Source organism: Yersinia nurmii (assembly GCF_001112925.1).
In the GTDB taxonomy this organism is placed as follows: Bacteria; Pseudomonadota; Gammaproteobacteria; order Enterobacterales; family Enterobacteriaceae; genus Yersinia; species Yersinia nurmii.
In genome coordinates, this window is record NZ_CPYD01000003.1 from 286530 (window position 1) to 343799 (window position 57270).

Genomic DNA, 57270 nt, shown 5'->3' on the forward strand with positions numbered 1-57270 from the left:
GGCCGTCACTGCCGTCAATCCGCACTTTACTGTCGCCCTGGCGACTCTTGCTTAGCCCAACGGACAACTCTCGTTCTCCGCCGTCTACCCGCCCGTGTAATACAAACTCAGGGCAGTCATGGCGAATCACTCTTCCTGCCTGTAGGCTGCGAAAAGCCCTACCATGACCAAGGGTATATACTGCTTCGAGTACGCTGGTTTTACCGCTGCCATTGGGGCCAACGAGAAAATTAAATCCCGCGGCCGGTGCCAGATCTGCAGATTCGATATTACGAAAATCTTTTATCAGTAAACGCGTCAAAGCCATGAAGCTGATTCTTATTCTTATGACCGAGGACGTAATTATCGCCGGCAGACTGGATGTGAGCAGAGTTCAGCCTCATCCCTGCAGGCAAATACGACAACCCGATAAATACTACAAACGCATTGGCATGACTACGTAAGCCGCCGCCTGACTCGCGCTATCTTCAATCTGTACGCTCGAAGTCGAATCCGTTAGCAATAGGCGAACATCTTCACATTTCAAGGCGTTAAGAACATCCAGTACGTAGCTGACATTGAAACCGATTTCCATTTCCTCGCCTTCATAGCTAACGTCCAGAATCTCTTCTGCTTCTTCCTGTTCCGGGTTATTTGCCGTGATTTTGAGCTGATTATGGCTAACATAGAGCCGAACACCGCGGAATTTCTCATTCGACAAAATAGCAGCGCGAGCGAAGGCCTGCTTCAGCAAATCGCAGCCTGCTTCCAGCGTTTTATCAGGATTCTTAGGTAATACGCGGCGATAATCAGGGAAACGGCCGTCAACCAGCTTGGAAGTGAAAATAAAATCACCCACGTGAGCACGAATGTTGTTACTGCCGATTTGCAGACGCAGTGGCGTTTCGCCGCCGTCCAGCAATCGAACCAGTTCCATGACCCCTTTACGCGGCACGATCACCGAATGTGAAGGCAAAGTTTGGCCAATAGGCATTGAGCACACCGCCAAGCGATGGCCGTCGGTGGCTACGGTGCGCAGTTCTTCACCTTCGGTTTCAAACAGCATACCGTTCAAGTAGTAACGTACATCCTGATGGGCCATTGAGAACTGGGTTGACTCAATCAAACGCTTCATCGTGGCTTGAGGCAGCATGAATTCCACCTCACTTTGCCAGTCATCCAGATTCGGGAAATCGGCGGCAGGCAGCGTAGACAGCGAGAAGCGGCTGCGGCCCGAACGCACCAGCAGGCGATCGCCATCCAGCGCAACGGTAATTTCAGCACCTTCCGGCAAACCACGCCAGATATCAAAAAACTTCCGCGCAGGCACGGTCGTTGCGCCCTGCTCATGGGAATGGGACAAGGCGACTCGCGCCACCATTTCCATTTCCAGATCGGTACCGGTCAGCAGCAAAGAGCCTTCCGTGACTTGCAGCAACAGATTGCCCAGAATTGGCAACGTCGGACGTCCACCCAGCGGGCTACTGACCTGTTGCAGGGGTTTTAGCAGATGCTCACGTTCAATGATAAATTTCATAGCGCTAGGAGGATAATGTTCTGATTAAGTTAGAGAAATCTTCTTTGATGTCGTGACTTTCCTCACGCAACTGCTCAATTTTCCGGCAGGCGTGCAACACCGTGGTGTGGTCGCGGCCACCAAACGCATCGCCGATTTCAGGCAGGCTGTGGTTGGTTAGCTCTTTGGCCAATGCCATCGCCATTTGGCGTGGGCGAGCCACCGAACGGGAACGCCGTTTGGAGAGCAGGTCTGCGACCTTGATTTTATAATACTCGGCCACTGTCTTCTGAATATTATCGATAGTGACCAGTTTTTCCTGTAACGCCAGCAAATCACGTAGCGCTTCACGCACAAAATCAATGGTAATAGCGCGTCCAGTAAAGTTCGCGTTGGCAATGACGCGGTTCAGCGCCCCTTCCAGCTCACGAACGTTAGAACGCAGGCGTTTAGCAATAAAGAACGCCACTTCTCCTGGCAGACGAATATCATTTTCATCCGCTTTTTTCATCAGGATCGCCACGCGGGTTTCCAGTTCCGGCGGCTCAATGGCGACCGTCAAACCCCAACCAAAGCGTGATTTCAGACGATCTTCCACACCATTTATCTCTTTCGGGTAGCGGTCCGAGGTCAAAATGATTTGTTGATTACCCTCAAGCAACGCGTTGAAAGTATGGAAGAACTCTTCTTGTGAACGCTCTTTATTGGCAAAGAACTGGATATCATCGATCAGTAACGCATCTACTGAACGATAATAACGCTTAAACTCTTCAATTGCGTTGTTTTGCAACGCTTTTACCATGTCCTGCACAAAGCGTTCGGAATGCATGTAAACCACTTTGGCATTGGCTTTACGTGCCATGATGCCATTTCCCACCGCGTGTAACAGGTGAGTTTTACCCAAGCCGGTGCCGCCATAGAGGAATAACGGGTTATAGGCACCACCCGGATTATCCGCAACCTGACGGGCTGCCGCGCGGGCCAGCTGGTTAGATTTACCTTCAACAAAGTTATCGAAAGTGTGCTTAGGGTTAACGTTAGAGCGATAAGAAAGCTCTGGCTGCGCCGGTGAGCTGTCCCAACTCGGGCGCATCGGCGCACTGCGAATCACAGGAGCTGCTGGCGCACTGACGCTGGCGGCGGTAACCGGTTGATTCTGTGTTTGTACCATGGGTTTGCTGCCAACTTCAAAGCGAAGTAAGGGTACATTTGTACCGCAGAAATCATTGAGCAAACCATTGATATTGTTTAAGTACTTATCACGTACCCAGTCCAAAACAAAACGATTAGGTGCGTAAAGCGCCAGAGTATTGTCACTCAGTTCCGCCTGTAAAGGGCGTATCCACATACTAAATTCTGTGGCAGGTAACTCATCCTGCAATCGGGCAAGACACTGCTGCCAAAGCGAAAGTGACACGGCGGACTCCACTCGAACAAGATCAATAAAAGAAAGAAATCAGGATATTGTGTAAATCATCGTTTTTGACACACGCCAATTGGCCTGTAGCAGGCCGAAGCGACATGCGAACCGTTTTTTACGGTTGTTTTTTTACGATTAACATCCCCCCACGATCCCAGAGTAGAGATCGCGATCGGAATGGCGGATCATAGCGCAAAAGGAGCAATAGATCCTCCCCTTCCTCACAGATTAGATCCTTTTTATCCACAGGGTGTGGCTTGACAAACAAGTGTAACCCACCGCGCCGCATTTGGTTGAGCACATCAGCATTAATCAAGAAAAATTTCAGACTTTCCTGAAATAACCCACAGCCTGCCCACAATCCGATCCCCTAATGAGATCAAAGGATCTTGATGCGATCCTTGCGATTTATCAGGGAGTCCGTATAATCCTCAGCCCTACGTGTGATGCCTGTTTTCCTGATGGCTTTTGGCCAAACGGAATCCTTCGGTAAACACGGGCAGGCTCCTTGGTAAACTCCCGGTTTGGAAAACTTCCTTACTGGCTTGCGCAATGTGAATTGACTCAGGACTGTACAATTATTACAATCCCGCTTCTTTATATGTTGCGATTGAGGCGTCGGTGGTCTTCACTCCGAGCAGCCAAACGCGTTTACTGAATCAGTAATAATTTTAAGTTTAGGTAGAAATCGCTATGAAACGCACTTTCCAACCGTCCGTATTGAAGCGCAACCGTAGCCACGGTTTCCGTGCTCGTATGGCCACCAAAAATGGTCGTCAAGTTCTGGCTCGCCGTCGTGCGAAAAGCCGTTCTCGTCTGACTGTTTCTAAGTAATAAAGCTAACCGACTGAGTGGTTAAGCTCGCTTTCCCTAGGGAGTTACGTTTGTTAACTCCCAGTCATTTCACTTTCGTCTTCCAGCAGCCACAACGGGCTGGCACGCCGCAAATCACCATCCTCGGCCGCCTGAACGAGCTGGGGCATCCCCGCATCGGTCTTACCGTCGCCAAAAAACATGTCAAACGTGCTCACGAACGTAACCGGATCAAACGCTTAACGCGTGAAAGCTTCCGGCTGCATCAGCACACGTTACCGTCTATGGATTTTGTGGTGTTGGTTAAAAAAGGTGTGGCTGACCTTGATAACCGTGCGTTGACGGAAGCTTTGGAAAAATTATGGCGCCGCCACTGTCGCCAGGCTCCCGCATCCTGATCGGCCTGATTAGGGGCTATCAGCTCGTAATCAGTCCGCTGTTGGGGCCACGCTGTCGTTTCCATCCGACGTGCTCTCATTACGGAATTGAGGCATTGCGCCGGTTTGGCATGATAAAAGGCAGTTGGTTAACGCTGAAACGCGTATTAAAATGCCACCCTTTGAACCCAGGTGGCGATGATCCCGTGCCGCCGAAACCCGACGATAACAGAGAACACTAACGATGGATTCGCAACGCAATCTTCTCCTCATCGCGCTGCTGTTCGTGTCTTTCATGATCTGGCAAGCATGGCAAGTGGATAACAACCCACAAACCGCCGCCCAGACCACGCAACAGACTTCGAATGCTGCTAACGGTGATACCGCAAGCCAGGCCGTACCTGCCAGTGGCCAAGGTCAATTGATCACGGTTAAAACTGATGTGCTGTCTCTGACCATTAATACACGTGGCGGTGACATTGAGCAGGCTAACCTGCTGGCTTACCCGGATTCTCTGGGTTCAGACAAAACATTTGAGCTGTTGGAAACCACGCCAGCCTTTGTTTATCAGGCGCAAAGTGGCCTGACAGGCAAGAATGGCCCGGACAACCCGGCAAACGGCGAACGTCCGCTGTTTGAAGTGGCGCAAAATAGCTTTGTGCTGGCTGACGGTCAGGATGAACTGCGTATCCCGCTGACCTTTACCGGCAAAGATGGCTCGGTCTTTACGAAAACGTTCATCGTTAAACGTAACGATTACGCAATTGGCGTGGATTACCACGTTAAGAATGCCTCTGCCGCACCGCTGGAATTGACGTTATTTGGGCAACTGAAGCAAAGCATCAACCTGCCTAAACACCGTGATACCGGTAGCAATAACTTCGCACTGCACACTTATCGCGGCGCGGCGTACTCTTCTGATGAAGATAATTATCAGAAGTATGCTTTCGATAAAATCGAAAAAGATCCGCTGAATATCACCACCAAAGGTGGCTGGGTTGCGATGTTGCAGCAGTATTTTGCAACCGCGTGGATTCCAGCGGCTAACGAAACTAACACCTTCTATTCTGCCGATCTGGGCAATGGACTGGCGGCTATCGGTTTCAAAGGTGCGCCTGTTGTCGTACAACCGGGTGAACAGAAACAGCTGGGAGCAACCCTGTGGGTTGGCCCAGAAATTCAGGACAAAATGGCCGCTATCGCGCCGCATCTTGACCTGACTGTTGACTACGGCTGGCTATGGTTTATCTCTCAACCGCTGTTCAAACTGCTGAAGTTCATTCACGGTTTCGTCGGTAACTGGGGCTTCTCCATCATCGTAATCACCTTTATCGTGCGTGGTATCATGTACCCGCTGACGAAGGCGCAGTACACTTCGATGGCGAAGATGCGTATGTTGCAGCCTAAACTGGCCGCGATGCGTGAGCGAATCGGCGACGATAAGCAACGTATGAGCCAGGAAATGATGGCACTGTACAAAGCTGAGAAAGTGAATCCTCTGGGCGGCTGCTTACCGTTGATCATCCAGATGCCAATCTTCCTGGCCTTGTACTACATGCTGATGAGTTCCGTTGAGCTGCGCCATGCGCCGTTCATCCTGTGGATCCATGATTTATCGGCGCAAGACCCGTACTACATTCTGCCGATTCTGATGGGTATAACCATGTACTTCATCCAGAAGATGTCACCGACTACCGTCACTGACCCGATGCAGCAAAAGATCATGACCTTTATGCCGGTAATTTTCACAGTGTTCTTCCTGTGGTTCCCAGCAGGTCTGGTACTGTACTATATCGTCAGTAACCTGGTGACCATCCTTCAGCAGCAGTTGATTTACCGTGGCCTGGAAAAACGTGGCTTACACAGCCGCGACAAAAAGAAATAATTTGTATCGGTAATCATCTGTAGTAATAGCCTAAGGCGGTCAATTGACCGCCTTATTCTTTTTTAATAGAAACCATTTTTACGCCGTCCAAGAGAGAGATAACCATGAGCGCAACGGATACGATCGTCGCACAAGCTACCCCGCCGGGACGCGGTGGCGTTGGCATTTTACGTGTTTCAGGCCGTGCCGTGGCCGCAGTCGCCGAGGCAGTTTTGGGTAAATTACCCAAGCCGCGCTATGCCGACTATTTGCCTTTCCGCGATGCCGACGGCACTACGCTGGATCAGGGTATCGCTCTCTACTTCCCCGGCCCGAATTCTTTCACCGGCGAGGACGTGCTTGAATTACAGGGGCATGGTGGCCCTGTAATACTGGATTTACTGCTTAAACGCGTCCTGGCCCTGCCAGGCGTGCGTATTGCTCGCCCCGGTGAATTTTCCGAACGTGCGTTTCTCAATGACAAGCTAGATTTGGCACAAGCGGAGGCTATCGCCGATCTGATCGACGCCAGTTCTGAGCAAGCTGCGCGTTCGGCGGTCAACTCGCTGCAAGGCGCTTTTTCAGTCCGCATTCATCAACTGGTGGAAGCACTCACTCACCTGCGAATCTACGTGGAGGCTGCGATCGATTTTCCAGATGAGGAAATCGACTTTCTTTCTGATGGCAAAATAGAAGGCCAGCTGAACGGCGTAATGCGCGATCTGGAAAACGTACGCGCCGAGGCTCGTCAGGGCAGCCTACTGCGAGAAGGGATGAAAGTGGTCATCGCTGGTCGTCCGAACGCAGGAAAATCCAGTCTTCTCAATGCGTTAGCAGGACGTGAAGCCGCCATTGTTACAGATATCGCCGGTACCACCCGCGACGTGCTGCGGGAACATATTCATATCGACGGTATGCCGCTACATATTATTGATACCGCAGGCTTACGCGAAGCAAGCGATGAAGTAGAGCGAATTGGTATCGAACGTGCTTGGAACGAGATCGAACAGGCTGACAGAGTGCTGTTTATGGTCGATGGCACAACGACTGATGCTACTGAGCCTGCGATAATCTGGCCAGAGTTTATGGCTCGTTTACCCGCGACATTACCTATTACCGTCGTACGTAATAAAGCCGATGTGACAGGCGAGACACTGGGCTTAACCGAAGTGAATGGTTACTCACTTATTCGTTTATCAGCCCGAACCGGTGACGGAATTGACTTGCTGAGAGATCATTTAAAACAAAGCATGGGATTCACCAGCAATACCGAAGGGGGCTTCCTGGCTAGGCGCCGCCATTTACAGGCGCTGGAAGCCGCTGCACAGCATCTGGTTCAAGGTTATGAACAACTGGTTGGCGCACAGGCTGGCGAGCTTCTGGCTGAGGAATTACGCCTTGCTCAACAATCACTTAGCGAAATAACCGGTGAATTCAGTTCTGATGACTTGTTGGGGCGCATTTTCTCTAGTTTCTGTATCGGTAAATAATCAAAACCTAATCGGGCTAAGTCAAATACACTGCTTATCCCGATAATTCATAATGGCGTCTTATTTAGATGCCATTATGAAGACCAAAGAATAGTGCAACAACAAGTAAGTAAGCGCTCACACTCATGATGGCTCTAGCTAATAAAGCCGCTCAATCGGCAAATGCATAACTTTTACCTCATCAACGCCAAATCACGCCGCTGCCATTTCGCCCTAAAATTAAGATTATTTATAATTGACGGTGAAAGCGGCCGTAGTCATCAGGCTGCCAGCAGCTATTCTATTCTCGGTTTGATAGAATCTGGCCTTATAGGGCAGTTTGGTTAAAGTAGAGAGACTCCCAAGCGGTTGTTCTGCATCAAAAACCAAAGGTGCATCCCGCTCAAATATTTGAATGCCCATCCCCGCGGAAGTCGATGTCGAATCCGCTGTGATGACACCGTTGCTACTTCCCCCCTGCCAGACAATATTCGCCTGAACCCCTCCTCTGCACAGCACTTCAATATCAAAGTTTCGCTCACCGCTAGTGCTGCCAACACCTTTAAAGGTATTTTTCAATACAGCACCCATTGGAACATTAATTTTTGGCGTCAGGACTTCACAGGTTTTTGCCATTACTTTAAAGCTGGGAATTTCGTAGCTAAATAAAACCTCTTCAGTATTTACCCCCTCTCATTCTGACGAGATAATATTATTTTTATTGGATTAACTACACCAGACTCGGCATTCTTATCAACTGATATATAAAATTTGCCGATAAATTCTTTTCTGATACCGATCCCTCTCATACTACCGACGTTCATTTCCTGAGGCTTTAAATTATTTGGTTGGAGAATCCATTTTATTTTACCCCGGACAGATTGGTATCGAAATAATTATCTCCGTGAGTATTCGACACTCCTGTCATAGACTTAACATAGATTCTCTGATTGGTTTTTCCCGGACAGTTTACCTTAACCCCACCTAAAGTTTTATATATTACTTTCGGTGAATGAGCTATATCGTGACGAATAAAAATATCATCAGAATTAACCATCCCTACAGTTAGGTTAACGTTACATACAGGGACCCTGCAGCTTTTGTTACATTAAAATAACTATAAAAAAACAATAGATATAACTAACATCAATCCTATTTTATTATATTTTTGGATAATAAAAATATAACTAATAGAAGAAAAAATCCTTTTAATGATGACAATGGGCCGCAAGCCGTAAACACCTTCCTCAGAATCATGACTATAGGTAGATTACTTTCTGGTACGCCAAGAACCAATATTCATTCAACTTCGCAAATTTAAAAAATAGCTTTGGTTTTTACTTGTTCCATTATGATTATCCGAACCGGTTAAATCCTAGTTCACTAAAAATGTAGTCTGCCCCTGTTGCCATAAATGCGATGAAACGGTATCTCTGACCTGAGCACCTAGCGCAGCCTGCGGGATGCTGATACCCAAACGTTGAGAGTAAAAATTAAAAACAGCAGACACCTGAGGAATATATTCTTTAAGGTCATCAAGAATATGAGTTGAAGGAAGATCACTCAGCGTCGGTGTTGACGATATTTTTACACCAAAGCGGCGAAGATCATCCACGATTAACTGTGGTAATAATACTTTATCCACCGCCTGAATAAATCTGACCCGTCTGGTTTCTTTCTCATTTCCGTTAAGAAATATAACCACCTGATACTCAACGGGTAATTGACCACCCGAGTTTGAAAAAGCACTTAAATCAATAACCGCTTGCTCTGCATCGCTTAACTCCAACGCAGATAATCGAAAATGATCTTGCGCCATAATCGAGGATGATAAGAGTACCGATAAGCATAAAAAAGGCTGAAATAAGCGTACAAAATAATAACTTTAGCGCACCTAGCTTTATATTTAACATAATACTTTTCAGCCTCCTTCTGATCGTTCATCTTCCTTTTACCGCAGTTTTTGTGTGATCTCCGGGCTGACGCCACCGTAGCTATTAATGCTGCTCCATTTTACGGAACAACCCGCTGAATCCGATGGAAGTAAGAAGTAAGAAACACCCTGCGGGGCTATCATGTCCGCGCCTGCCAAAGCTTTACCATTAACCCTAATTTGTCCTAGCGTCACGTAATAATTGCTGGGGTTTTTAACCTCAAGTTGGTTACCAATACGCCTAAACATCAATGATTTATAAGCATCTTCCGCATCTCCACTAATGCCTTTAGGCCGGTAAAACAGTTTGATCCTCGTTTTAACCGCTATTAATAAAGTATTTTGTTCATTTTCTTGCACCGAAGGGATCGATTTCACATTGAGATAAAACACCGATTCCCTATCATCCGGTAAGTGACCACCGGTGCGTACAATTCTGAGCGTACTTTCTTTACCTGCATCCAAACGAAATAATGGAGGCGTCACGACAAAGGGAGGTTTCTCACCTTTTGTATTGCTATTGATAAAAGATTGAATTAAATAAGGCTTTGTTTCATCAGAATTAATTACCGAGATTGACGCCTCTTTTTTATTTCCATCATAGATAACTCTCGTTCCTCCAACGGTTACGCCAGCCCAAGCCGGAAATATGAATAACATTGATAATATCAACGCTGTTTTTCTAGTCAAAAGAGACAAATTAAATAAATTATTTATTTTATATTTCATAATAACTGTCCATGGTGTTAATTATCCCTAGCAAATAGCGATCACAATTCACCTGTTACTAGGGAATAAAAATTTATGAAAATTAATTTATATTTTTATTTATAAGAAATGTCAAAATTTAGAGTAGCCTCTGCCTTTCCTGCTGCGCTAGCTTCACCATTAGAGACATAAGTGACTTTAAAAGGAATATTCACATCATTATTACCAATAGTAACGGGATAATCATACTCGGCTGAATTTAAAGGTATTTGATTTCCACCCTCGTCGTAAAGACCTATACCGATCCCTTTAGCGCCTGATGAATCTAATATTAACAATTTGTTATCCACTTTATCTGCCGTACCGGTAAAAGCAATAGACATCAGAACCGGAGCGCCAACAACAACCGGGCAACCAATTAATCTAATACTTAAATCTCTCTCACTCCCACTAAATTTATCATCGCCTCTGTTTTTTATCTCGCTTTTTAAATATGCTCCCATTGTGACAGGAAAATCTGAAGCACCAGAAACAGTACAGGTTGCTTTCATAATTTCACCGTTCCTTTTGTCAACGCATACGTCGCGCCACTTAAAGACATCAGCGTCCCAGTAGTTAAAAATAAAACCACCATTCCTTATATATCTCCTTGATAAATAAAATATACATCCATTTATTTTTAAACTACGAAATAAAAAACGTTAATAATTTATGACAAAAACAATTTTCCAGTACAGATATAAACCTGTACTGATATAACAACAAGAAAATTAAAATAACCAGAATAAAATTTTCGATAAAAACAAGAAATAAGAGCTTTGGATAACTCCTATGTTTTTACTTTAAAATAACCATTGGCACTTTATAAAATCCATTTACTTTCTTAATTAAGATTCCGTCCTTAGCCTTTTAATTAATATCTTTTAAGGAGAAAAATTATATGGGATTTTATGATTTAGATCAAACTTTAATCTATTTACAGCATAACAAGAAAATGACTTAAGTTAAATCGTTTTTTTACAATAAGTTAAAATTTGAAGTAAATAATTCTTTACACATAGAGGTTAATTATCTCTGCATTCATCTGGTCTGTCCTGTAGGCATTTCCTGCTTTATTTAATTAATAATCTCGAAAACCTTAATCATCGTTGTCATCTATTTCGATATAAAATGAAATAATCTACTTTAATAGCATGTTTATTTCGATCTATTAACCTGTTTAAACCGAGGTATTATCCTTAAAAAGACACATAACCACACTGTTTATATGTATAACGTTAAAAAATGTCTCATCTACACATGCTAAGAAAATTTTATTTTTCTTCATTTCCCTCCGCCTGGCGCTAATAGCCGAAATAACGGAGTATTCTTCAGTCACGCCCACCGCGCAGCCTTATTTTAATGGCAATATTAATGATCACACTCTCCCGACCTAACCCTTCCTGATTAAAGTTATTGATCGCAGCACTAAGCCATAAATATCTACTTTACTCAAAGAAAAAAGCTATACAGTTGCAGGTCAATTAACGTTTTTTTGATTATTATTAGTACAATAGAAACAGAGTTCCCCTTTTTTATCAAACCGATAACCTTACACCTACTCCCACACCCACTCCCACTTGGGCAGCGATATTTTTATTGATATTCAGCAAGATAAGTAGGCAAATACCTATTGTTTAATTCGGGTAAGCAAGCCTAATCTAGTTCAAGGTAATATTATTTCACCAATAAACAGGAGTGAGTCATGTCACAACAGCCGCTTAAACTTGTTACCCTACTGGGTAGCCTACGTTCCGGTTCCTATAACGCTATGGTTGCCAAAGCCTTGCCGCAATTAGCTCCCGCTGGAGTGACCATCGAGGCCCTGCCTTCTATTCGCGATATTCCTCTTTATGATGCTGATGTTCAACAGGAAGACGGCGTTCCAGCTAGCGTAGAAGCCATTGCCGAGCAAATCCGTCAGGCCGATGGCGTGATCATTGTGACACCGGAATATAACTATTCAGTTCCCGGCGGTTTGAAAAACGCTATCGATTGGCTTTCCCGCCTGCAAAACCAGCCTTTGGCTGGCAAACCCGTGTTAATTCAAACTAGTTCAATGGGTCCTATCGGGGGCGCACGCTGCCAATATCACCTGCGCCAGATTTTGGTCTTCCTCGACGCTATGGTAATGAATAAACCAGAATTTATGGGCGGCGTCATTCAGAGTAAAGTCGATGAAGATCGCAGAGAATTAACCGATCAGGGAACCTTAGATTTTCTGACTAAACAACTTGCCGCGTTCAGCACTTATATTGAGCGAGTTCAAGTGAAGTAAGCCCCATTTTGTATCAGACCCAGATAAAAAAAGCCCCGATCTCTGCAGATTCGGGGCCATTTTTATTATTCGATCCAATAATTAATGATCGACAAAAGCAATTTTTAGCACAAAGAGTAACGCGACAACGACCACGCAAGGGCTGATTTCACGCCAACGCCCTGTGCCCAACTTCATTACACAATATGCGATAAAGCCTAAAGCGATACCTTCAGTGATTGAGAAGCTGAATGGCATCATGGCAGCGGTCACAAAGGCCGGAACCGCTTCGGTTAAATCATCCCATTTCACTCGAGCCAGGCTGGATGTCATCAGAACCCCAACATAAATCAGCGCGCCAGCAGCCGCATAAGCAGGCACCATCCCGGCAAGCGGTGAGATAAAGATCACCAGCAAGAATAGGATTCCCACCACAACAGCGGTTAAACCCGTACGGCCGCCGACGGAAACACCGGAGGAGCTTTCGATATAAGCGGTTACCGAGGAGGTTCCTACCAGTGCCCCTGCTACAGAGCTGATACTGTCGACGTAAAGCGCCTGTTTCATACGCGGGAACTTGCCATTTTCATCCGTCAGGCCCGCTTTATCTGTTACACCAATCAGCGTGCCAGATGAATCGAACAGGTTAACCAGCATAAAGGAGAAAATGACGCCTGCTAGACCCAGATTCAACGCACCGGCGATATCCACCTGACCAACAACGCTGGTTACGCTGGGTGGCATGGAGAAAATGCCTTGATACTGTACATCGCCCAACACCCAGCCGATCAGCGTCGTTACGACGATGGATACCAGCACTGCAGCATGGATATTACGCGAAGCCAATACAGCTATGATAAAGAAGCCTAGCGCTCCCAATAGGACACTGTGGGAGCTCAGATCGCCCACGGCGACCAGCGTGTCCGGATTTGCAACCACGATACCGGCATTTTTCAGGCCCATCATCGCGATAAACAGACCAATACCACTGGTAATACCGACACGAAGGCTCAATGGAATGTTGGCAATCATCCAATAGCGGATGCGGAAAATGGTCAATAACAGGAAACCGATTGCGCCCCAGAAAATAGCGCCCATCGCCACCTGCCATGAAATACCCATAGCGCCAACGACGACAAAAGCAAAGAAGGCGTTCAGCCCCATAGCGGGAGCCAGAGCAACGGGTAAGTTCGCGAGTAATCCCATAAAAATACTGCCAAAAGCGGCGATCAGGCAGGTAGTGACAAAAACAGCCTGCACATCCATACCGGCAACCCCAAGGATTTGGGGATTAACAAAAACGATATAGACCATGGTTAGGAAAGTCGTAATACCGGCGATTAGCTCAGTGCGTGCCGTTGTTCCATGCTGTTTTAGCTTAAATACGCGTTCGAGCATCCCCTGCTCAACATCAAGGTTTGGTTTACTCATTATCAGAGTCCACAATAGGGGGTGAATAGTCGGCTGCTATCCTATAACAAAACGCGTCAATGTTGAGCCGGATCACATTCTTTTTTAGCTATTTTTCGCAGAGGTTTGTATCAAATCGCCTCGTCTTTAACTGCTATTCCACTGAAAAAAACCGCTGATTTTGACGATTTTTTTTACTCAATCGACTGTATTTATTAATTTTGTTATTAATTATCACGCTAACAATGATAATAAACGTCGCAATATTAATCCGTGACGCTAAAGTGGGTTTAAGCGATTTTTACAGTAAGGATTGGTGCTATGTCTCAGATTCAATGCGTCATGTTTGATTGCGACGGAACATTAGTAGACAGCGAAGTGCTATGTTGCCGAGCCTACGTGCTACTTTTTGCCCAATATGGTATTCACCTTTCGCTGGAAAGCGTCATTAAGCGCTTCAAGGGCATAAAACTCTATGAAATTATTGAGTGTGTCAGCGGAGAATATGATTTAAATCAGCCAGTTGCTGAAATGGAGAGAATATATCGACAGGAGGTCGCGCGGCTGTTTGACAGTGAATTGCAACCTATTCCCGGCGCTAACTCACTGTTACAAACAATAAATGTGCCAGTCTGTGTGGTATCTAACGGACCGGTCAGTAAGATGGAGCACTCTCTGGGGCTGACAGATTTGCGCCATTACTTCGCTAACAACTTATATAGTGGCTATGACATTCAGCGCTGGAAGCCCGATCCTGCCTTGATTCACCACGCAGCCAATAAAATGCAGGTTCCCGTTGAAACCTGTATTTTAGTCGAGGACTCGCTGGCAGGCGCTCAGGCCGGCATCGCAGCTGGCATACCGGTTTTTTACTATTGCGCCGATCCCCATAACCAGCCAATCGATCATCCATCAGTCACCACTTTTTACGATATGCAGCAACTTCCTGAGCTATGGCAGCGAAAAGGCTGGAAACTGACGAAAAATTAGCTGGCAGGCAGCGCCGGTTTATCCCTCCACCAGCGCCATGCTCGTTTAATTGCCCGTGTTTGCGGGCTGAAACGACGATTGATAACGTTAGCCAATACATCCAAAGTCAGACAAAAAATAAAGTAAATCAAGGCAACGAACAGGAATACCTCCATCGGGTATACCATGCTGCGGTTATTAACCTGAGTCGCCAGAAACGTCAGTTCATTCACGCCAACGATATAGGCCAGCGAAGTATCTTTTATCAATGAGATCCATTGATTGATAAACGACGGCACCATCATGCGCAGCGCCTGCGGTAAAATCACATAAGCCAATACCTGCCAACGGTTAAATCCAAGGGATAACCCCGCTTGCCATTGGCCTTCTCCTATCGCCAGAATGCCCGCTTTTACCGCGTGAGCCAGATAGGCCGAGGCAATCAACGCCAGCGCGCAGACCACGGTGGTAATTTCCGGAATATCTACGCCAAAAACGATCGGTAGTAAAAAATAGGTCCAGAAAATCAGCATAATAACGGGGATTGCGCGAAAAAAACCTAAAACCGCCGCCAATATTCCGCCCCATACGCCACGCGACATCGCCAGCGCTACGCCAAGTATAATCCCCAGAACCGCTGACGCCGCCCCCGCCATCAGGCTAATCGCCAGCGTCAGCGCCGCGCCGCCTAATGGGCCCTCGGGGAATGTCCCCCACAGCAAATAGCGCCAGTTATCCGCAATAATCGTAAAATCCATCTTAATGCCCTCGCGCAATCAATCGCTGTTGACGCCACATTCCCCATGCCTCAATCAACGCAATAACCGAGATATACAACAGAGTCGCCACGCCGAAGGCCTGAAAGGTGCGTAAAGTTTCAGTTTCAACCTGACGAGACGCATAAGAAAGTTCTGCGACGCCAATCGCCATAGCTAAAGATGAGTTCTTGATTATATTCATGTATTGCCCCAATAACGGCGGCATGGCTATTTTTAGCGCCTGTGGCAAAACGACGTAACGCATGGATTGCCAACCCGTTAACCCAAGAGCGTGTGCAGCATATTTTTGCCCTTTAGCTACACCGCTAATTCCCGCACGTAATTCTTCCGCAATAAAAGCCGAGGAATATAAAGTCAGGCCAATAAATCCGGCCAGAAACTCAAATGAAGGCCAAGGAAGTACCAATCTGGAAAAGGATAATTCATGGGGGGTATTTAACCACTGCATCCATGATGAAGGCAGTACCTGACCGGCGGCGAAATACCAGAAAAAAAGTTGTATTAACAAAGGAGTATTGCGAAATAGCGTACTGTAGGCAATGGTCGACCACTGAAGCAGTTTTAGGTGGCTATCTCTGGCTGCAGCCAGAACAAAACCCAGCAAAGTCGCAGCGACAACCGTACAGGCGGAGATCCATAGGGTCAGTAAAAAGCCGTCCCATAGCCAGCCAATATAGGGTGAAACCAGCAACCAATCAGTTAATCGATGAAAATTCATATACTTCTGTACCCGTCGGGTTATCGTTCAAATCCATTTGGCGCGACTCTCCCTGTCCTGCAAATAACGCCCTTGCGTAAAACAAATAACCCCGCATTGGCTATCAATACGGGGCATCCAGGCTGAGTGAATCACATCGAAAAAAATCAGGCTTTAGGCTGCTGATCCAAAGGCGCAAACTTAAAATCGCCGCGCGGCTGGGCAGATTTGGTTTCCGGCCCGAACCAGTGGTTATAAATCTTCACCGCGTCACCGTCTTTCTCCAGTTTTTCCAATGTTTGATTTACCGCTGCAGTCAGACGATCCTCACCTTTAGGCATTCCGATGCCTTGGTATTCTTTGGTAATACTGAATGGAGATATTTCAAAATCTGCTTTTTGCGCAGCGGGTACGTTACCCAGTAAACCCACTAATTTTGCATCATCCTGAGTAATAGCCTGAACGTTACCATTACGCAAAGCGGTGAAAGCCAGCGGCGTATCATCGTAGGAGATCACTTTAGCGGTGGGATAACGCTCCCGCAGGGTAATTTCTTGTACCGTACCTTTATCCGCGCCGATACGCAGTTTGCCGATGTCCTCCGGCGTTTTTAGTACCCCTTTGCGGGCAATAAATTTCTGTCCCGTGGCAAAATAAGGCAGGCTAAAGTTCACTTGTTTAGCACGCTCATCGGTAATAGTGAAGTTGGCAGCGATCAAATCAACTTTTTTCGATGCTAATAGCGGAATGCGGTTAGCTGGGTTTGTTGCCTTTAGCTCCAGCTTTACGCCTAAATCTTTTGCTATCGCATTAGCCACATCCACATCGTAGCCCACCAACTTTTTACTTTGCTCATCAATGTAGCCAAACGGAGGATTGCTATCAAAAACCGCAATTCGCACCACACCAGCCTGTTTAATATCATCCAGTTTATCGGCGTGAGCCATGCCGGAAAGCGTAGCCAAACTGGCCAACAGCGTTAATGTGATCGCCTGGTGTTTCATGGATAGCTCCTAAGTGATTGATGTGCTGCATTGGCTATAAGCTATCAATTTGGTTTTAGGTCAGGAAATAATATAAAACGCTATATTTATAACTATTTCAACCAAGCGAAGAATTTTGAGTATATTGGTCAGGGAATCAGCGTGCGAGGCAATAAAAAGCCCGGAGAACCGGGCCGATAACGTTACTTTTTACCTTCGGAAAGCAGTTTTTCCAGATCGTCTCCACCCAAATGACGGAAATCATGACCTTTGACGAAATAAAAAATAAACTCACAGATATTCTGGCAACGATCGCCAATACGCTCAATAGAACGAGCGCAGAATAGAGCGGTTAACACGCTGGGAATAGTGCGGGAATCTTCCATCATATAGGTCATTAGCTGACGCACAATGCCTTCGTATTCCTGATCTACTTTTCGATCTTCACGATAAATTCGGATGGCTTCGTCTAGATCCATACGCGCGAAGGCATCCAGCACGTCATGTAGCATTTGCACCGTGTGGCGACCCAGAGATTCTAGGCTAACCAACAGCGGCTGATGCTGGTGGGAGAATTTCTCCAACGCCGTGCGGCAAATTTTGTCCGCTACGTCGCCAATACGTTCCAGTTCGGAAATAGTTTTGATAATCGCCATAACCAAACGTAAATCGCTGGCGGTAGGCTGACGTTTAGCGATGATGCGCACGCAGGCTTCATCGATCGCCACTTCCATCATATTGACCTTTTTATCGCCTTCAATCACTCGCTTTGCCAGTTCACCATCCTGGTTATGCATCGCGGTGATAGCATCGGTCAGTTGCTGCTCAACCATGCCGCCCATGGTTAACACCTGGGTACGGATATGCTCCAACTCAGCGTTGAACTGACCAGAGATATGTTTATTCAGATTCAGGTTATCCATAATACTTCCCGTACGTATAAGCCTATCCCAATAGGCGTAATGAACGCGATCCCGTTGCGGGCGCTCTGGCCGAAAGTCAATCCTCGACCAGACTAACTCGCAGGGTCAGTGTAATAGCCTAATGAGTCAGGCAATCAACCATAGCGGCCGGTGATGTAATCTTCCGTCTGCTTCATCTGTGGCGCAGTAAACAGGGTGTCGGTATCACTGAACTCAATAAGTTCACCCAGGTACATAAATGCCGTATGGTCTGAGCAACGCGCCGCCTGCTGCATATTATGGGTTACAATCACCACGGTATAGTCAGACTTCAGCTCGCTGATCAGTTCCTCAATACGCCCGGTAGAGATCGGGTCTAGCGCTGAACAAGGCTCATCCAGCAGTAATACATCGGGGCGAATAGCGATACCGCGCGCGATGCACAGACGCTGCTGCTGACCACCGGACAGACTGTAACCGCTCTGATGCAGTTTATCTTTGGTTTCATTCCACAGCGCCGCTTTGGTCAGCGCCCACTGCACCCGCTCATCCATATCGGTGCGTGACAGATTCTCAAACAGTTTCACTCCAAAAGCGATGTTATCGTAAATCGACATTGGGAACGGCGTCGGTTTCTGGAATACCATGCCGACCTTGGCGCGCAGCAGGGCGATATCTTGCTTATCTGTCAGGATATTTTCGCCATCCAGCAGAATGTCACCTTCGGCACGCTGATCCGGATACAGCTGATACATCTTGTTAAAGGTGCGCAGCAAGGTTGACTTACCGCAGCCTGATGGGCCGATAAAAGCCGTGACCTGATTTTTAGCAATATCCAACGAAATATTCTTCAACGCATGGAATTTGCCGTAATAGAAGTTCAAATCGCGAACCTGAATTTTGCTGTTGGTGGTCTCAGTAGCCATACTCATCAAGACTTCTCTCTTTTAGCTAACGCAGCCTAAGCTACGCTTTTGAATTTGGGTGACGTATCAGTATTTTTTCTTCGCGAAAATAACCCGCGCCAGAATATTCAATAGCAGAACGCACAGGGTAATCAGCAGCACACCGGCCCAGGCCAACTGTTGCCATTCGGCAAAAGGACTCATGGCAAACTTAAATATGGTGACCGGTAAATTGGCTATCGGCTGGCTCATATCGGTACTCCAGAACTGATTGGAGAGCGAAGTGAACAGCAGCGGTGCCGTTTCCCCGGCGATACGGGCTATAGCCAACAGTACGCCGGTAAGGATGCCGGAGATTGACGCCTTCAATGTAATCGCAGAAATCATACGCCATTTAGGTGTTCCCAAGGCGTAGGCCGCTTCACGCAGGCTATCCGGTACGAGCTTCAGCATGTTTTCCGTGGTTCTTATCACAATCGGCACCTGTAACAGCGCCAGCGCAATAACCCCCGCCCAGCCGGAAAAGTGCTCCATTCTCGCCACTACAATGGTGTAAACGAACAGACCAACCACAATCGACGGAGCTGATAGCAGAATGTCATTGATAAACCGAATGATCTCCGCCAACCACGATTTGCGTCCATATTCAGCCAGATAGATACCGGCCATAATGCCAAGAGGAGTACCGATAACTGTGGCCCACAGAATCAGGAGTCCACTACCGGCAATGGCGTTAGCCAGCCCGCCACCAGCGGTATTCGGCGGCGGCGTCATTTCGGTAAACAGCGCCAAAGACATACCGTCTACGCCTTTGGTAATTGTGGAAAACAGAATCCACACCAGCCAGAACAGGCCAAAAGCCATGGTCGCCAGAGATAAAATCAGTGCCAGCCGGTTCTTTTGACGGCGCCACGCCTGTTTCTTACGACGAGTTTCCAGTAAGGCTGCGTTAGTTTGCATATCCATAGTGGTCATATTAGCGCCCCTCTTTCTTAGCCAGACGCAGAATCATCAGCTTCGACAATGCCAGAACAATAAAGGTGATGACGAACAGAATTAACCCTAGCTCCATCAAGGCTGCGGTATGCAGGCCAGATTCGGCTTCGGCAAACTCATTGGCCAGCGCAGAGGTAATACTATTGCCCGGCATAAACAGAGAGAAGCTGTCGAGTTGGTAGGTATTACCAATGATAAAGGTCACCGCCATAGTTTCCCCCAGCGCGCGCCCCAGCCCCAACATAACGCCGCCGATCACCCCATTCTTGGTGAAAGGCAGCACAATACGCCAAATCACTTCCCAGGTGGTGCAGCCAATGCCGTAGGCAGACTCTTTCATCATCACCGGCGTTTGTTCAAATACATCACGCATAACGGACGCAATGTAAGGAATAATCATAATGGCCAATATTACACCGGCCGCCAGAATGCCGATGCCGAACGCCGGGCCTGAGAACAGCACGCCAACGATTGGAATACCTGAAAGGACATTACCGACAGGTTCCTGAAAATACTTGGCAAACAGCGGCGCAAAGACAAACAGCCCCCACATGCCGTAAACGATACTTGGGATAGCCGCCAGCAGCTCAATAGCTACGCCCAACGGGCGTTTCAGCCAGTTTGGCGCCAACTCAGTCAGGAATAACGCAATACCAAAACTAACGGGAACGGCAATAATTAACGCAATTAACGAAGTAACCACCGTACCGTAAATAGGTACCAGCGCCCCGAATTGCTCGGCCGGTGCGTCCCACTCTTTGGTCCACAGGAAAGCAAAACCGAATTTTTCGATACTCGGCCAGGAGGCAACAATCAGGGAAATAATGATCCCGCCCAGCAGGAATAGGGTTATTAACGCAGCCAGTTTTACCAGCGCGCCAAATATGATGTCACCGTGCTTGCTCGGTGCTTTGATAGTCGGCTTATAACCAGCCATAGACTCTCTTCTCATCCGGGTGTTATTTCCCTCCCCACACGGGGAGGGACAATTAATGGAACCAATTACAGTTTTTTACTGCTTTATTCGTTTCTATCGAGCTTAGAACAATGCTTTGCCTGAACTGTCTTTTATCTGCGTTTTCCAGGCCGCACGTACCTGCTCAACCACTTCGGCTGGCAAGGTTGCATAATCCAGTTCGCTAGCCTGTTTTGCGCCGTGGGTGTAAGCCCAGTCGAAGAATTTCAGGACTTCAGTGCCTTTCTCAGCATTCTTCTGGTTTTTGTGTAACAAAATGAAGGTAGTAGAAGTAATTGGCCACGCGCCTTCAGCATTCTGGTTAGTCAGGTCCTGAGCGAATGTTTTGCTCCAATCAACGCCTTTCGCCGCTGCACTGAAGTTTTCTTCCGTTGGGCTAACGGCTTTACCATCAGCACCAATGAGTTTGGTATAGGCCAGATTATTCTGTTTGGCGTAAGCGTATTCCACATAACCAATAGAACCCGGTAAACGCTGAACGAAAGCAGCAATACCGTCGTTACCTTTACCGCCCAAACCGGTTGGCCAGTTAACCGTAGAGCCAGCACCGATTTTTTCTTTCCATTCCGCATTTACTTTAGCCAGATAACTGGTGAAAACGAATGAAGTGCCTGAACCATCGGCGCGACGAACCACCGCAATATTTTGATCCGGCAGTTTTACGTCTGGGTTCAATTTAACAATAGCTGGGTCATTCCACTTTTTCACATTGCCCAGATAAATATCACCCAGCGTTTTGCCGTCTAACGTCAATTCACCGGATTTCACACCCGGCAGGTTGACGGCCAGCACCACACCACCAATAACGGTAGGGAACTGGAACAAACCGTCCGCCGCTAGCTTGTCATCAGACAGCGGCGCATCAGAGGCACCGAAATCAACGGTATTGGCGATGATTTGCTTCACGCCACCCGAAGAACCAATCCCCTGATAGTTAACTTTGTTACCTGTTTCTTTCTGATAAGAATCTGCCCACTTGGCATACACCGGCGCGGGGAATGTCGCACCTGCACCCGTCAGGCTTGCAGCAGCGAACGCGGACACAGTTGTCATAGATAAAGTCGCTGCCACAATGCTGGCTACGGTGGTACGCATCAGTCTCATAATCCCTCCTAATGGGATATTGGTATCAAACTCAAAATTGTTTTCATCAGATTAAGTATGGTGCAGGAGGGAAAATAGGACAGTTTGGTGACAGAAAAATGTATGAAACATGACACTTTTATGACAACACAGAAAAGCAGCGGCAAAACCACCGACAACCATAGGTTTCATTCAGACATTTTGCCCACCAGCCAGAAGTGAACGAAACTACAAAGCGTGATTTAGAAATCGACTATGACAAACAATAGTTAACTAAACGATAAAACGCTATTTATTACAGAGTGTGACTAGATACTCTCATAAAATGGTTATCTCCTAATATTCATAATATTAAAGGATAAAATCATGACTATATCTATGGAAAGAGTAAAAAATGAAATTAGAACTATTCTCGACACTGCAAAGGATCAGAAAAAGGTAACATCCAAAAGTGCCACAAAATTATATAACCTAATGAGAAAAATAAAAAATACACCTCTTAGAGGTAGTCAAGAGTGTAAAACAAATGCAATCCATGATTTATATAATTTAAATGAAATATTAACACAACAGAAATCAAAACTAGTTAATGAAAAAAGCAAAGGAATACATGCATTATTAAATAAAATAAATACAGCAGAAGTAGAGAATAGCAACACAATAAATAATAGCATATATAACGCGGGAGAATCATCCTACATGCAAATGAATAATGAGTTATATGCTTCACAAGAACATCTCTACGAATCAATGAATGATGACGTTAATGGTTCACAAGAACACTTGTACGAATCAATATATCATGACATTAATTGTGATAATCAAAAATATAGTAAACCGTTACCAATCAATAGAAAAGACAATATAGAAAAACACATAGATGAATCAACTGAAATTACTAATGATATTGTTTTCATCAGCTCATCATCAGGAAGACTATCCCCAACATCTAATAATTTTTTTGCATCAAGCAACAAAGAACATTTTATACAGATTATTAAAAACAATAAAATACATATAGTTAAGGTAAAATAAAAAATATAAATTAATACATATCAGTAAGATATATCGATATTTACAGCCGGATCTTAGACGCTAAAAATTTTTTGATTATCAACGAAGCAATACGCAATGAATTTTCATTAGTCAATAATAGGTTGGGTAAAAAAATGCTGTTCAGCAGACTGAGAGCTCGCTGAACAGCATATGCATCTGATTTATAGCCCGAAATTACTCAACGGTAACCGATTTTGCTAGGTTACGTGGCTGATCCACATCAGTGCCCTTGATCAAAGCTACGTGGTAAGACAGCAGTTGTAGCGGCACGGTATAGAAGATTGGAGCGATAATGTCTTCTACATGTGGCAGTTGGATAATTTTCATCCCTTCACTGTCGGAGAAACCCGCGTCCTGATCGGCAAAGACGTACAGCAAACCGCCGCGAGCACGTACTTCTTCGATGTTAGATTTCAGTTTTTCCAACAGATCGTTATTTGGCGCTACCACAATAACCGGCATATCAGCATCAATCAGCGCCAGAGGGCCGTGTTTCAATTCACCCGCTGCGTAAGCTTCCGCATGAATATAAGAAATTTCTTTCAGCTTCAACGCGCCTTCCATTGCGATCGGGTATTGATCGCCACGCCCCAAGAACAGAGCATGATGCTTATCAGAGAAACCTTCCGCCAGCGCTTCGATGGTTTTATCCAAGGATAGCATCTGCTCAATACGCGCAGGCAGAGCCTGTAACGCATGAACCACATAGTGCTCCAAGCTTTCCGGTTTGCCCTTCAAGCGGCCAATTTTAGCCACCAGCATCAGCAAAACGGTCAACTGAGTGGTAAAAGCTTTGGTCGATGCTACGCCGATTTCAGTCCCTGCTTTGGTCATTAGTGCCAAATCAGATTCACGTACCAACGAAGAGCCTGCTACGTTACAAATAGCCAGAGAACCCAGATAGCCCAGTTCTTTAGACAAACGTAAGGCTGCCAGCGTATCCGCCGTTTCGCCAGACTGAGAAAGCGTAATCAACAGACTGTTTGGACGAACCGCAGATTTGCGGTAACGGAATTCAGAGGCAATTTCCACGTCGCAAGGCACGCCAGCCAAGGCTTCGAACCAATAGCGAGAAACCATGCCTGAGTTGTAAGAAGTGCCACAGGCGATGATTTGGATATGCTGAACGTCAGAGAGCAATTTATCTGCGTTCGGACCCAGTTCAGACAGATCGATCAAACCGTGGTTCAAACGGCCTTCCAGCGTATTTTTAATCGCCATCGGCTGTTCGTAGATTTCTTTCTGCATGTAATGGCGATAAATACCCTTGTCGCCTGCATCATATTGAACCTGAGATTCAATTTCCGCACGTTCAACGGCGTTACCGCTTTTATCGAAGATTTTCACACTGCGGCGAGTCACTTCAACCACATCACCTTCTTCTAGGAAGATAAAGCGGCGAGTGACTGGCAGCAAGGCCAGTTGATCAGAGGCGATAAAGTTTTCACCTACGCCACAGCCGATCACCAGCGGGCTACCGGACCGCGCGGCTACCAGAGTACTTGGGTCACGGCTATCCATCACTACGGTACCGTAGGCGCCGCGCAGCTGAGGAATAACGCGTTTCACCACTTCCAGCAAAGAACCGCCCTGTTGCTGCTCCCAGTGCACCAGATGAGCAATAACTTCGGTATCGGTCTCAGAATTGAACTTATAACCGCGGCTAATCAGCAATTCACGTAAGGGTTCGTGGTTTTCAATAATGCCGTTATGAACGACGGATATATATTCAGAAACATGCGGGTGAGCATTCGATTCTGAAGGTTCGCCGTGAGTCGCCCAACGCGTGTGAGCAATACCTGTGCCACCGTGCAGTTCCGTGCTTTCTGCCGCATCGGACAAAGCCTGAACTTTCCCCACGCGACGCAAACGGGTCATGTTACCTTTGGCATCAACTACCGCCAGACCGGCAGAGTCATAGCCACGGTATTCCAGACGGCGCAAGCCTTCGATCAGAATCTCAGCAATATCACGTTGCGCTACTGCGCCAACAATTCCACACATCAGTTTAATTCCTATTGAAGGTTCTTTAAAAAGAACCCATTCGATGCCAGTGACCTGATTTTTCCGGATTTTCCGGGTTCCCCGAGCCTGTAGAGTTTGGGGATTATTATGTTTTGCTCGATCTTCTCAGCCGCTAATAGCTAAAAAAATCGGGCAAAACATTCCTTTCATGGCATGACACCATGAAAGGATATTAATCAGCTTTTTTTGACCGGACGCTTCCAACCTTGAATATTGACTTGCTTAACGCGGCTCAATACCAGCTCATTTTCAGCTACGTTACGGGTGACAGTCGTGCCAGCGCCAATAGTGGCACCTTTTTCGACGGTAACAGGCGCTACAAGTTGGGTATCAGAACCAACGAACACATCATCACCAATAATGGTTTTAAACTTGTTCTTACCATCATAGTTACAGGTGATGGTTCCTGCGCCGATATTCACATCTGCGCCGATTTCAGCATCGCCTAAATAAGACAAGTGGCCAGCTTTTGATCCTTTACCCAAACGAGCTTTCTTCAGTTCGACGAAGTTGCCCACATGAGCCCCCTCAGCCAGCTCAGCGCCAGGACGCAGGCGAGCAAACGGCCCAACGGTACAGGCGCTATCCAAACGAGCATCTTCCAGCACGCTGTAAGGGCTGATTTCGCAATCATCGCCAATCACACAATTTTTCAACACACAGCCGCTGCCAATACGAACCCGATTGCCTAACGTCACTTTGCCTTCGATGATAACGTTGGTGTCGATGGTGATATCACGACCGTGAGTTAACTCTCCGCGCAGATCAAAACGAGCTGGATCTAACAGCATTACGCCCGCCAGCAGCAGTTTTTCCGCTTGTTCAGACTGGAACTCACGTTCCAACGCAGCCAATTGCAGACGGTTATTAACGCCTTCAACTTCACTCAGGCGGGAAGGATGCACGGCTTCAATCCTTTTACCGTCAGCATGTGCCAGAGCGATAATATCGGTGATATAAAACTCACCCTGCGCATTATTGTTATCCAGCATAGACAACCAGCGTTTCAGATCGCGTCCGTTAGCCACCAGAATACCCGTGTTAACCTCGTTAATTTCACGCTGGGCTTCACTAGCATCTTTATGCTCAACAATGCCGACCACTTCGCCGTTTTCACGCACGATGCGGCCATAACCGGTTGGATCGTCTAACTTAACCGTCAGTAGCCCGATACCGCCTTCTGGTTTAGCAGCAACCAAACGCTGCAAGGTATCCACAGAGATCAGTGGTACATCGCCATACAGCATCAAAATATCTTCATCATCAGAGAAATGAGGCGCAGCCTGCTGCATCGCATGACCCGTACCCAGTTGCTCAGCCTGTAACACCCAGTTTAATGCCGGATCGCTCAGCGTCTTTTTCAGTAAATCGCCACCATGGCCGTAAACCAGATGAACATTGCTGGAACCCAGCTTCATCGCAGCATCAATAACATGCTGAACCATAGGCTTGCCGGCCAATGGATGTAATACCTTGGGAAGGTCGGAATACATGCGCGTTCCCTTGCCCGCGGCAAGAATAACGACGCTCATTGTGCTGTTAGACATAAGCAACCTGATAACTCCAATTGAATTGACGGAAGTAAACCCGTTTACCGATAAAATTACTACATATTTCTCAGCGAAAAACGCCGCAAAGCCTCACCGTTAAAGGATTGTTTCACTTAGCGAAAATCCAAAAAAAAGCGAGAAATACTGTCTGCGATCGACGACGTTTTACCACTATTATTGGCTGAGAAAGCCTAACTTTATCGCGCAATAAAACACTTATTTTACGGCAAGAAACAAGATAATTCAGAAAGAAAACGCCTTCCTCATGATCAACTCTCGCCGAAATAAGATATCCCACTCAAAGGTTAACGATGCTTTAGCATAGAAACACCATTACCGACTTTATATGTCCAATCATAGTTATACGGATCGCACCTTATTAAGTAAGGTTTAACAATCTTAAAAACACAATGAAATGACCGATTGGATTGGAAAAACCGAGAGGCGAGAACGAAGAAGAGAGAGAATAGTGGGATTCACAGAAAAGAAAAATGCCAGTCAGCTTGCGCTAACTGGCACCTTATTACTCTATAAATCAGGCTGCTTTAGGCAACCTGACTCGATAAAGTTACATCGCTTTACGGGTCAGTTCGATTACGCGTAATTTCGCAATCGCCTTCGCCAGTTCAGCGGATGCCTGAGCATAGTCGACATCACCGTGGGAATTGTTGATATGGGCTTCGGCTTTACGCTTAGATTCCAGCGCCTTAGCCTCGTCCAGATCGGTTCCGCGAATAGCAGTGTCAGCCAATACGATCACAACGCTCGGTTGCACCTCAAGGATGCCGCCAGAAAGATAGATAAACTCTTCCTCACCGAACTGTTTAACAATACGTATCATGCCAGGCTTAATGGCAGTGAGCAGCGGGGCGTGACCAGGGAAAATACCCAACTCACCCTCACTACCCGTCACCTGAATCTTTTGCACTACGCCTGAGAACATTTTCTTCTCGGCGCTCACAACGTCCAGATGGTAAGTCATTGCAGCCATGTCACCCTCCAGTCAACAGCGTTACAGTTTCTTGGCTTTTTCCACTGCTTCTTCAATGGTGCCAACCATGTAGAACGCCTGCTCCGGCAGGTGGTCATAGTCGCCATTCATGATGCCTTTGAAACCACGGATGGTATCTTTCAGCGACACGAATTTACCCGGAGAACCGGTGAAGACTTCTGCCACGAAGAACGGTTGAGACAGGAAGCGCTGGATTTTACGCGCACGGGATACAACCAGTTTGTCATCTTCTGACAACTCGTCCATACCCAGAATCGCGATGATATCTTTCAGTTCCTGGTAACGTTGCAGAATAGACTGCACGCCACGCGCTACATCGTAGTGTTCCTGACCAACAACCAATGGATCAAGCTGACGGCTGGTAGAATCAAGCGGGTCAACCGCCGGGTAGATACCCAGAGAGGCGATTTGACGGCTCAATACCACGGTTGCATCCAAGTGAGCAAAGGTGGTTGCTGGTGATGGGTCAGTCAAGTCATCCGCAGGTACGTAAACGGCCTGTACGGAGGTGATTGAACCCGTCTTGGTGGAAGTGATACGTTCCTGCAACACGCCCATCTCTTCTGCCAGCGTTGGCTGGTAGCCTACCGCAGATGGCATACGACCCAGCAGTGCAGATACTTCTGTACCGGCCAAGGTATAACGGTAAATGTTATCGATGAACAGCAGTACGTCACGACCTTCATCACGGAATTTCTCCGCCATGGTCAGGCCGGTCAATGCTACGCGCAGACGGTTACCCGGTGGCTCATTCATCTGGCCATAAACCAGTGATACTTTGTCCAGAACGTTGGAGTCAGTCATTTCATGGTAGAAATCGTTACCCTCACGAGTACGCTCACCCACGCCGGCAAATACAGAATAACCTGAGTGCTCGATCGCGATGTTACGGATCAGCTCCATCATGTTTACTGTTTTACCTACACCCGCACCACCGAACAGACCAACTTTACCGCCCTTAGCGAACGGACAAATCAGATCCATTACCTTGATACCGGTTTCCAACAGATCCTGTGAGCTGGCAAGCTCTTCGTAAGAAGGCGCTTCGCGGTGGATTGCCCAACGCTCTTCTTCACCGATGGCACCTTTCATGTCGATTGGGTCACCCAATACGTTCATGATACGGCCCAGAGTAGCTTTACCGACTGGCACTTCAATTGGGTGTTCCAGGTTGATTACTTTCAACCCACGGCTCAGACCATCGGAAGAGCCCATTGCGATACAACGAACAACACCGCCACCCAGCTGTTGCTGAACTTCTAGCACTAGCTTGGAAGCCGTGCCTTCGACCTCAAGGGCGTTGTACACTTTTGGTACAGCGTCTTGGGGGAATTCGACGTCCACTACGGCGCCGATTACCTGGATAATCTTTCCAGTAGCCATCTTGAATCCTCTACGTAATACATTTACCCGTCATACTTCACATTGCAGACGCGTTGGCTGTCTTCTTTCACTCCAGTTGCTTACTTCAAGTAAACACCCGGAGGCTCGCTCAGTTGCCGCCTTCCCGCAATATGAACTATTTGGGGTAATAGCCTGGTTAAACCGCGGAGGCTCCCCCGACGATCTCGGTGAGTTCCTGAGTGATGCTGGCCTGACGAGCCTTGTTGTAAACCAACTGCAGCTCTTTGATCAGGCTACCGCCGTTATCGGTGGCGGCTTTCATCGCTACCATTCGCGCGGCCTGTTCGCTAGCCAGGTTTTCAACGACGCCCTGATAAACCTGTGATTCTACATAGCGACGCAGGAGAGTATCCAGCAACGCTTTAGGATCGGGTTCATACAGGTAATCCCAGGATTTCTTCTTCAGCTCGCCGTCTTCCGCTGGTGGAAGAGGTAACAGCTGCATGATCCGTGGTTCCTGAGACATTGTGTTGATAAACTTGTTATTTACTACATACAGTTTGTCTAGGCGGCCTTCATCGTAGGCTTGTAGCATCACTTTCACCGGCCCGATCAGTTCTGACAGCGAAGGGTTATCCCCCATGCCAGTAACCTGAGCAACAATATTGCCGCCCACGGAACCGAAGAAAGATGCCGCTTTGGAACCAATCAGGGCGAGATCGCACTCAACGCCTTTTTCGGACCAAGCTTTCATCTCAGCCAACAGTTTTTTGAACAGGTTAATGTTCAAACCACCACATAGACCACGGTCTGTAGAAACCACCAGATACCCGACGCGTTTAACTTCACGCTCGTCCAGGTAGGGGTGTTTATATTCCAGATTACCTAACGCGAGGTGACCAATCACACTGCGCATCGTTTCTGCATAAGGACGGCTGGCCGCCATGCGTTCCTGCGATTTACGCATTTTGGAGGCGGCGACCATCTCCATGGCTTTGGTGATCTTTTGCGTGTTTTGCACGCTGGCGATCTTGGAACGTATCTCTTTTGCGCCGGCCATTTCTGCTTCTCCTCATTGCCAGACGGCCTGCTTTCCTAACGAAAAGCAGGACCGAATAGCGTTACCAGGACTGGGTTGCCTTGAATGTGTCGAGGATGCCTTTCAGCTTGGCCTCGATCTCATCGTTATACGCGCCAGTTTGGTTGATTTGTTGCAGAAGCTCAGCGTGCTCACGGTCAGCAAAAGCTAACAGCGCAGCTTCAAAGCTACCCACCTTCGCCAGCTCGATATCACCCAGATAACCACGTTCAGCAGCGAACAGAACCAGAGACTGCTGTGCGACAGACATCGGCGCATACTGTTTCTGTTTCAGAAGCTCGGTCACTTTCTGACCGTGGCTCAGCTGTTTACGTGTTGCATCATCCAGATCGGATGCGAACTGGGAGAACGCGGCAAGTTCACGATACTGTGCCAGAGCGGTACGAATACCACCGGACAGTTTTTTCATGATCTTGGTCTGCGCTGCACCACCCACACGAGATACGGAGATACCTGGGTTTACCGCAGGACGAATACCGGCGTTAAACAGGCTGGATTCCAAGAAGATCTGACCATCTGTAATCGAAATTACGTTGGTCGGAACGAACGCGGAAACGTCACCTGCTTGCGTTTCGATGATCGGCAGAGCGGTCAAAGAACCGGTTTTACCTTTCACTTCACCCTTGGTGAATGCTTCAACGTAGTCGGCGTTTACACGCGCAGCACGTTCCAGCAAACGGGAGTGGAGGTAGAATACGTCGCCAGGATAAGCTTCACGGCCTGGTGGACGACGAAGCAGCAAGGAGATTTGACGATATGCAACGGCCTGTTTGGACAGGTCATCATAAATAATCAGCGCATCTTCACCGCGATCGCGGAAATATTCACCCATGGCACAACCGGAGTAAGGTGCCAGGTATTGCAATGCTGCAGATTCAGACGCGGTAGCAACAACCACAATGGTGTTAGCCAAAGCGCCGTGTTCTTCCAGTTTGCGCACTACGTTTGCAACAGTAGAGGCTTTCTGGCCGATAGCAACATACACACATTTGATACCGGAATCGCGCTGGTTAATGATCGCATCAATCGCCAGAGCAGTTTTACCGGTTTGACGGTCACCGATGATCAATTCACGCTGACCACGACCAATTGGAATCATGGCATCAACGGATTTGTAACCCGTCTGAACAGGTTCATCAACGGATTGACGTTCGATAACGCCTGGTGCAATAGCTTCAACGGCTGAGAAGCCGTCGTTTTCTACCGGACCTTTACCATCAATAGGTTCACCCAGAGTATTGACGACGCGACCCAACAGGCCACGACCGACAGGAACTTCCAGGATACGGCCTGTACATTTAACCTTCATGCCTTCAGCAAGATCGGCGTACGGACCCATAACTACTGCACCAACGGAGTCGCGCTCCAGGTTCAGTGCGATAGCGTAACGGTTGCCTGGCAATGCGATCATCTCGCCTTGCATAACTTCGGCCAAACCGTGTACGCGGATGATCCCGTCGCTGACGGAAACAATAGTACCTTCATTGTGAGCTTCGCTCACCACATTGAACTGAGCAATGCGCTGCTTGATCAGTTCGCTGATTTCGGTGGAATTCAGTTGCATATGCTCCAGTCCCCTTAAGACTGCAAGACGTCTGCCAGGCGTTCAAGACGACCGCGAACGCTGCCATCTATCACCATATCGCCTGCGCGTATTACGACGCCGGCCATTACAGACTTATCAATTTTGCAATTCAGCTTAACTTTGCGTGACAGACGTTTTTCCATCGCAGCGGCAATCTTAGCCAGCTGTTCGTCACTCAGTGCACTCGCAGAGGACACTTCAACGTCGACGGTAGACTCTAATGAGGCACGCAGTTGAATAAACTGCTGCAGCACCTCAGGAAGAACCAATAAACGGCCATTCTCCGCCATAACTCGGATAAAGTTCTGTGCGGGCACATCGAGTTGATCACCACAAACGGCAATAAACGTTTTCGACATTGATTCAGGTGCAACTGCACCTGAAAGCAATTCGGCAATCTGTTCATTGCGCGTTACCTGAGCGGTAAACGCCAGCATTTCCTGCCAACGTTCAACCGCCTGGTGCTCAACAGCAAAGTCAAAAGCTGCTTTGGCGTAGGGGCGAGCTACAGTTACAAATTCAGACATCAGCCCCTCCCTCCTTACAGTTCAGCGACCAGTTTATCAACGATGTCGCTGTTAGCAGCTTCATCCACGGAACGTTCGATGATCTTCTCGGCGCCAGCTATTGCCAACATCGCGACTTGCTTACGCAACTCTTCACGAGCGCGCTTACGTTCGGCGTCGATCTCTGCCTGCGCTTGCGCCACGATTTTGTTACGTTCCTGTTCAGCTTCAGTTTTAGCTTCATCAAGGATCTGAGCTTTGCGTTTAGACGCCTGCTCGATGATCACCTGAGCTTCTGCTTTCGCTTTCTTCAGTTGGTCGGTCGCATTGGCTTGCGCTAAGTCCAAATCTTTTTTGGCACGCTCTGCAGAAGAGAGACCGTCAGCAATTTCTTTTTGACGCTTCTCGATGGCAGCCATAATTGGCGGCCATACGTACTTCATACAAAATATGACAAACAGGACAAACGCGATGGCCTGGCCGAGGATTGTTGCGTTAAGATTCACAGCACAATGCCTCTTTCAAAGTTAATAGTTTGGTGTAGTTTCACAGTAGAGAAAATCTCTACTTACGCGACAGCAAACATCACGTACAGACCCAGACCAACAGCGATCATTGGGATGGCGTCAACCAAGCCCATGACGATAAAGAACTGTGTACGCAGCAGAGGAATCAGGTCAGGCTGACGTGCAGCGCCTTCCAAAAATTTACCACCCAGGATGCCGATACCGATCGCAGCACCGATTGCCGCTAAACCCATCATCACAGCGGCAGCCATGTACAGCAGATCCATATTCAGGTTTTCCATGACAGTCTCCAGTTATTTCAGTTAAAACGCAGTAGTGTTATAAGAAAATCAGTGCTCTTCGGATGCCATCGAGAGATAGACAATCGTCAGAACCATGAAGATAAAGGCTTGCAACGTAATAATCAGTATATGGAAAATGGCCCAAGGCACACTTAACAACCACTGAGACCACCACGGCAGCAGGCCAGCAATCAGGATGAAGATCAACTCACCCGCATACATGTTGCCGAACAGTCGCAGACCGAGTGAAACCGGTTTGGACAGCAGGCTGACACCTTCCAGGATCAAGTTGACTGGAATGAATACCGGGTGATTGAACGGCTGCATCGTTAATTCTTTTACGAAGCCGCCTACACCTTTCATTTTGATGCTGTAGAACAGGATAAGGATGAAAACACCCAAAGCCATAGACAAGGTAATGCTTACATCGGCAGTAGGTACCACACGCAGAGCCGGTAATCCAAAGACGTGTTCACCGATGAATGGCAGTAAATCGATAGGTAGCAAGTCCATCATGTTCATCAGGAAGACCCAGACAAACACGGTCAACGCCAGAGGAGCGATCACTTTGCTCTTGCCGTGATACATGTCCTTCACGCTGCTATCGACAAAACCGATAATTAATTCAACGGCGGTCTGCAGTTTACCCGGGACGCCACTGGTGGCACCGGCAGCAACTTTGCGGAACAAAAGCAGAAAAGCTAACCCCAGCACGACAGAGAAGAACAATGAGTCAATGTTCAACGTCCAGAACGATGCAGGGCCAGTAGAGTGGGGATTGACCAACTCGAAGGTACGCAGGTCCAACTGAAGGTTATTCAGATGGTGGCCTATGTAGTCCCTTGGAGTAGAGATTTCTCCTGATGCAGACATGATGCCTCTTACCCTTTTTTAGTTAAATACGATAACTGTTTTAAGTACGGTAACCGCTAATTACGGCCGGTGCCAATATCTGCACAATCAGCACCGATAAATAGGTTAAACCGAGTGGGACAAACGCCGCTTTAAACAGCCCCAAAGCCACAATCAGTAAAATTATCGTAATGATAACCTTTAACCCTTCGCCAATGGCAAACGTCCAAGCAACACGACCCGGAGCCGCTGTTTTTGCCTGATGGCGGCAAGCAAACAGCATGAACATGGCATTTGGCAACCAAGCCGCCAAACCCCCTGCGAATGCAGAAGCACTCCATTCCAAGCCTTTCAAACCGAAAGCAGCGCTGAGAACAACAAAAGTCATTAACTGCAAAAGCAGCAACTTTCGCGCAATTTTCCCGTTGTAAAGGGATACAGGCATGACGTTTGTTCTCTCCCTACCCCTCGATGGGTATACTGAGTGACGTATAAAACTGCCTTTGCCCCAGAGAGTCAAGCAGCAAAAAACGAGCAAATTATACGGTGCACACCAACGAATTCAATCGATAAGTAGCGAAAAGGTGAACAATTATTTAAATTTTCTTCTTTCGGACTCTTTTCACAAGAAATCCCTCGGAATAAATCTCGCATTAATTTGTCTGACTATTCCACTGGCTCTCAATAAAGCGTGCTCTTGCTCACATAACTTAATATTATCTCTTTATATCGAGAACGCTTTTCTTTGTCTTTAACCAAAAGAGCCATTAAAAATATATATAAATCAAAGAATTGAATTTAAACACACTGGAAACATCTTATCTACCGAACAAAAACCTTCCATTGACATTTTCGATAATAATATTGCAACAAGTTGAACACATAAAAACGCAGAATAATGAATCAAAGTAGTTTCATTCGTGATTATACCCTTGCGTCCAGCCTGAACATGTCAATTCCCGGATACATTCTTGTAATAATCAGGTGAATATTTACACATTCACCGTATTAATTACCTCAAACAATTATTCCAGGCGAAATACCTAATTCCGAAAAACTTTATTGCTTTTTTTTGATAAATAACAAACTTAGTTTGGTTTAAGGATAACCAAATGCCGTTCACCATCTAACTCAGGAACCTGTAGTCGAATCACAGACTCCAGTTCAATACCTTGTGGCAAAGTCGATAATTCATCATCAGGGCGCACGCCTTTTAGCGCGTAAAAACGCCCTTCAGGCTTGGCTGGCAGATGATGGCACCAAGACAGCATATCGTCCAAAGAGGCAAACGCTCGGCTTATCACGCCATCAAAACCTGGTTCTCCGCTAAAGTCTTCCACACGGCGCTGTACAGGCTCGATATTAGTCAACCCCAACTCATGCTGTACCTGACGCAAAAAGCGCACACGCTTTCCGAGACTGTCTAGCAGGGTGAAATGTGAGTCAGGGCGCACGATAGCCAGAGGAATGCCAGGTAAACCCGGCCCGGTTCCGACGTCGATAAACCGCTGACCTTGCAAATGAGGGTTAACGACAATGCTATCCAGGATATGGCGAACCAGCATTTGTTCAGGGTCGCGGACTGAAGTCAGGTTATAAGCCTTGTTCCACTTGTGCAGTAGCTCAACGTAGCCAATAAGCTGCTGTTTTTGTTGATCGGGTAACGAAATTCCCGCGCTTTTAAGCAAGGATTCTAATTTTTTTAGCACCACAAGTTCCTCTGGCCATAAGCGGCGTAGCCAGCGTTAATAAGTCATCGAAAAAAAGATTTTCCTGCGTGAGCAGGCGGTTGCTGGTGCGCTAAATCTAGCGCACCGCAGAATACATTCAGGCACTACGACGAAGTAAGCCTTGTTTTTTCAACCAGACCAGCAAGATCGAGATTGCCGCTGGCGTAACGCCAGAAATACGCGATGCCTGACCTATCGAGTTAGGTTTATGATCGTTCAGTTTTGCCGTTACTTCATTCGACAAACCTGAAACCTGGCTGTAATCCAAATCCGCAGGTAGCAACGTGTTCTCATTGCGCAGCTGGCGTTCGATTTCTTCCTGCTGACGGGCAATGTAACCCTCGTATTTCACTTGAATTTCAACCTGATCCGCAGACTGAGGATCGCTCAATGCTGGGCCGAATTTGTCCAGTGAAGTCAGCATGCGATAATCGATTTCAGGACGTCGTAATAATTCTTCGCCATTGGCTTCTTTGGACAAAGGAGCTTTAAGCAGCGCGTTAATTTGCTCGATGTTCTCTGAGTTCGGATGCACCATGATGTCGCGCAGACGCTGGCGTTCTCTCTCGATTTGCTCGATTTTCTGGCTGTAATGAGCCCAGCGAACGTCATCAACTAAACCAAGCTTACGTCCAGTTTCAGTCAGGCGCAGATCGGCATTGTCTTCACGTAGCATCAAGCGGTATTCAGCCCGAGAGGTAAACATGCGATAGGGTTCTTTGGTACCCAAAGTGCTTAAATCGTCTACCAGCACGCCGAGGTAGGCTTCATCACGGCGCGGTGACCAGCCTTCGTCTTCGTTGGCAAAGCGACCTGCGTTGAGGCCAGCCAGCAAGCCTTGAGCCGCCGCTTCTTCGTAACCGGTGGTGCCGTTGATTTGTCCTGCAAAGAACAGCCCCTGAATATATTTACTTTCCAGAGTCGGCTTCAAATCACGTGGATCGAAGAAATCATACTCAATAGCATAACCAGGACGAATAATTCTTGCGTTTTCCATACCTTTCATCGAACGAACGATTTGCATCTGCACATCAAATGGCAAACTGGTGGAAATCCCGTTTGGGTAAATTTCGTTGCTGGTTAAGCCTTCTGGCTCAAGGAAAATCTGGTGCGCATTACGATCGGCGAAGCGCATGACTTTGTCTTCGATCGATGGGCAATAGCGTGGGCCGATCCCTTCAATGATCCCAGCATACATTGGGCTACGATCGAGGTTATTACGGATAACCTCATGGGTTTTTTCATTGGTATAGGTGATATGGCAGGCCATTTGCTTAGGATGCTGTGAGGCATTCCCAAGGAATGAAAATACCGGCACCGGATCGTCACCGAGCTGCGGTGTCAATTGGCTGAAATCGATAGTTCTGGCGTCTATTCGCGGTGGCGTACCGGTTTTCAGGCGATTCACTCGCAATGGTAGTTCACGCAGACGTTGTGATAGTGAGATCGATGGAGGATCGCCTGCACGGCCACCGCTGTAGTTTTCCAGCCCGATGTGAATCTTACCATCCAGGAAGGTCCCTACGGTCAGCACAACAGCTTTGGCGCGGAATTTAAGGCCCATCTGGGTGACAGCACCGACAACCCGATCGTTTTCCACAATGAGATCTTCGACAGGTTGCTGGAAGATCATCAGGTTTGGCTGATTTTCCAATGCGGTACGCACCGCCTGACGGTAAAGAACCCGATCGGCTTGTGCACGAGTTGCTCTGACTGCGGGGCCTTTGCTCGCGTTTAGTATCCTAAACTGAATACCCGCTTGGTCAGTAGCCATCGCCATCAGCCCGCCGAGGGCATCGATCTCTTTTACCAGATGCCCCTTTCCAATACCGCCGATCGCTGGGTTGCAAGACATTTGCCCCAGTGTGTCGATATTGTGCGTCAGCAAGAGGGTCTGACGTCCCATGCGTGCCGCTGCCATTGCAGCCTCTGTGCCTGCATGACCACCACCGATGATGATGACGTCAAATTGATCTGGATAAAACATGGTACTGCACCTCGCCGTTATGCGAATGATCGTTGGTTTGCCCTGGGGTGGGGATTCTACTCAAGTTTAGACGATCGACCAAGTGCCTTGGGATCGCTCTTAATTAAAAGAAGATCTTTTTATTTAAAGATCTCTTTAATTAGATCTTCTATTAGGATCGCGATCATCTGTGGATAAGTGATTATTCACAAATAAGATCATGGGATTAGGAAGGATCGTTTGCTGTGCATGATCGGTGATCCTATTGCGTATAAGCTGGGATCTAAATGGCATGTTATACACAGGTCACAATACGTACAAAGGTTGTTATAGGGATAACTACCGGTTTTACCCTGCTTTTAAGCCTAGTTATCCACAATCGTTCGCGCGATCTTTGAGCGAATTAGAGTAAAATAATCCACTTTTTAACCCATTCCTCAGCGGGATCTTCAGGAATCTCATGCTGAGTGACGTCGATCTCGAGTATTTCACCGATCCGTTTCGCCCCTTTCGCGATCAATTGCTGATCAAGAGAATGGATCGCACCGCAAAAAGTGTCGTACTCGGAACTGCCAAGACCAACGGCCCCAAAGCGAACCTGCGATAAGTCGGGTTGTTGTTGCTCGATTTGTTCAAGCAAAGGCTGAAGATTGTCTGGTAGATCTCCGGCTCCATGAGTCGAAGTCACCAGCAGCCACAGGCCTTCCAGCGTTAATTCGTCTAATTCCGGGCCATGCAAAATTTCAGTGGAGAAACCCGCTTCTTCCAGTTTCTCAGCCAAATGCTCAGCGACATACTCTGCACTGCCAAGAGTGCTGCCACTGATCAACGTAATATCAGCCATAAACAACCCAACCAAAGTAAAGAGGCGGTATTGTACTCTGTGAATCAGCTGGGATCTACCTGTGGACAATATGGGTATAGTTATTTCTTCATTATGGCACGATGGTACGCATAATGGGGTTCTGTAGTGAAATTAACGTCTCGGTAGACTGGATCTCATCAATGGTCTGGATCTTGTTGATAAGTACTTGTTGCAGCGCATCAATGGATCGACACATGACTTTAATAAACACGCTGTAGTGCCCAGTGGTGTAATAGGCTTCTACAACCTCTTCCAGGCTCTCCAGTTTTTTCAGCGCTGAGGGATAGTCTTTGGCGCTTTTTAAAATAATGCCGATAAAACAACACACATCATATCCCAACCGTTTTGGGTCAACGTGAACGCAAGCCGCGGTAATGATGCCTGCCTGCTTCATTTTCTCGACCCGAACATGAATAGTGCCTGGGCTAACGGCAAAATTTTTAGCTAATTCGGCATAAGGTGTCCGTGCATTTTCCATTAATGCGTTCAGGATGCCGCGATCGAGATTATCGATCTGATACATTTCGCTCATATTTACCCCCTGTTTTTATCGATAATGTGTTTTTAACCGATAAAAAATGAATGATTAAAAGTGAAAAGGCAATATTAGTTGTTGGATATTGAATTATAGGTCTGTTCTGTTGCTTAATCGATGTCAAGCCAAACGGCATCCTGATAATTAAGCATTGAGAAAACAGCCATGAAAATACAATTTATCCAGAAACAGCAACAAATCAGCTTCGTAAAATCCTTCTTTTCTCGCCAGCTGGAACAGCAACTGAATCTGATTGAAGTACAGGCTCCTATTCTTAGCCGCGTAGGTGATGGTACTCAGGATAACTTGTCTGGCTCTGAGAAAGCGGTTCAGGTAAAAGTGAAAAGCCTGCCTGATGCGACTTTTGAAGTGGTTCACTCTCTGGCTAAATGGAAACGTAAAACCTTAGGTCGTTTCGATTTCGGAGCCGATCATGGGCTGTACACTCACATGAAAGCTTTGCGTCCTGATGAAGATCGTCTTAGCGCTATTCACTCTGTTTATGTGGATCAGTGGGATTGGGAACGTGTAATGGGTGACGGCGAGCGCAACCTGCCTTACCTGAAATCCACGGTTAACAAGATTTATACTGCTATTAAAGAAACAGAAGCCGCAGTGAGCAAACAATTTGGTATCAAGCCTTTCTTGCCTGAACAGATTCATTTTGTACACAGTGAATCCTTGCGTGCTCGCTTCCCGGATCTGGATGCTAAAGGTCGTGAACGTGCGATTGCTAAAGAGTTAGGTGCTGTATTCCTGATGGGTATCGGTGGCAAGTTAGCAGACGGTCAATCTCATGACGTTCGTGCACCGGATTATGATGACTGGACGTCGCCAAGCGCTGAAGGTTTTGCTGGTCTGAACGGTGACATTATTGTCTGGAACCCAGTTCTGGAAGATGCGTTTGAGATTTCTTCCATGGGTATTCGTGTGGATGCCGAAACGTTGAAACGCCAGCTGGCGTTGACCGCAGATGAAGATCGCCTGAAGCTGGAATGGCATCAGTCACTGCTGCGCGGTGAAATGCCTCAGACTATCGGCGGCGGCATTGGTCAATCCCGTTTAGTGATGTTACTGCTGCAACAGCAGCATATTGGTCAGGTGCAGTGCGGCGTTTGGGGCCAGGAAATCTGCGAGAAAGTGGATGGCCTGCTGTAATTAGGTATAGCTTTAACCGATAGAATTATCAGGCAGCCCGGCAGTATCGCCGGGTTGCCTATTTTGTTTCCTATCAGGGCATTCTTCGTCCCTATTATAGTTTCCTCTTTTTTATCTTCTAACTGTCTATTGCTACTTCAATCTCTTGCCTTTTTAATCACTTATTCGCCGAAGTAATAAAGAATAGTTCGGCTATGCCGATAGTTTCTGCGATTCTGGAACTTATATACAGCCGACCTGACGCTCAGATGCCCTTTCCTGCGCTAAGGCAAATAAGGAAATTGACAAAGATGGCATCCACCTTCCGCTCCCTTGCTCCATATATAGAACAGCGTGAACATTTACGCTCATTATTGGCTTCCCATCAATTTGATGCGCTTGATTCTCTGCTGGATGCCGCAGCGCTACGTTGGTTGGAGAGTTCTTCTCAACCCTTTGATTATGATTGGATCATCAACACTCTTTTCGATCCGGCAGAGGTTGCTACAGACACGCTTTCAAACCTGAATGCCTGGATTAAACACAAGCCAATGTCTTATCACGGGCGTTTGCTGCATGGTTGTTATTGGGAGGCAGCGGCGGCGCGCATTCGTACCTCGAACGGTGGAGAATACGTCTCTGACGATCGCTGGGTTGGCGCTCAACTCGCGCGTGATTTGGGGCTGATCTCCTATCTGCGCGCTATTTCGCTGCATGAGCGCCCGGCTTACGCATTGCGTCGGATGTTACGTTTAACCGCGTATCTGGGCGAGCCGCAGTGGTTGTACGATTTGGCTCATGGGCATGAACCAACAAATTACGTGCAATTCCAAGCTGAAACCGAGTCGGAAGTGTGGGAAGCGGGTCTACGCCGTCTGTTGGCTGAAGGCGGTGATTTGGCGTCTATTCCACAGGCATTGCCTGAGAGTCTCCCTGCCCGTCGGTCTGAGAATGTTAAAACCTATTGGCTCAACGCGACTTTGGCTATTCGTCCTCAGGACGTTGGCGTTCGTAATGAATATCTTTACTTCCTTTATCCGCGTTGGGGCGGTAGCCATGAGCAAATGGCGGAATTTATCGAAGGGCCGGTTTGTGCCGTACTCAGCGAGCAAAACCTCAATCTTCTATGGATTACAAAGGCTTGGGATTTCCTCGGTTATTCCATCTATTTCCCTGATAAAGAGCAAGCCGACGATATTGCTTACTGCTGTGATGCGTTTGAGCAACTGTTAGCGTTGGATCTTGAAGACGATCAGCGTGCGCGCGTGTTGTATCAATACGCTAATTTCCTTGCTCATTATGGTAATCAGGACGGTGTCTGGCAGCCGGAAAGAATGCAGCCTTGCTACGATCTGTTAGCGCAAGCTTGGCAAGTCAATCCAGCTATAGCCAATCCGCAAATGGGGCTGGATACATTGATGAGTTGCATTAATTTCGCGCACATCAATGATAGCCATAACTTATTACCGCAATGGTTGGAACGGTTACAACTATGGGGAAACGATAAATACGCGGTAATTCTGGCGGGAGTCGCCAGTAAATTCGGATTGTACGGCATAAAGAAAGGCCAGTTTAATCATCAGACGTTATTGGCCCGAGCAGCACATCTGGACTCTGAAGATGTGGATGTCGGGCAAGCCGCTGCGAACCTGTTTGGTTCGGTATCGGAAGAGGCTGGAATATATTTACTACAACAGGCCTGTGAGTGGGGCGACACTTCGGCAATGGCGACGTTATCAGACGTCTACGCCGGTGTGTTATCCCGCCAGAATGGGCGCGATATGGAAACCTATAAAAATAACGAATTAAGGACGTACTGGATGGAACGAGCCGCAGACGGCGGTGATGCGACCTGTCAGTACAATTTTGCCTATGAAATTATTGAAGATAATGAGCAACTCAGTTCAGAGCAGTATCAGCAGGCCAGGGTATTACTGCTAAATGCTATGAATACGCCGAATGTACGCCGAGACGTATGGGAACGTTCGACGCGTCGACTAGCGACATTATTGATGTTTAGCGATATTCAAGCTGATATGGAACTCTGTCTTGACGTTGTGCTGCCTGCGCTGTGGAGTGATGAGGAAGCGCCAAACCACGTCTTTGCTGCGGGTTATTATGCGCTGGCATTTCATTTGGGTGCTGGATGTAATCGTAACAGCTATCTGGCTAAAGTCTGGCTGGAACGCGGGTTGGAAATCGATCCCGATGATAGCTATTTAGCTGACCGCGCGACTGAAATATATCGCTATAAAGAGCTGTTGGGCAGTGTTCGCGCCAAAATGGGGTTCGGCAGAGATAAAAAGCTGATGGATCAACGCGGATATAATCTGACATTTGATGAGTAAGCCGCAAGTACAGGCTATTGCTGGAAAAAATAGTCTGCTCTGTTTCATCATCATTCCCTCTATATAGAATAGAGAAAAGCCGTATGTAGAGAAAACCAGCCCGGTTATTACCACCAGCGTAATTTTCGGGCTGTTTGTTATCTGGTTCTAAGCAGTTGTTCAGTCTGCTTTCTTATTTATCGCCTATCCTCATCATAGTTAGAGATTTAAAAACCGCACAAACAACATGGAAGGTTAAATACTCGCTATGGCTCTATCACACTCTATTCGCCACTATTTACATGCTCGTCCACGTTTTTTGCTTTCCGTCGGTGCTGGCGTCGTCAGCTTTTTATTATTGCCGTCCGATCTGAGCGTTCTGTTTCGGTTGATGGCTAGCTGGAATCTAGGGGCTTGGATATATTTGATTTGCCTGTGGTTGCTGATGTTACGCACTGAGTCAACCCAGGTCAGGCTGGTTGCCAAAGTTCAGGATCAAAGCGCTAGCGCCGTGTTGGCTATTGTCTCTATGGCTTGCCTGGTTAGTATTTTGGTGATTCTGTTTGCTCTGAGCAAAGCCAATACGTTATCCGATGGAATGAAAGTGCTGAATCTGTTACTAACGGGAACGACGTTATTAGTATCTTGGCTACTGTTGCCCACCGCTTTTACCATGCACTATGCCCACCTTTTTTATCTGGAAAGGCCCATACCAGAAAAAACGTTGCCGCTGATTTTCCCTGGGGATATCACCAAACCTACTTATTGGGATTTCCTTTATTTCACCTTTACCATCAGTGTGGCGTCGCAAACTGCCGATGTGTCTATCGGCAACTCAGATGTCCGCCGTATCGTTTTGCTGCAGTCGGTTTTATCTTTTATTTTTAATATGACGATTCTTGGGCTGTCGATAAACGTCGGTGCCGGATTACTGAATTAAGAATATACGTCGATTAACGCTGCCAACGGCGCATCAGGCGACTTTTCAATCCGGTATCAAAGCGCCAGATATGGTCGAATATCCGCATGATTCCAGGCTTGCCATAGGCTGACATCGCAACCGCATGGAAACGATGTTGGTGTGCTTGCTGCTGGATTTTGATGCGTCGGATTAATTCTTCTGGTAATCGCTGCGCCACAAAATCGGAAATAATCACCGCGTCGGCGTCATACCATTCTCTGTCGTCCATTTTGGTCAGCGTAGCGGATAGGCAGGCTGCCAGATCCGTTCCGCCCCGAAAACGCTGGCTGAGGAAGCGAATCGCCTGTTCGAGTCCGCTGGATGCGGAGAGTTCGTAGTGAATGATTTCTGTGGCGAATAACATAATGTAGCAACGGCGGTTGTCTTCCAACGCGATACGCAGCAACGCGAGGCAAAAGGCTTTAGCGCACTGTTCATTGAATCCCCCCATCGACCCTGAAGTATCTACACAGACAATAAAAGGGCCGCGCGGCTGTTGATCGCTATTTTTTAAACTGACTGGCCGCTGTAACTGCTGTTCTTGCCAGGCATCACCCTGTAGCCGATAAGTCAGCAACCGGCGTTCCAAGAGGCGACGGTAAAACTCGAATTCCAGCTCGCTCATGCCGAGCATCACCAGTTCGGTTGGCAGTAAACGCAGAATGTCATTACTTTGATGAATACCACTGACTTCCTCAGGCACGGCGTCTGGCATTCGCACCATCACCGAGTAAGGTTCGAAGCGAGCATCTGGCGTCGGTAATGCCTTAGCGGAACGGCTGCGCCCTAGCTGTTCGGCCAGTTTTTGTAATTCCGGCTGCTGTTGCAAAAAATCACCGTACTGCAGCAATAACTGATAATCCCCGCGCTGTAATTTCCCCTGACTCATATCCCACAGTCGGCCTGCGGCGGTGTCGTTATCCGCTAGTATGGGCTCCAAGGCCCCGGTCAGCGCCAGCCGCTGCTGCAATTCGGCCAGTAGCTGCTCGCGTTCCTGTTCTAACAGCTGGTGGTGAAGCGTAACGGTTTGTACCGTCAAACTGATGCGCCAGCGTTGTAAAAACAGCGTTTGCAGGCTATCGCCGTGGGGGGGATTGTTGGCCAGATCGGCGGCTTCCAACATGGATCGTGCCTGAGTCGCGAAAGGAGAATGGATCTTCTCCATATTTTCCACCACTTCCCAGACCTGCTGATAAAAGGTCACGCTGTCCTGAAGCTGGCAGCGCTGATAGAGCGTAAATTCGTTAGCCAGCGCCGGTGGCACCTTTGCTTCGTGAATTCGTTGCTGCAGTTTGAGTTTCCAGCCGGGGATGTCTTTCATCAGAGCACGTTTCATTCGAGGGAACTTCTCAAAGAAAATAGCCAACTGTGGCGCGGCCAACAGACCGATCACCAGTTCATCTATCAGTTGGTTTTCACTGATGGACAGCAGCATATCCAATGTTGCCAAGCTGAGCACGGCTATTGCCCACGCAATTTTTGGTGCTGCTGTTTCGTCTGCTCAGCAACCTGTAGCAAGCTGGCTTCGATTTTTGCCAGCCAGCTTGAAGGTGTGAACAGGCAGGGTTGGTGCTGGCTAAACTGTCTGCGTTGTTCAGAGAGACGGATTTCCAAATCACTCATTTGAGTTAACAATGATTCTGGCACTGCACCGGCTGATTCACCCGGCAGCGAAACAACCGCGCCCTGACGGCTAACGTCCAAAATAACCAAGTGCTGGCGATCGTCAATTTCGGCATCAATGCTCTGTGCGAAACCGACGCCATTCAGTTTGGCACGTAGCACGCCGCCTTTGTTTAGCCATTGCAACAGAGAGTCACGCTCAATTTGCAGATGATTGACTTGAATATCGTGCAAATTCAGCGGTTTTTGTAGGAAAAATGTCAAAGTTGCGTCTGTCAGATTTTCTGGCAGAGAATATTGGGGCTTACGGCTGAATATGCCGTTCTGCTTTACCAACGTGAGCGCTTGCCGGTCGCTTTGCTGTTGCTGATGGTGCAGCCATTGAGCCTGAATATGTTGGAGCTGAGTGATGAGTAGCTGTTGCTGATAGCCTTGCTCACATAACAGCTGTTCTAACTGTTGCTGGAGTAGTTTGAGAGAGTTAAGGTCATGCCACAGGCAATCTTTCAGCAAAATCATATCGATAGGCGCAATGGCATCGCGACCGCTGAAAAAGGCGCTGGCTTGCAGCAAACGCAGGGCTTTTTTCCAACGTCGATCAGAAACATAAGGCGCCTGTTCTAAGGCACCTAAGCGTTGACGTAACTGGAAAATAAGTTCGAAACAATGATCGGGTAGCGTAATTTTATCTATCTGTGGTTGCCACTGATGAAACTCGTCATCGCTGATACTGAGATTTTCCGCCACCGGATTATGGTTTTCGTTTTGACGCGTTAATAGTAATGAGCGGAAATTTTGTTTTTCCTGCACTCGATCTAACCACAGGCGAATTAGCATACGGTCATAAAGAGCCTCCAGGCTGCTATCGGCATCGGGCAGTTCGTTGGATGCCGTAACCAACAGGCGCATTGGAATGCTTTCTTCTTTGTCACCGTTGCGAAAACGCCGTTCGTTAATCGCTGTCAGCAAAGTATTCAGAATCGCCGGGCCCGCTTTCCAGATTTCATCCAGAAAAACGATTTCCGCCTCCGGCAGATAACCGTTGGTCATTCGTTGGTAACGCCCTTCTTCTTTCAGCGCCTGAATGGATAGCGGGCCAAAGACTTCTTCCGGCGTTGAAAAACGCGTCATCAGGTATTCAAAAGCCCTAGCATTGCGGAAGGCAAACTTTAGGCGGCGGGCAATCAAACTTTTAGCAATCCCCGGTGGACCAAGTAAAAACACGCTTTCTCCGCTCAAAGCGGCGAGCAGACATAAGCGTATCGCTTCCTGCCTTTCATACAGTCCGGTTTCCAGCGCGTTACTTAAACGGGATATTCTGTCTGCTAACTGCGTTGATTGCGCCATAATTATCCTAAATGGTCGATGCGTGAACTGATTTTTACCCAAGAGGTAGAGATTAAACCATCTTTTTTTTAATGTTATAGCTTCTTGATTAGTAAAATCTTTATGTTATTGATGATGCTTACCTCATCATTTATTGCCTTCTTTATCTCTCGATTTAAGGGTAGGCAATTAGTGTAAATCGTGCATACTGTGCGCCTTTTGGTGAGCGTCAAGGGACAGGGAACCGTCGGTTGGGTTCTTAAACGCACGCATCAGCTTATGGATGTTCTAGCAAAAAGAAACAAATTATGAGCACAGAACATAAACGATCTTTATCGGCAGTAACCCTTGCAGCAATAGGGGTAGTGTACGGTGATATTGGTACCAGTCCTCTTTATACCTTAAGAGAATGTTTTTCTGGTCATTATGGTTTTGACGTGCGTCCTGACGTCGTATTTGGTTTTCTCTCTCTGATATTCTGGATGTTAATCCTGATTGTCTCGCTAAAATATCTCACCTATGTGATGCGAGCCGATAACGCCGGTGAAGGCGGGATTTTAACCCTGATGTCTCTGGCGGGCAGGAACACGTCCTCCCGTGCAACGTCGATATTGGTCATACTTGGCCTGATAGGCGGCAGTTTTTTCTATGGCGAGGTCGTGATCACTCCTGCGATCTCGGTGATGTCGGCGATAGAAGGTTTGGAAATAGCGGCCCCCGCCCTCGATCCTTATATCGTTCCCTGTTCGATTGCCGTTCTGACTTTACTGTTTGCCATTCAAAAACACGGCACCGGTAGCGTGGGCAAACTCTTTGCACCGGTCATGTTAGTTTGGTTCCTGACATTAGCGGTGCTGGGTATTCGGGGCATTATGGATAACCCGGAAGTGCTCAATGCAATGAATCCAAAGTGGGCGCTGGCCTTCTTTGCAGAATACAAAACGGTTTCTTTCTTTGCCTTAGGTGCGGTAGTGCTGGCAATTACCGGCGTAGAGGCACTGTATGCAGATATGGGGCATTTCGGTAAGTTCCCTATTCGTCTAGCCTGGTTCACCGTGGTGCTGCCTTCGTTAGTGCTGAACTACTTTGGTCAGGGCGCACTGTTGCTGAAAAATCCAGAAGCGATAAAAAACCCCTTCTTCCTGTTGGCTCCCGATTGGGCGCTGATTCCATTGTTGGTGCTAGCAACGTTAGCGACGGTTATTGCCTCGCAGGCCGTGATTTCTGGCGTATTCTCCCTGACCCGTCAGGCGGTGCGTTTAGGCTATTTACCGCCAATGCGCATTATCCATACTTCAGAAATGGAGTCTGGCCAGATCTATATTCCCGTAATTAACTGGACGCTATATATCGCCGTAGTATTAGTGATCATCGGCTTTGAACGTTCCAGTAACCTAGCTGCGGCCTACGGTATTGCCGTTACTGGCACCATGGTATTGACCAGTATTCTGTTCTGCACCGTGGCTCTGAAAAACTGGCACTGGAATCGGGTATTCGTAGCCTGCTTATTGATGATATTACTGATCATCGATATCCCTATGTTTTCCGCTAACGCCTTGAAGCTGTTCTCAGGCGGTTGGCTGCCTCTGACAATGGGCCTGGTGATGTTCATCATCATGACCACTTGGAAAAGCGAGCGTTTCCGTTTACTGCGCCGGATGCATGAACACGGTAATTCTCTGGAAGCGATGATCGCCTCACTTGAGAAGTCGCCACCGGTGCGGGTTTCAGGTACGGCGGTATATATGTCGCGTGCCATGAATGTGATTCCTTTCGCGCTATTGCATAACCTCAAACACAATAAAGTGCTGCATGAGCGCGTCGTATTGCTGACGCTGCGGACTGAGGATGCGCCTTATGTACACAACGTTCGCCGTGTGACTATTGAGCAGCTTTCACCGACCTTCTGGCGTGTGGTGGCGAGCTACGGCTGGCGAGAAACGCCGAACGTGGAGGAAATCTTCCACCGCTGTGGTCTGGAAGGGCTACCTTGCCAGATGATGGAAACCTCCTTCTTTATGTCCCACGAGTCGTTAATATTGTCGAAACGGCCTTGGTATTTGTTCCTGCGCGGTAAACTGTTTATGGCTCTGAGCCGCAATGCGCTGCGCGCGCCGGATCAGTTCGAAATTCCGCCTAATCGAGTGATTGAACTAGGAACTCAGGTAGAAATTTAGTTATCTAAGGCCGTCGTAATGACGGCCTTTTTGCTTTGTGTACTGATACGCATTGACTTTTTATCCGCAGAGTTTCCCCACAACTTAATTTTCCGAAGTATTCAGCCAGTTAATTCATTCTTGTTTAATCGTACAGCGAAACGTTTCGATGGCGATCACAAATTCGCCAAATTAGGTTTGCCTTCTGCTGTCTTTTTTTTAAACTTATCCACCAGCGAAACGTTTCGCTGTCGGAGCAAAAAATGAAAAAAGGCGTATTACTGAATTCTGATATTTCCGCGGTTATCTCCCGATTAGGTCATACGGATCAAATCGTCATAGCGGATGCTGGGCTGCCGATTCCGGCCAGTACCACCCGCATCGATTTGGCGCTAACACAGGGTGTACCTGGCTTCCTCCAGGTGCTGTCGGTGGTAACGCAGGAAATGCAGGTAGAAAGCGCTATTTTGGCGGAAGAGATCGCGAAGAATAATCCGCAGCTCCATGAAGCTTTGCTGACACAACTGAAACAACTTGAGCAACACCAGGGAAACTCCATTGCTTTGCACTATGTCAGCCACGAGGCTTTCAAAGAGCAAACAAAACATAGCCATGCGGTCATCCGTAGCGGGGAATGTTCACCTTTTGCGAACGTGATTCTCTGCGCTGGCGTAACTTTCTGAGGCGTTTATGCAACCTTTGCTGCAATTGAAAGGGATTGATAAAGCCTTTCCCGGCGTTAAAGCGCTTTCTGGCGCTGCACTCAGTGTTTACCCCGGACGGGTTATGGCGCTGGTGGGTGAAAACGGCGCAGGGAAATCGACGATGATGAAAGTGCTGACGGGCATTTATACCAAAGATGCCGGTAGTCAGCATTTTCTCGGTCAGGAAGTGGTATTTAATGGTCCCAAGGCCTCGCAGGAAGCGGGAATTGGGATTATTCATCAGGAACTTAACCTGATTCCACAGCTGACCATTGCCGAGAATATCTTTCTTGGTCGTGAATTCGTTAACCGCTTTGGTGGCATCGATTGGAAAAAGATGTACGCCGAAGCGGATCGCCTGTTATCTCGCCTGAACATTCGTTATAGCAGCCATCGTTTGGTCGGTGAGCTTTCCATCGGCGATCAGCAAATGGTCGAAATTGCTAAGGTGCTGAGTTTCGAATCCCAAGTCATCATTATGGATGAGCCAACGGATGCGCTGACAGACACGGAAACTGCCTCGCTATTCAACGTAATCAAAGAGTTAAAAGCTGAAGGGCGCGGCATTGTCTATATTTCTCACCGTCTGAAAGAGATCTTCGAGATCTGCGACGATGTGACGGTTTTCCGCGACGGCCAGTTTATCGGTGAAAAACCGGTAAGCGAGCTGGAAGAAGATACATTGATTGAAATGATGGTTGGCCGGAAGCTGGAAGAACAATATCCACGCCTGAATTTGCCTTTGGGCGATGTGCGCTTGCAAGTGAAAGAACTTTGCGGTCCAGGAGTGAACGACGTCAGTTTTACGCTGCACGCCGGTGAAATCCTCGGCGTGGCTGGGTTAATGGGTGCAGGGCGTACTGAACTGATGAAAATCATTTACGGTGCGCTGCCGCGTAAATCTGGTTATGTGATGTTGGATGGTCGTGAAGTGGTGGCCCATACGCCGCAGGACGGTTTGGCTAACGGCATCGTTTATATTTCCGAAGATCGTAAGCGTGATGGTTTGGTGTTGGGCATGTCGGTCAAAGAAAATATGTCTCTGACGGCATTACGTTATTTCAGCCGCAGCGGCGGATCGCTGAAACACGGTGAGGAACAGCAGGCCGTGGCTGACTTTATTCGTTTATTCAATATTAAAACGCCATCAATGGAACAACCTATAGGTTTGTTGTCCGGCGGGAATCAACAGAAAGTGGCGATAGCCCGAGGATTAATGACTCGACCTAAAGTCCTGATTCTGGATGAACCTACCCGCGGTGTAGACGTAGGGGCGAAAAAAGAGATCTATCAGTTAATCAACCAGTTTAAGCAAGAAGGGCTCAGCATCATTCTGGTTTCTTCGGAAATGCCAGAGGTCATGGGGATGAGCGACAGAATTCTGGTGATGCATGAAGGTCATTTAAGCGGTGAGTTCTCCATTGAACAGGCCACTCAAGAAGTGTTGATGGCTGCCGCCGTCGGCAAGCGTGATTTATTTATGAGTAGTAGCGCGCAAAGCAGGAGTAATCAGATATGAGTTCCCAGACTATCCAGACCAAACGCTGGTTCAGCAAAGAGTGGCTACTAGAACAAAAATCGCTGATTGCGCTGCTGGTGCTGATTGCCGTGGTGTCGTCCCTCAGCCCGAATTTTTTCACGCTAAATAACCTATTTAATATTCTGCAACAGACCTCGGTGAACGCCATCATGGCGGTAGGGATGACGTTGGTTATCCTGACGTCAGGCATCGATCTTTCCGTGGGTTCCTTACTGGCGCTGACCGGCGCAGTCGCGGCATCAATTGTTGGATTAGAAATGAACGCGCTGGTAGCCGTGGGTGCCGCGTTAGCGGTAGGAGCCTTTGTTGGAGCCTGCACGGGCGTCATCGTGGCAAAAGGCAAGGTGCAGGCCTTTATCGCCACTTTAGTGATGATGCTGCTATTGCGCGGTGTGACCATGGTTTATACCAACGGTAGCCCTGTGAATACCGGATTTACCGATGCTGCTGACGCCTTTGGCTGGTTCGGTATTGGCCGTCCGTTAGGGATACCAACGCCTATTTGGTTGATGGTTATCGTTTTTGTCGGTGCCTGGTACATGCTGCACCATACCCGTTTAGGCCGTTATATTTATGCGCTGGGCGGCAACGAGTCTGCCACTCGCTTGTCCGGTATCAGCGTTGATAAAGTTAAGATTATTGTTTACTCCCTGTGTGGTTTATTAGCTGCACTGGCTGGCATTATCGAAGTTGCGCGTCTATCTTCAGCCCAGCCAACTGCCGGTACCGGCTATGAACTGGATGCAATTGCTGCTGTGGTATTGGGCGGTACAAGTCTGGCGGGAGGCAAAGGACGCATTGTTGGGACGCTGATCGGTGCCTTGATTCTCGGCTTCTTGAATAATGGTTTGAATTTATTGGGTGTCTCCTCCTATTACCAAATGATCGTTAAAGCAGTAGTCATCCTGCTAGCGGTATTGGTAGATAACAAAAAGCAGTAGGCGACGTTGCAACAATAGCGCCTGCAAAATTAACGATGCTCTCTCCCTACAGGAACTGCGACCATGAAAATGAAAAAACTGGCTACTTTGATCTCTGTTGTTGCCCTGAGCGCCACGGTTAGTGCTAATGCGCTGGCAAAAGACACGATCGCGCTGGTAGTTTCCACCCTGAATAATCCGTTCTTTGTTTCAATGAAGGATGGTGCGCAAAAAGAAGCGGACAAACTGGGCTATAACCTGGTGGTGCTGGATTCACAGAACAACCCGGCGAAAGAGTTGGCCAACGTACAGGATCTGACGGTTCGTGGCACCAAGCTGTTGCTGATAAACCCAACTGACTCAGACGCAGTAGGTAATGCGATTAAAATGGCAAATCAGGCCAAAATTCCGGTAATCACGCTGGATCGTTTGGCTTCTAAAGGCGATGTCGTTAGCCACGTCGCTTCCGATAACCGCTTTGGCGGTAAAATGGCCGGTGACTTCATTGCCAAAAAACTGGGTAACGATGCCAAAGTGATTCAACTGGAAGGTATCGCCGGTGCTTCCGCTGCTCGTGAACGTGGCGAAGGCTTCAAACAATCGATGGAACAACATAAATTCCAACTGTTAGCCAGCCAACCGGCAGACTTTGACCGTACTAAAGGCCTGAACGTGATGCAGAATTTGCTGACTGCACATCCAGCGGTACAGGCTGTTTTCGCTCAGAACGATGAAATGGCGCTGGGTGCGCTGCGTGCATTGCAAACTGCAGGTAAAACCGATGTATTAGTGGTTGGTTTTGACGGCACAGACGACGGTATTAAAGCGGTTGAAGGCGGTAAGCTAGGCGCAACTATCGCTCAACGTCCTGACCAAATCGGCGCTATCGGGGTTCAAACTGCGGATAAAGTGCTGAAAGGCGAAAAAGTACAGGCCATTATCCCGGTTGATTTGAAGTTAGTGACCAAACAATAAAAGCAGAGAATTTAGGTATCACGCCGCCGCAATGTTAGCGGTGGCGTTATCTACAAAGGAATAGATGCGATGGAAACAGGTAAGCTAGTGGTTCTTGGCAGTATCAATGCTGACCATATTCTGAATATTGAGCAATTTCCACGTCCGGGTGAAACGGTGATCGGGAAGCAGTATAACGTTGCTTTCGGTGGGAAAGGTGCCAATCAGGCGGTTGCCGCCGGCCGCAGCGGAGCGGATATCGCATTTATTGCCTGTGTGGGTGAGGACGATATTGGTGAACGCGTTCGTCAACAGTTAGCTAAAGACAATATCGATACCACGCCGGTGGAAGCGATCGCAGGCGAAACTACCGGTGTGGCACTGATTTTCGTCAATGGAGAAGGTGAGAATGTTATCGGTATTAATGCCGGCGCTAATTCTGCCGTGACTCCTGAATACCTTCAACGTTATCAGCAACAAGTTATTGATGCGCAGGCATTATTGATGCAGCTGGAATCTCCGCTGGAAACTGTGATAGCCGCGGCGAAACTGGCGAGAGAAAGCCAGACGCAGGTGATTCTAAATCCAGCACCGGCGCGCGAGCTACCGGATGAATTATTACAGCTAGTGGATATGATTACACCGAATGAAACCGAGGCCGAGCGCCTGACCGGTATTCATATCGAAAATGAGGAAGACGCCAATCTGGCGGCTCAGGCATTACATCATAAAGGTATTATGACGGTGATTATCACCTTGGGTAGCCGCGGTGTATGGCTTAGCCAGCAAGGTCAGGGCAAACTGATGCCGGGCTTTAAGGTGAATGCGGTCGATACTATTGCTGCCGGTGATACTTTTAACGGCGCACTGCTTACAGCGTTATTGGACGGTCAGGAAATGGCATCGGCGGTACGCTTTGCCCATGCAGCAGCTGCGATTGCCGTGACTCGCCCTGGCGCACAACCCTCCATTCCATGGCGGGCCGAAATTGATGCCTTCTTGCAAAACCAGAGGTAATTTTGGCTACCATGAAAGATGTCGCTCGTTTGGCGGGCGTTTCTACCTCGACGGTTTCCCACGTCATCAATAAAGACCGTTTTGTCAGTGAAGCGGTACGCGACAAAGTCGTTGCCGCTATTAAGTAACTCAATTATGCCCCTTCGGCTTTGGCGCGTAGCCTCAAGCTTAATCAAACTCGCACGATTGGCATGTTGGTTACGGCCAGCAGCAACCCGTTTTATGCCGAGGTGGTTCGCGGTGTGGAGCGCAGTTGCTATGAGCGCGGCTACAGCCTAATTTTGTGTAATACCGAAGGCGATATCGATCGGATGAGCCGTAGCATGGAAACCTTGCTGCAAAAGCGTGTTGATGGCTTGTTATTAATGTGTACCGAAAATCATCGCCCGTCGCAGGATGTTCTCCGCTGTTACCCCTCTTTACCTATTGTCATGATGGATTGGGCTCCTTTTGAAGGTGTGAACGACACTATTCAGGATAATTCGCTGTTAGGTGGGGAAATGGCCACGGATTTCCTGATCGCCAGAGGCTATAAACGCATTGCTTGTATCGCCGGACCACAGGATAAGACTCCGGCCAGAGAACGCCTAGAAGGTTACCGTCAGGCGATGAAGCGCGCTGGCTTGCCGATCTTAGCTGGATATGAAATTGCCAGTGATTTTGAGTTTGCGGGTGGTTTGGCGTCAATGAAGCAGTTATTGGCTTTGCCAGAAGCGCCGGAAGCGGTATTTACTGGTAATGATGCGATGGCTGTTGGGGTTTATCAGGCGTTACATCAGGTTGGATTATCCATTCCGCAGGATATGGCGGTTATTGGTTACGATGATATCGAGATCGCCCGTTATATGACGCCACCGCTTACGACTATTCATCAGCCGAAAGATGATTTGGGTGAATTGGCCATCGATACATTGATTCATCGTCTGAATAACCCATTGGCAGAACCGCAGATTCTCACGCTCACACCTGAGCTGGTGGAGCGTGGTTCTGTTGCTCAGCGCTAGACTTTGCTTTTCCGCGCGCTGCGGCCTTTAATCAGATTGTCGCCATCTTTGGGTTTGAGTAGCAAGAATACAAGGGATGAAACCAATGTCACTGCGCCCATGGTAATAAAGGTGTAGTGGAAATGGTCTATATGATTGCCAAACGGTAATTCCTCGTAGAAACGCAGTACGGCGGCGCTGATAGCGACGCCAAAGCTGATGGAAAGTTGCTGAGTGACGGCCAGTACGCTATTACCGGAGCTGGCGTTGTTATCGGTCAGGTCTGCCAGCGTAATGGTATTCATGGCCGTAAATTGGGTAGACATTGCCATTCCCAAAATGAATAGTGGCACGATCATTAGCCAGACAGACATGCCCGGCGTTTGTAATGAAAACAATCCAATCAGCGCGCCAATAATCAACGTAATGCTCACCAGCACTTTTCTGTAGCCTAACCAGCGCAAAACCTGAGTCACGGTAGATTTTGCCATCATTGAGCCGATAGCCGTCGGCGCCATCATACAACCAGCAATGATGGCCGAGTAGCCAAAGCCAACTTGTAGCATCAATGGCATCAGGAAAGGTACGCAACCAGTTCCCAATCTGGAAGCGATATTACCGGCTATCCCGACGGAGAATGTTCTGGTTTTGAATAGAGGTAATCCGATTAATGGATTTGGATGCCCCTTGGCGTGGAAAATATAACCGACTAACAGCAGCAATCCTCCAAACATCATCGTGGGGGAAAGATAACCCGACACTTCCGCTTTCCCCATCATCTCCAGACTGATAGAAATCATGACCAAACTAAAGCCGAACAGTAGGAAGCCGCTAATATCAAAGGCTCGCTTAGGCATAGTGAAGCTAGGCATGTATTTCAGCGCATAAAAAATGCCTAACAGGCCAATGGGGATATTGATGATGAAAATCCAATGCCAACTGGCGTAAGTGACCAGCAGACCGCCCAGCAAGGGACCCATGATGGGTCCGACTAAACCGGGTATGGTTACGAAATTTAGAACCGGCAGTAATTCACTGCGCGGATAAGCACGTAATAATGCCAGTCGCGCGACGGGCATCATCATAGCGCCGCCAATGCCCTGGATAACCCGCGAGGCGACCAGAAATGAGAGGGAACCTGATAACGCACATAATAAGGAGCCAAAGGTAAACAGCGAGACGGCAATGATAAAGATTCGCCGGGTGCCAAAGCGATCGGCTAACCAGCCGCTGACTGGGATCAGCATAGCGACGGTTAGCGTGTAGCTGATAATGGCAGATTGCATAGTTAACGGCGAGCGGTTGAGGCTTTCGGCGATCGCGGGAAGGGCTGTATTTAATATTGTTGCGTCCAGCGCCTGCATAAAGAAAGCCATGGCGGCAATCCAAGGTAAGCCGGCCATGCTACGAGCAGATTTAATCATTCTATTTCCTGATGGAATTCGTTATCAACAATCCTCTCTTCTATATATAGATAACATGTGATTACACACTCCGTCAGTTTTTGTCTTGTAATAATACCTGACAGGCAACACAGGCACCCTGACTGTCGCCGGTCAGGATGGTATCGACGATAGATTGGTGGTGTTGCAGCTTTATCACTTCATCGCCGGTAATAGCACGGAAATAACTGTGATATACCGAACTGAACAAATTGGCGAATGAAGTCAGGAACGGATTTCCACTGGCTTCGTAAATCAGTTGATGAAATTGGGTATCCACCTGAATCCAGCGTTCACGATCAAATTCACGGTGCAGCGCCTGCATTTCTGCCATCAATATAGCCAATTGCTGTTTTTGTGCAGGATTGGCGTTAACCGCGGCCAAAGCGCAGGCCTGCGGCTCTAACGCGGTTCGTACCAAAATAAAGTGCTGCATTACCTGATCGAAGTTCTCACGGGTCATCCACCAGGTTAGTAACTCCTGATCGAGAAAATTCCAGTTGGACTGCGGCATAATGCGCGTACCAATCCGTGGTCGTGGCAACAACATCCCTTTCGCCGCTAACATTTTCACCGCTTCACGTACCGCAGTGCGGCTTACGCCGAACTGTTCGCCTAGTTCTATCTCTCCAGGTAGTATAGATCCGGCTATATATTCGCCTGCCAGGATACGCTGGCCGATCTTTTCAGCTAATAAATAGGAAAGGTTGCGTTGGGCGGCTTGTTGTTGGGCGTTAAATTGCATGGTGATTTGTCCTGGCTAACTTCTTATCCTTCTATTTTACTCTACTGTTTCACTCTGGTATTGGCTGTTTAACTGAAAAGTAGTAGAAAAGTTATCCAATTCCGCACTTTTTGATGAAAAAAAAGCCGGTTGGAAAATTATTTGAAATTAGGGGTTGCAGCCTGTCAGGAACTCCCTATAATGCGCCTCCACTGACCGGGAACAACGAAACAAACTTCGCCGGGTCAGGAAGTGTTAAGCAGGCGGTAACGCCGGTTCTTAAAACGAAAGTTGAAAAGAAAAGCTTGACACTTCAGCGGGAAAGCGTATTATCTGCCTCCCGCGTTACTGTAAGATTCGCCGCAAGCGAACAGGTAACGAACGCTCTTTAACAATTTATCAGACAATCTGTGTGGGCACTCGCAAGACGATATCAAAGCCTGTTTCG

At 47.7% G+C, this 57270-nt stretch carries 53 protein-coding genes and 1 pseudogene (1 of these 54 cut by a window edge); 19 read left to right on the forward strand and 35 right to left on the reverse strand.

Annotated features, from left to right (window positions below; genetic code table 11):
* From recF to dnaA, 3 genes are all read right to left on the reverse strand, one after another.
* Window positions 1–307: the beginning of a DNA replication/repair protein RecF gene (gene recF, locus AD970_RS06005; RefSeq protein WP_049597409.1), read on the reverse strand. It extends 779 nt beyond the left edge of the window; the window shows 307 of its 1086 coding nt (coding positions 1–307); it begins with the start codon at window positions 305–307; the stop codon falls past the left edge of the window.
* 108 nt (window positions 308–415) lie between these two features.
* Window positions 416–1516, reverse strand: a complete 1101-nt coding sequence (dnaN, locus tag AD970_RS06010; protein WP_049597410.1) for a DNA polymerase III subunit beta — start codon at window positions 1514–1516, stop codon at window positions 416–418.
* A gap of 4 nt (window positions 1517–1520) precedes the next feature.
* The gene (dnaA, locus tag AD970_RS06015; protein WP_049597411.1) at window positions 1521–2912 is read right to left on the reverse strand and encodes a chromosomal replication initiator protein DnaA; all 1392 of its coding nucleotides are present in this window, start codon (window positions 2910–2912) and stop codon (window positions 1521–1523) included.
* 696 nt (window positions 2913–3608) lie between these two features.
* Here dnaA and rpmH point away from each other — a divergent pair.
* From rpmH to mnmE, 5 genes are all read left to right on the forward strand, one after another.
* Window positions 3609–3749 carry a 50S ribosomal protein L34 gene (rpmH, locus tag AD970_RS06025; RefSeq protein WP_002220736.1) on the forward strand — a complete coding sequence of 47 codons (141 nt, stop codon included), beginning with the start codon at window positions 3609–3611 and terminating at the stop codon, window positions 3747–3749.
* A gap of 17 nt (window positions 3750–3766) precedes the next feature.
* Window positions 3767–4126 (forward strand): ribonuclease P protein component, encoded by a 360-nt coding sequence (gene rnpA / locus AD970_RS06030; RefSeq protein WP_025380108.1) that lies wholly within the window; start codon window positions 3767–3769, stop codon window positions 4124–4126.
* Window positions 4090–4347: a membrane protein insertion efficiency factor YidD gene (gene yidD / locus AD970_RS06035; RefSeq protein WP_049597413.1), complete on the forward strand. Its 258-nt coding sequence runs from the start codon at window positions 4090–4092 to the stop codon at window positions 4345–4347. The genes rnpA and yidD overlap by 37 nt, the downstream gene beginning before the upstream one ends.
* 2 nt (window positions 4348–4349) lie before the next feature.
* The gene (gene yidC, locus AD970_RS06040; RefSeq protein WP_049597414.1) at window positions 4350–5990 is read left to right on the forward strand and encodes a membrane protein insertase YidC; all 1641 of its coding nucleotides are present in this window, start codon (window positions 4350–4352) and stop codon (window positions 5988–5990) included.
* Window positions 5991–6094: 104 nt separating this feature from the next.
* Window positions 6095–7459, forward strand: a complete 1365-nt coding sequence (gene mnmE / locus AD970_RS06045; protein WP_049597415.1) for a tRNA uridine-5-carboxymethylaminomethyl(34) synthesis GTPase MnmE — start codon at window positions 6095–6097, stop codon at window positions 7457–7459.
* A 225-nt stretch (window positions 7460–7684) separates the two neighbouring features.
* Here mnmE and AD970_RS06050 read toward each other — a convergent pair whose 3' ends face one another.
* From AD970_RS06050 to AD970_RS06065, 4 genes are all read right to left on the reverse strand, one after another.
* A complete protein-coding gene (locus AD970_RS06050) occupies window positions 7685–8074 on the reverse strand; it encodes a fimbrial protein (protein WP_053215262.1) in 390 nt (129 codons plus the stop codon).
* Between the two features lie 739 nt (window positions 8075–8813).
* Window positions 8814–9257 carry a FimD/PapC N-terminal domain-containing protein gene (locus AD970_RS06055; protein ID WP_049597416.1) on the reverse strand — a complete coding sequence of 148 codons (444 nt, stop codon included), beginning with the start codon at window positions 9255–9257 and terminating at the stop codon, window positions 8814–8816.
* A gap of 132 nt (window positions 9258–9389) precedes the next feature.
* Window positions 9390–10100 (reverse strand): fimbrial biogenesis chaperone, encoded by a 711-nt coding sequence (locus AD970_RS06060; protein ID WP_157045463.1) that lies wholly within the window; start codon window positions 10098–10100, stop codon window positions 9390–9392.
* A 95-nt stretch (window positions 10101–10195) separates the two neighbouring features.
* Window positions 10196–10630, reverse strand: a complete 435-nt coding sequence (locus tag AD970_RS06065; protein ID WP_049597417.1) for a fimbrial protein — start codon at window positions 10628–10630, stop codon at window positions 10196–10198.
* A gap of 1193 nt (window positions 10631–11823) precedes the next feature.
* Between AD970_RS06065 and AD970_RS06070 the strand changes: the two genes are divergently transcribed.
* Entirely contained in the window at window positions 11824–12396 is a 573-nt protein-coding gene (locus tag AD970_RS06070) for an NADPH-dependent FMN reductase (protein WP_049597418.1), read from the forward strand.
* Window positions 12397–12477: 81 nt separating this feature from the next.
* On the opposite strand, the gene AD970_RS06075 is transcribed toward AD970_RS06070, so the two are convergent.
* Entirely contained in the window at window positions 12478–13806 is a 1329-nt protein-coding gene (locus tag AD970_RS06075; RefSeq protein WP_049597419.1) for an NCS2 family permease, read from the reverse strand.
* Between the two features lie 300 nt (window positions 13807–14106).
* On the opposite strand from AD970_RS06075, the gene yieH reads away from it, so the two are divergent.
* A complete protein-coding gene (yieH, locus tag AD970_RS06080) occupies window positions 14107–14775 on the forward strand; it encodes a 6-phosphogluconate phosphatase (protein ID WP_049597420.1) in 669 nt (222 codons plus the stop codon).
* Here the strand turns inward: yieH and AD970_RS06085 are convergent.
* From AD970_RS06085 to pstS, 8 genes are all read right to left on the reverse strand, one after another.
* Window positions 14772–15512: an amino acid ABC transporter permease gene (locus AD970_RS06085; protein WP_049597421.1), complete on the reverse strand. Its 741-nt coding sequence runs from the start codon at window positions 15510–15512 to the stop codon at window positions 14772–14774. The genes yieH and AD970_RS06085 overlap by 4 nt on opposite strands.
* Window position 15513: 1 nt before the next feature.
* Window positions 15514–16251, reverse strand: coding sequence for an amino acid ABC transporter permease (locus AD970_RS06090; protein WP_049597422.1), 738 nt, complete (start codon window positions 16249–16251; stop codon window positions 15514–15516).
* Window positions 16252–16397: 146 nt separating this feature from the next.
* Window positions 16398–17234 (reverse strand): ABC transporter substrate-binding protein, encoded by an 837-nt coding sequence (locus AD970_RS06095; protein WP_049597423.1) that lies wholly within the window; start codon window positions 17232–17234, stop codon window positions 16398–16400.
* Between the two features lie 182 nt (window positions 17235–17416).
* Window positions 17417–18136, reverse strand: a complete 720-nt coding sequence (gene phoU, locus AD970_RS06100; protein ID WP_049597424.1) for a phosphate signaling complex protein PhoU — start codon at window positions 18134–18136, stop codon at window positions 17417–17419.
* Between the two features lie 134 nt (window positions 18137–18270).
* Entirely contained in the window at window positions 18271–19047 is a 777-nt protein-coding gene (gene pstB, locus AD970_RS06105; protein ID WP_049597425.1) for a phosphate ABC transporter ATP-binding protein PstB, read from the reverse strand.
* A 60-nt stretch (window positions 19048–19107) separates the two neighbouring features.
* Entirely contained in the window at window positions 19108–19995 is an 888-nt protein-coding gene (gene pstA, locus AD970_RS06110) for a phosphate ABC transporter permease PstA (protein WP_049597426.1), read from the reverse strand.
* 1 nt (window position 19996) lies between these two features.
* Window positions 19997–20953, reverse strand: a complete 957-nt coding sequence (gene pstC / locus AD970_RS06115; protein ID WP_049597427.1) for a phosphate ABC transporter permease PstC — start codon at window positions 20951–20953, stop codon at window positions 19997–19999.
* Window positions 20954–21055: 102 nt separating this feature from the next.
* Complete coding sequence (pstS, locus tag AD970_RS06120) at window positions 21056–22096, reverse strand: phosphate ABC transporter substrate-binding protein PstS (RefSeq protein ID WP_049597428.1); 1041 nt, start codon at window positions 22094–22096, stop codon at window positions 21056–21058.
* A gap of 345 nt (window positions 22097–22441) precedes the next feature.
* Here pstS and AD970_RS06125 point away from each other — a divergent pair, with 345 nt between their 5' ends.
* On the forward strand, window positions 22442–23110 hold the full coding sequence (locus tag AD970_RS06125) for a hypothetical protein (protein WP_049597429.1): 669 nt from the start codon (window positions 22442–22444) through the stop codon (window positions 23108–23110).
* A 195-nt stretch (window positions 23111–23305) separates the two neighbouring features.
* Here the strand turns inward: AD970_RS06125 and glmS are convergent, their stop codons facing one another.
* The 15 genes from glmS to asnC form a co-directional block, all read right to left on the reverse strand.
* The gene (gene glmS / locus AD970_RS06130; protein ID WP_049597430.1) at window positions 23306–25135 is read right to left on the reverse strand and encodes a glutamine--fructose-6-phosphate transaminase (isomerizing); all 1830 of its coding nucleotides are present in this window, start codon (window positions 25133–25135) and stop codon (window positions 23306–23308) included.
* Window positions 25136–25332: 197 nt separating this feature from the next.
* A complete protein-coding gene (glmU, locus tag AD970_RS06135; protein ID WP_049597431.1) occupies window positions 25333–26703 on the reverse strand; it encodes a bifunctional UDP-N-acetylglucosamine diphosphorylase/glucosamine-1-phosphate N-acetyltransferase GlmU in 1371 nt (456 codons plus the stop codon).
* 571 nt (window positions 26704–27274) lie between these two features.
* Window positions 27275–27697 carry a F0F1 ATP synthase subunit epsilon gene (locus AD970_RS06140; protein ID WP_038242203.1) on the reverse strand — a complete coding sequence of 141 codons (423 nt, stop codon included), beginning with the start codon at window positions 27695–27697 and terminating at the stop codon, window positions 27275–27277.
* Between the two features lie 21 nt (window positions 27698–27718).
* Window positions 27719–29101, reverse strand: coding sequence for a F0F1 ATP synthase subunit beta (gene atpD, locus AD970_RS06145; RefSeq protein ID WP_049597432.1), 1383 nt, complete (start codon window positions 29099–29101; stop codon window positions 27719–27721).
* Window positions 29102–29258: 157 nt separating this feature from the next.
* Window positions 29259–30122 (reverse strand): F0F1 ATP synthase subunit gamma, encoded by an 864-nt coding sequence (gene atpG, locus AD970_RS06150; protein WP_049597433.1) that lies wholly within the window; start codon window positions 30120–30122, stop codon window positions 29259–29261.
* Window positions 30123–30183: 61 nt separating this feature from the next.
* Window positions 30184–31725, reverse strand: a complete 1542-nt coding sequence (atpA, locus tag AD970_RS06155) for a F0F1 ATP synthase subunit alpha (RefSeq protein ID WP_004393033.1) — start codon at window positions 31723–31725, stop codon at window positions 30184–30186.
* Between the two features lie 14 nt (window positions 31726–31739).
* Window positions 31740–32273 (reverse strand): F0F1 ATP synthase subunit delta, encoded by a 534-nt coding sequence (atpH, locus tag AD970_RS06160; protein WP_049597434.1) that lies wholly within the window; start codon window positions 32271–32273, stop codon window positions 31740–31742.
* Between the two features lie 14 nt (window positions 32274–32287).
* Entirely contained in the window at window positions 32288–32758 is a 471-nt protein-coding gene (gene atpF, locus AD970_RS06165) for a F0F1 ATP synthase subunit B (RefSeq protein WP_049597435.1), read from the reverse strand.
* Window positions 32759–32820: 62 nt separating this feature from the next.
* Entirely contained in the window at window positions 32821–33060 is a 240-nt protein-coding gene (atpE, locus tag AD970_RS06170; RefSeq protein ID WP_000429386.1) for a F0F1 ATP synthase subunit C, read from the reverse strand.
* Between the two features lie 48 nt (window positions 33061–33108).
* Window positions 33109–33933: a F0F1 ATP synthase subunit A gene (atpB, locus tag AD970_RS06175; RefSeq protein ID WP_049597436.1), complete on the reverse strand. Its 825-nt coding sequence runs from the start codon at window positions 33931–33933 to the stop codon at window positions 33109–33111.
* 40 nt (window positions 33934–33973) lie between these two features.
* Window positions 33974–34357, reverse strand: coding sequence for a F0F1 ATP synthase subunit I (gene atpI / locus AD970_RS06180; protein ID WP_049597437.1), 384 nt, complete (start codon window positions 34355–34357; stop codon window positions 33974–33976).
* Window positions 34358–35000: 643 nt separating this feature from the next.
* A complete protein-coding gene (gene rsmG / locus AD970_RS06185) occupies window positions 35001–35621 on the reverse strand; it encodes a 16S rRNA (guanine(527)-N(7))-methyltransferase RsmG (RefSeq protein ID WP_049597438.1) in 621 nt (206 codons plus the stop codon).
* A 118-nt stretch (window positions 35622–35739) separates the two neighbouring features.
* Entirely contained in the window at window positions 35740–37629 is a 1890-nt protein-coding gene (gene mnmG / locus AD970_RS06190) for a tRNA uridine-5-carboxymethylaminomethyl(34) synthesis enzyme MnmG (RefSeq protein ID WP_049597439.1), read from the reverse strand.
* Window positions 37630–38011: 382 nt separating this feature from the next.
* Window positions 38012–38452 (reverse strand): FMN-binding protein MioC, encoded by a 441-nt coding sequence (gene mioC / locus AD970_RS06195; protein WP_049597440.1) that lies wholly within the window; start codon window positions 38450–38452, stop codon window positions 38012–38014.
* 91 nt (window positions 38453–38543) lie between these two features.
* A complete protein-coding gene (gene asnC, locus AD970_RS06200; RefSeq protein ID WP_049597441.1) occupies window positions 38544–39005 on the reverse strand; it encodes a transcriptional regulator AsnC in 462 nt (153 codons plus the stop codon).
* Between the two features lie 168 nt (window positions 39006–39173).
* On the opposite strand from asnC, the gene asnA reads away from it, so the two are divergent.
* The 3 genes from asnA (at window position 39174) to AD970_RS06215 (ending at window position 43412) form a co-directional block, all read left to right on the forward strand.
* The gene (gene asnA / locus AD970_RS06205) at window positions 39174–40166 is read left to right on the forward strand and encodes an aspartate--ammonia ligase (RefSeq protein WP_049597442.1); all 993 of its coding nucleotides are present in this window, start codon (window positions 39174–39176) and stop codon (window positions 40164–40166) included.
* 290 nt (window positions 40167–40456) lie between these two features.
* Complete coding sequence (locus AD970_RS06210; protein ID WP_049597443.1) at window positions 40457–42493, forward strand: DUF4034 domain-containing protein; 2037 nt, start codon at window positions 40457–40459, stop codon at window positions 42491–42493.
* Between the two features lie 247 nt (window positions 42494–42740).
* Window positions 42741–43412 carry a DUF1345 domain-containing protein gene (locus tag AD970_RS06215; RefSeq protein ID WP_049597444.1) on the forward strand — a complete coding sequence of 224 codons (672 nt, stop codon included), beginning with the start codon at window positions 42741–42743 and terminating at the stop codon, window positions 43410–43412.
* A gap of 13 nt (window positions 43413–43425) precedes the next feature.
* Here the strand turns inward: AD970_RS06215 and viaA are convergent, their stop codons facing one another.
* Window positions 43426–44892, reverse strand: coding sequence for an ATPase RavA stimulator ViaA (gene viaA, locus AD970_RS06220; RefSeq protein WP_049597445.1), 1467 nt, complete (start codon window positions 44890–44892; stop codon window positions 43426–43428).
* Between the two features lie 2 nt (window positions 44893–44894).
* Window positions 44895–46403: an ATPase RavA gene (ravA, locus tag AD970_RS06225; protein ID WP_049597446.1), complete on the reverse strand. Its 1509-nt coding sequence runs from the start codon at window positions 46401–46403 to the stop codon at window positions 44895–44897.
* A 287-nt stretch (window positions 46404–46690) separates the two neighbouring features.
* On the opposite strand from ravA, the gene kup reads away from it, so the two are divergent.
* The 7 genes and pseudogenes from kup (at window position 46691) to rbsR (ending at window position 54677) form a co-directional block, all read left to right on the forward strand.
* Window positions 46691–48559, forward strand: coding sequence for a low affinity potassium transporter Kup (gene kup, locus AD970_RS06230; protein ID WP_049597447.1), 1869 nt, complete (start codon window positions 46691–46693; stop codon window positions 48557–48559).
* A 242-nt stretch (window positions 48560–48801) separates the two neighbouring features.
* Window positions 48802–49221, forward strand: coding sequence for a D-ribose pyranase (rbsD, locus tag AD970_RS06240; protein ID WP_049597449.1), 420 nt, complete (start codon window positions 48802–48804; stop codon window positions 49219–49221).
* A gap of 7 nt (window positions 49222–49228) precedes the next feature.
* Window positions 49229–50761: a ribose ABC transporter ATP-binding protein RbsA gene (gene rbsA, locus AD970_RS06245; RefSeq protein ID WP_049597450.1), complete on the forward strand. Its 1533-nt coding sequence runs from the start codon at window positions 49229–49231 to the stop codon at window positions 50759–50761.
* Window positions 50758–51723, forward strand: coding sequence for a ribose ABC transporter permease (rbsC, locus tag AD970_RS06250; RefSeq protein WP_049597451.1), 966 nt, complete (start codon window positions 50758–50760; stop codon window positions 51721–51723). Before rbsA ends, rbsC begins: the two co-directional genes overlap by 4 nt.
* A 63-nt stretch (window positions 51724–51786) precedes the next feature.
* Window positions 51787–52677, forward strand: coding sequence for a ribose ABC transporter substrate-binding protein RbsB (gene rbsB / locus AD970_RS06255; protein WP_049597452.1), 891 nt, complete (start codon window positions 51787–51789; stop codon window positions 52675–52677).
* A gap of 69 nt (window positions 52678–52746) precedes the next feature.
* Complete coding sequence (gene rbsK / locus AD970_RS06260; protein ID WP_049597453.1) at window positions 52747–53673, forward strand: ribokinase; 927 nt, start codon at window positions 52747–52749, stop codon at window positions 53671–53673.
* 2 nt (window positions 53674–53675) lie between these two features.
* Window positions 53676–54677 (forward strand): annotated as a pseudogene (rbsR, locus tag AD970_RS06265) (ribose operon transcriptional repressor RbsR).
* Here the strand turns inward: rbsR and mdtD are convergent.
* The gene (mdtD, locus tag AD970_RS06270) at window positions 54674–56080 is read right to left on the reverse strand and encodes a multidrug transporter subunit MdtD (RefSeq protein ID WP_049597454.1); all 1407 of its coding nucleotides are present in this window, start codon (window positions 56078–56080) and stop codon (window positions 54674–54676) included. The pseudogene rbsR and the gene mdtD overlap by 4 nt on opposite strands.
* 73 nt (window positions 56081–56153) lie before the next feature.
* Window positions 56154–56843 carry a FadR/GntR family transcriptional regulator gene (locus tag AD970_RS06275; RefSeq protein WP_049597455.1) on the reverse strand — a complete coding sequence of 230 codons (690 nt, stop codon included), beginning with the start codon at window positions 56841–56843 and terminating at the stop codon, window positions 56154–56156.
* 113 nt (window positions 56844–56956) lie between these two features.
* Here AD970_RS06275 and AD970_RS19565 point away from each other — a divergent pair, with 113 nt between their 5' ends.
* Entirely contained in the window at window positions 56957–57214 is a 258-nt protein-coding gene (locus tag AD970_RS19565; RefSeq protein ID WP_157045464.1) for a hypothetical protein, read from the forward strand.
* Window positions 57215–57270: the final 56 nt, after the last annotated feature.

Bases quoted from the DNA above. Each gene is read 5' to 3' on its own strand.
- dnaN (WP_049597410.1), bottom strand. From the start codon at position 1,516: ATGAAATTTATCATTGAACGTGAGCATCTGCTAAAACCCCTGCAACAG.
- rpmH (WP_002220736.1), top strand. From the start codon at position 3,609: ATGAAACGCACTTTCCAACCGTCCGTATTGAAGCGCAACCGTAGCCAC.
- yidD (WP_049597413.1), top strand. From the start codon at position 4,090: ATGGCGCCGCCACTGTCGCCAGGCTCCCGCATCCTGATCGGCCTGATT.
- yidC (WP_049597414.1), top strand. From the start codon at position 4,350: ATGGATTCGCAACGCAATCTTCTCCTCATCGCGCTGCTGTTCGTGTCT.
- mnmE (WP_049597415.1), top strand. From the start codon at position 6,095: ATGAGCGCAACGGATACGATCGTCGCACAAGCTACCCCGCCGGGACGC.
- AD970_RS06050 (WP_053215262.1), bottom strand. From the start codon at position 8,074: ATGGCAAAAACCTGTGAAGTCCTGACGCCAAAAATTAATGTTCCAATG.
- AD970_RS06055 (WP_049597416.1), bottom strand. From the start codon at position 9,257: ATGGCGCAAGATCATTTTCGATTATCTGCGTTGGAGTTAAGCGATGCA.
- AD970_RS06060 (WP_157045463.1), bottom strand. From the start codon at position 10,100: ATGAAATATAAAATAAATAATTTATTTAATTTGTCTCTTTTGACTAGA.
- AD970_RS06065 (WP_049597417.1), bottom strand. From the start codon at position 10,630: ATGAAAGCAACCTGTACTGTTTCTGGTGCTTCAGATTTTCCTGTCACA.
- AD970_RS06070 (WP_049597418.1), top strand. From the start codon at position 11,824: ATGTCACAACAGCCGCTTAAACTTGTTACCCTACTGGGTAGCCTACGT.
- AD970_RS06075 (WP_049597419.1), bottom strand. From the start codon at position 13,806: ATGAGTAAACCAAACCTTGATGTTGAGCAGGGGATGCTCGAACGCGTA.
- yieH (WP_049597420.1), top strand. From the start codon at position 14,107: ATGTCTCAGATTCAATGCGTCATGTTTGATTGCGACGGAACATTAGTA.
- AD970_RS06085 (WP_049597421.1), bottom strand. From the start codon at position 15,512: ATGGATTTTACGATTATTGCGGATAACTGGCGCTATTTGCTGTGGGGG.
- AD970_RS06090 (WP_049597422.1), bottom strand. From the start codon at position 16,251: ATGAATTTTCATCGATTAACTGATTGGTTGCTGGTTTCACCCTATATT.
- AD970_RS06095 (WP_049597423.1), bottom strand. From the start codon at position 17,234: ATGAAACACCAGGCGATCACATTAACGCTGTTGGCCAGTTTGGCTACG.
- phoU (WP_049597424.1), bottom strand. From the start codon at position 18,136: ATGGATAACCTGAATCTGAATAAACATATCTCTGGTCAGTTCAACGCT.
- pstB (WP_049597425.1), bottom strand. From the start codon at position 19,047: ATGAGTATGGCTACTGAGACCACCAACAGCAAAATTCAGGTTCGCGAT.
- pstA (WP_049597426.1), bottom strand. From the start codon at position 19,995: ATGACCACTATGGATATGCAAACTAACGCAGCCTTACTGGAAACTCGT.
- pstC (WP_049597427.1), bottom strand. From the start codon at position 20,953: ATGGCTGGTTATAAGCCGACTATCAAAGCACCGAGCAAGCACGGTGAC.
- pstS (WP_049597428.1), bottom strand. From the start codon at position 22,096: ATGAGACTGATGCGTACCACCGTAGCCAGCATTGTGGCAGCGACTTTA.
- AD970_RS06125 (WP_049597429.1), top strand. From the start codon at position 22,442: ATGACTATATCTATGGAAAGAGTAAAAAATGAAATTAGAACTATTCTC.
- glmS (WP_049597430.1), bottom strand. From the start codon at position 25,135: ATGTGTGGAATTGTTGGCGCAGTAGCGCAACGTGATATTGCTGAGATT.
- glmU (WP_049597431.1), bottom strand. From the start codon at position 26,703: ATGTCTAACAGCACAATGAGCGTCGTTATTCTTGCCGCGGGCAAGGGA.
- AD970_RS06140 (WP_038242203.1), bottom strand. From the start codon at position 27,697: ATGGCTGCAATGACTTACCATCTGGACGTTGTGAGCGCCGAGAAGAAA.
- atpD (WP_049597432.1), bottom strand. From the start codon at position 29,101: ATGGCTACTGGAAAGATTATCCAGGTAATCGGCGCCGTAGTGGACGTC.
- atpG (WP_049597433.1), bottom strand. From the start codon at position 30,122: ATGGCCGGCGCAAAAGAGATACGTTCCAAGATCGCCAGCGTGCAAAAC.
- atpA (WP_004393033.1), bottom strand. From the start codon at position 31,725: ATGCAACTGAATTCCACCGAAATCAGCGAACTGATCAAGCAGCGCATT.
- atpH (WP_049597434.1), bottom strand. From the start codon at position 32,273: ATGTCTGAATTTGTAACTGTAGCTCGCCCCTACGCCAAAGCAGCTTTT.
- atpE (WP_000429386.1), bottom strand. From the start codon at position 33,060: ATGGAAAACCTGAATATGGATCTGCTGTACATGGCTGCCGCTGTGATG.
- atpB (WP_049597436.1), bottom strand. From the start codon at position 33,933: ATGTCTGCATCAGGAGAAATCTCTACTCCAAGGGACTACATAGGCCAC.
- atpI (WP_049597437.1), bottom strand. From the start codon at position 34,357: ATGCCTGTATCCCTTTACAACGGGAAAATTGCGCGAAAGTTGCTGCTT.
- mnmG (WP_049597439.1), bottom strand. From the start codon at position 37,629: ATGTTTTATCCAGATCAATTTGACGTCATCATCATCGGTGGTGGTCAT.
- mioC (WP_049597440.1), bottom strand. From the start codon at position 38,452: ATGGCTGATATTACGTTGATCAGTGGCAGCACTCTTGGCAGTGCAGAG.
- asnC (WP_049597441.1), bottom strand. From the start codon at position 39,005: ATGAGCGAAATGTATCAGATCGATAATCTCGATCGCGGCATCCTGAAC.
- asnA (WP_049597442.1), top strand. From the start codon at position 39,174: ATGAAAATACAATTTATCCAGAAACAGCAACAAATCAGCTTCGTAAAA.
- AD970_RS06210 (WP_049597443.1), top strand. From the start codon at position 40,457: ATGGCATCCACCTTCCGCTCCCTTGCTCCATATATAGAACAGCGTGAA.
- AD970_RS06215 (WP_049597444.1), top strand. From the start codon at position 42,741: ATGGCTCTATCACACTCTATTCGCCACTATTTACATGCTCGTCCACGT.
- ravA (WP_049597446.1), bottom strand. From the start codon at position 46,403: ATGGCGCAATCAACGCAGTTAGCAGACAGAATATCCCGTTTAAGTAAC.
- kup (WP_049597447.1), top strand. From the start codon at position 46,691: ATGAGCACAGAACATAAACGATCTTTATCGGCAGTAACCCTTGCAGCA.
- rbsD (WP_049597449.1), top strand. From the start codon at position 48,802: ATGAAAAAAGGCGTATTACTGAATTCTGATATTTCCGCGGTTATCTCC.
- rbsA (WP_049597450.1), top strand. From the start codon at position 49,229: ATGCAACCTTTGCTGCAATTGAAAGGGATTGATAAAGCCTTTCCCGGC.
- rbsC (WP_049597451.1), top strand. From the start codon at position 50,758: ATGAGTTCCCAGACTATCCAGACCAAACGCTGGTTCAGCAAAGAGTGG.
- rbsB (WP_049597452.1), top strand. From the start codon at position 51,787: ATGAAAATGAAAAAACTGGCTACTTTGATCTCTGTTGTTGCCCTGAGC.
- rbsK (WP_049597453.1), top strand. From the start codon at position 52,747: ATGGAAACAGGTAAGCTAGTGGTTCTTGGCAGTATCAATGCTGACCAT.
- mdtD (WP_049597454.1), bottom strand. From the start codon at position 56,080: ATGATTAAATCTGCTCGTAGCATGGCCGGCTTACCTTGGATTGCCGCC.
- AD970_RS06275 (WP_049597455.1), bottom strand. From the start codon at position 56,843: ATGCAATTTAACGCCCAACAACAAGCCGCCCAACGCAACCTTTCCTAT.
- AD970_RS19565 (WP_157045464.1), top strand. From the start codon at position 56,957: ATGAAAAAAAAGCCGGTTGGAAAATTATTTGAAATTAGGGGTTGCAGC.